This is a genomic window from Shewanella sp. Sh95 (assembly GCF_001308045.1).
GTDB lineage: Bacteria > Pseudomonadota > Gammaproteobacteria > Enterobacterales > Shewanellaceae > Shewanella > Shewanella xiamenensis.
Genome location: NZ_LGYY01000202.1, coordinates 1 through 49,688, shown reverse-complemented (window position 1 = coordinate 49,688; position 49,688 = coordinate 1). Strand labels below are relative to the sequence as shown.

Below are 49,688 nucleotides of genomic sequence, written 5' to 3'. Positions count from 1 at the left end.
GGAGGTACTCAGGCGGCCTGATTATCAAATCACGGAGAAAGAATTGCTGGCGGCCTGGGTATTATTCGCCAATCAGTTGCTCAAATATGGCTATGCTATGGCTGATTTATGAGGGGATCCTTCAGCACTCTGTTTCATCAATCACTCGAATACCGTAACAGTGCGCATAGTAATCCTTAACCGGTTGATCGACTTTTGATCGCGACACCAAAAATATATTCGAGCCTATAACGTGGTTTTTAGAAAACCCTTTATAATCACTGATTATTGATTTTAGATTTGCATCTCCAAGAGAGTAGCCCAAGATAACCACGGTATTTTCATGTAACACCGTGCTTAGTTTCCTCGAAAAATACGATTCGCTATGAATAAACTTAAAGTAGTCATCTGACGTAACAACCATATTTTCTGGAGAGTCTATCGACCCATGAACATGATAGACTTTGACCCTGGCTGACGATCTAGGAATCGGCAGGCCAGGCGTCAAGGAGTGACATGCTTCAAATCCTACTAGCTCTTCGACAAGCTTGTCATAGTTGGTTGTAACAACACGACAAGAGCATTTTGATAGAAAATCTTCTATTGATGCATTGTTCCCCATCAACTTTATGGAACTGATTTCCTTTGCAATTTCTTCGTGGATGCTCTTACCTACTTTTTGCAGTTCAATAGAAATAACCTGAGCCGCCTCCTCTAATCCGAGTGTATTTTTACCGTCTTTTGGAAATAGGCTGGCCTTTAAATCATTTCCATTTGCAAGAAGTTCACACAGTGACTCCAAAAGTCCTTGCCAGCTAGGGGCTTGGTTATCTGATACAGATTTCGAAAATCCCGTTCCAGTGAATAAGCACAATCTACTTGATGTCGCTGCATACGCGATTTCGAAATACTCGCTCAACCTTCACCCCTTATTGGTATAACATTACTGCACATGGTTAACTGATTGTATTGCAGCGAAGTTATCGGCTTTGCTTCAAATACACCACCTAGAAAAACGCACATGCGCGTTTTTAAAACATATTATCTATGAACTGGTAAGTATAAGCGATTAATTTTAAAGATATTTATTTAAAAATTAGAAAGCACGCACAAATGCAGGATGAAAATCGTTCACAATCCTTATAATTTGAATACAACGGTATACTTATCCCGTTTTTTGATGGTTAGTAGTGAATTACATCACACGGGATATAACGATGAATATTACTAGGCCAGAAAGTCGTTCATTATTGTTCCACCGAAAACTTGTTAACTCGTTTTGGGGCAAAAGCTTTTCGCCAGATGAACAGTTGTTATCTTGTTTTAACGATTCAATGCAATGGCGGCTATTTTGGATTAGCCGCCATTATCTTATAAACCGATGAGTTTTGGCGTGAAATCAGCGCCTTTCACCCTATGTTGTATTTTACCCATCGCTTTAATTAATCAAGCCCATTAAAAAGCACACTATTTTGCGGCGGTTAACTCAATAAAAGCGGCGGTGTACATTTTCAGATTCAGCATAAACTGTTTATGGGTAATAAATTCTTTCTCGGTGTGGCCAGTGTATTCCACGCCCGGCATGGCGGGGCCAAAACTTAAAGCGTTGGGGAATAATTTACTGTTGGTTGAGCCGCCAATGGCCACGGGTTTGGGTGATGCTATGCCGGTAAAGTGGGCAAACACATCCAGTAATGTTTGTTGATGGGGTGCATCCTTCATCACCATAGGCTCGCCCCAATAACTTTCCACGTCGATGAGTGTCACTTGATGCTCAGCTTGCCATTTGTTCAGCGCGTCCTTGGCTTGGGCTGAGAGTAACTCAGGCGTTTTGCCCACTGGGCGACGTAAATTAATGGTGACTTCCGTCCCTTTACTCGTTTGCGCAACAACAGTGGGGGCCAGCGTTAAAGCGCCCATAAAATCATCTTTATAGGCCAGTTCGCCAAACTGCTCGGCATAAATCCCCACCCCTACTAACTCATTCATGGCGGCGACCGTCAAAGCCGCAGTGGTTTTAGGCCAAGTGTATGGCTGAAGTAGCGAGGCCAAATGCGTCACGGCATTCACCCCATCTTCTGGTGTTGAGGAATGGGCCGCCTTACCGTCGGCAAAAATATGCAAGTCGCACACGGCCTGCTCGCAAGTACGCTCGAATCGATACTTCATCCCCTGCTGGTTTGCCCCGCTCGTTTGTAATTGTTCAAACAAGCTTGGGGTGATGGCATGAATTTGCGCCTCGGCTTGCTGTGGCACTTGGCTAGCAAAATAGCCGCCGGAAAATGCAGTTAGGCTCGGAACATTCGTTGCCGCGCCCTGCTCCTGCGTTGACTCGATATTCGGCACAGTAAAGCCAATCTTACTCCAACCCTTTTCGGCGGTGACGACTGGATACTCGGCATCTATAGTGATATTTATCTGCGCTAGGGTGTAATGGGCTAAAAAGGCTTTTAGTGGATCCCAATCGGACTCTTCGGCTAAATACACCAACAGCTCAATGCGTTTTTCCCGTTCGAGTTGTTTATCTTTGATGGCCTTCATCGCATACATGGCGGTGACAATCGCGCCTTTATCATCTTCAGTGCCGCGACCTATCAGCTTGCCAGGTTCAGACTCGGTATCCAGCACATAGGGGCTCTTGGCCCAGAGCGCGGGATTGGCGGGTTGCACATCGCCGTGGGTAACGATTCCTAATTTCTCAACCTGTGAGCGTTGGGCATCGACAACATTGGCATCGAGGCCAATCAATACAACATAACCGTGGTCGGCATAATCGAGCCCGAGTTCTTGGCTCAAGCTTTTTAAACTCGACTTAAAACCAATAAAAGCGGGGTTGGTATCGGGTGTTTGCCCCTCAACCGCTTGGGTATTAAAACTGATTAAATGCGCCAGACTCTTGACCATCTGCGTGTCATAGGTGCTCACCGCATAATCGGCCACCTTAAGCGCATCTTGGCTAATGCTAGTTGATGACGCTGCTGCTTGCGATGTCCACAGCGCAGCGGCTAATAGGGAATAAGAAAAACGACGACAGAGGCTCGTACAGTTAAACTGAAGCAATTCCATAGAGGTCCTATTTATTATTTGTATGATGAGGGACTTACATTCAAACGCACCAAAGTAATGGCTTTATCCTTTGCCGAATATTGCCTTAGTGCGGGGCTCAGTTTGCCATAGTTCTTCCGTTAAAAACCGCAGGCTAACCATTTGTTACAAACAAAACACAAAATCGATGGAACCCTTAGGCGAATACATGCTAAACAGTCAGCTTAAAATAAGCTTAATGGTTGTTAACACCATTAATCCGACAGAATAATAATCACCTAACGGGGAATTGACATGCAGGGACTAAGCCTAAAATCACAGGCCCTTAACGCGCGCACACTCAAACCACGCGCAATCACACTGACCTTTAGCGCTATCACGCTCGCCCTCGCCTTAAGCGGTTGCAGTGCACAGCATAGCGATGCTGCGGCGCAGGCGAAAGTCGCACCGAATGCAATGTCGGCACAGATCATCAGCCAAAATGCCAGCAACCCATTCTTTAAACCCTATGATACGTTTATGGAAATTCCGGCCTTCGATAAGATTAAGCCCGAGCATTTCCTCCCAGCATTTAAGGCGGGTATCGCCCAGCAACACGAAGAAATCCAAGCGATTGTCGATAATAAAGACAAGCCGACCTTCGCCAACACCATTGAAGCGATGGAGTTTTCGGGCGATCTCGTCACCCGCGTATCCAACGTCTTCTTTAACTTAACTGGGGCTGATACCACTCCTGAGCTGCAAGCGATTTCCAAGGAAGTCTCGCCAATGTTATCGTCGGCCGAAGACGATATCTTATTGAACGATAAGCTGTTTCAACGCGTTAAAGCCGTTTATAACAGCAAAGACAGCCTAAAGCTCAACACGGCTCAGGCCAAATTACTGGAAGACACCTATAAATCATTCACCCGTGGCGGTGCCAACCTCAGCGAGCAGGATAAAACCAAGCTGCGCGCCCTGAATGAAGAAATCGGCAAGCTTAACTTAGCCTTTGGTGACAATCTGTTAGCCGAAACCAATGCCTTCGAGCTAGTAATTGATAAGCGAGCAGACTTGTCTGGTTTACCCGCCGATGTGATTGCCACTGCCGCCGAAACCGCGAAAAAGCGTGGCCATGAAGGCAAATGGGTATTTACCACGTCACGCCCTTCTATCACGCCGTTTTTAACTTATGCCGATAATCGCGAACTACGCGAAAAACTCTATAAGGGTTATATCGAACGTGGTAACAACAATAATGCCAATGATAACAAAGTCATTCTGGCAAAAATTGCCGCGCTACGTGCCGAACGTGCGCAGCTCATGGGCTATAAAACCCATGCGGATTTTGTGTTAGAAGATCGCACCGCCAAGACGCCTGAAAATGTCTATGGCTTACTCAATAAAGTCTGGCCAGCAGCCCTTGCCCAAGCCAAGGCCGAAGTTGCGGATATGCAGGCGTTAATCGACAGCCAAGGCGGCAAGTTTAAGCTGCAAGCTTGGGATTGGGATTACTATGCCGACAAAATCCGTGTTGCGAAGTACAGCTTTAACGAGCAGCAAACTCGTCCTTACTTCTCCCTCGACAGCACCCTAAAAGGCGTGTTCTATACGGCCAATCGCCTCTATGGTTTAACCTTTAAAGAACGTACTGACTTACCAAAATACAACCCAGAAGTGCGTACTTGGGAAGTGTACGATAAAGACGGCAAGCTCATGGCCATCTTTATGGGCGACTATTTTACCCGTGATAGCAAACGCGGCGGCGCTTGGATGAACTCGTTCCGTAAGCAATACCATATGAACGGTGTCGATTCGAAACCCATTATTGTCAACGTGTTGAACTACCCTCGCCCTGCGGGTAATGAGCCTGCGTTGCTCACCTTCGATGAAGCCAGCACCCTGTTCCATGAGTTTGGCCATGCGCTGCACGGCATGTTATCCAATGTCGAATATCGCTCACAGGGCGGAACAGCAGTACCTCGCGACTATGTGGAGTTCCCTTCACAGGTCAACGAAAACTGGATGACTCAGCCCGAAGTGCTCGCGCAATTTGCTAAGCACTACAAAACCGGTGAAGTGATCCCGCAGGAACTGGTGAAAAAAATCCAAGCCGCCAGCAAATTCAACCAAGGCTTTGCGACCGTTGAATATATGGCCGCCACAAAGCTCGATTTAGATTGGCACACCCTAACCGATACCTCGCCTAAGGATGCCGCCAAGTTTGAGGCCGACTCCTTAACTGCCATGGGATTGATTAATGAGATCAGCCCACGTTACCGCAGCACTTACTTCTCGCATATCTTCGCGGGCGGTTATTCTGCCGGTTACTACAGCTACCTCTGGTCGGATATTTTGGGCGCCGATGCCTTCGAAGCCTTTAAAGAAAATGGCATTTTCGATAAAGCGACCGCCGATGCCTTCCGTAACGACATCTTGTCTAAGGGTGGCAGTGACGACCCTATGTTGATGTATAAAAACTTCCGTGGAAAAGAGGCTGGAATCGAACCTTTATTGCGTAGCCGCGGTTTACTTGCTGAGTAATCAACCACCCGCACGGTGAAAACAATGCGGGTATTGTATTTATGAACAAAAAATAAGGTGCCATCGGCACCTTATTTTTTTAGTTCTTATTTAGTTCTTATTTAACCACGATGGGTATGTTAAGCACTTCAGTTGTTGTTGCAGCAATACCAAATTTACCAGGTGTGGTAACTGTCACAACTAAATTCCCCGAATCTGGCTGTTCGCCCGCTTTTAAGCTAACCACAAACTCACGCCCGCCATTATAGCTAGTGCTTGGCCAAGTGAACTCAGAAGAACTCGTCACAGATGCTCCAGTTGGCTTAAATTTAACCACTGTTCCCTCTGGCATTTGTTGGTTATTGATATCAGCTATGATAAACCTTACCGATGCAGTCCCCTTAGGAACCATATCAATCTGATTATTACCTGCAACACTATCCGTGATCATTACATTTTCAAGTCGTGTCGCATACGCCTCACTACTGGACATCACTAGCACAAGCGAACGACGTACTGATATTGATGCTTGAGGGCTGCATTTAACTAGCGAAGCGGTTGAATCATCACATAACACACCACTGTATTCGCCATCATTTAAATTAAAGATCCCTTGCCCAGTTGGACTCACCGGATCAATGAAATCGATGAATGTTTCTCGATCACCTGATGTATCTGTTGAGCCATTCTTTGGATAAGCTGGCGTGTATAAACCATCTTCATTGTGATCAACAAATGCCTCGGTAAGATCATAACAATCTCCACTATTATCGCGACCACAATCAGTCACTGAACCAACGAATAAACTAAATTCAGCATCAGTATCGAGAATATTATTGCTATTTAAATCCGCAAATGACTCTTCACCAATCGCGGTTGCAGTAATTGTCACTCGACCACCATAGGGCTGGCCAAAATGGTTACCGAAATATTTACCACCGTCAAAATTAGTTTCTTCCTTTAATGCTGCATTAGGATCTTCAGTCTGAAGACCACTACGATCAAGCAAAGGGCCATTACCATCGACGCCTACAGGACGAGGATTCTGACTTGTCCAAACCACTGAACACACACCTTTTGAAGTTTGACAAGAACTGTCAATTGCACCACCTTCAGCAGTAAACACTACAGCTGTACCATCTGGCACAGGGTTGTTAAAGGCGTCGGCTAAACGGGCGGTAATAGTGACTTGAGCTCCATCATGCTCCCAACCTTCGATGTTTTGCACAGAGGCCGACAAAGAGAAACTATCTTGGTCAGGCTTACCTGTAGAAACCACAAGCACATTGGATTGGCTAGAGATTAATGGGATGGTACCGTCAATACTCGCGGTGACTCTTACTGTAGCGGCAACTGTGCCAGAGTTAACCACTGTTTGCACATACCCCTCATTATTTGACTTCGCGGTGGTTGGAATTAATCCCAAACCTGCCGACAGATTATTCAATTTAAAACTGACATCCCGATTAGCAACAGGATTACCATTGGTATCTAACACTCTAAAGCGTAACGTTGAAGACTCACTACCACCTGTACCTTTTATACCTATGTTTTCTGGCGTTGCATCAACAAACACAATGCTACCCGCACTGGCTGGTAATACATTGATTGATGCAGTTGCAGAAAGAGTCAAACCACCAGTATTAGCAGACACATTTATAGTGTCATCACCCTCACAACCTTTGGCTAAATAACGAGATTCAGCAACACCATTAATAGTGGTTACAGGTGAGCTTAGGTCAGCTTTTGCTGGCGTCTGACTTGAGCAGGTAGATTTAAAAGTAACAGCCACAGGCTGAGTATATAGATTCCCAAGATTATCCCTGATAGCAACGCTGACTGATGCGGTACCGCCAGCAGAGATTTGCGTTGTGCTAACGTTAGCTACTCCTGCTGTAAACGGATTACCACTGCCCATATTTAGGTCTGTCGCACCTACGACCACGATGGCTTCACCAACATCACCGTCTGCGAGTGATGCAGTAGCTAATCCTGCACCCAACTTATTCGTCGCAAAAATATCAACAACCGCAACCCATTCATTATTAATGAATTTTGTCACAGCGGTTACCACTGGCAAATCACCGATTGGTGATGCAAAAGTCACAATGACAGGTTTAGTTAACCCATTAACCGTTGCTCTAAGCTTACCAGGAAAAGCAGTAGAAATTGTCTCTGTTGGAATACCATTCTTATCTGTTAGTTGCAATGTCACTTTAGAAGACCCACCATCGCCAGCCATAGTGACACCCAATGAAGCTTGGACTACATCCACACCCACAACATCTGCATACACAAAACCCGCACCTGCAATATTCAAGGTTTTGAGCTTAATACTTGCCTTACCATTAGCGTCAGTCAGTACCGAGCCAATTTCTGGGTCAAATAATCCTAACGCCACATTACTTAAACTAAATTGCACCAACTTGTTGGCTAAAGCACTGCCATCAGCAGCAAGTAACGTTGCTGTCACGGTTGCTGGAGTCGCTGCATTAATATTAGTGGTAGTTGAACTGAGTGTTAGTTTAGGGGGAGGCACTTGTCCTACTGCATTGCCATCACCTTTCATGTAAAGCGATACGTCTGCCACACTGTCATAACCAAACACATTCACTTTAACATTCACTGCACCTTCAATATTTGCAGTGGCTAATTGAATTGTAGCTTTACCATTAGCATCGGTTAATACTGAAGCGGATTCAGGATTAAAACTTCCCGTTAACGGATTACTTAAGCTAAAGCTGACAATTTTGTTAGATAATGGTGTTGCATCTACACTCTTCACCGTCGCCGTGAGTGTAGCTGGGGTTGCCTTAGTTATGGTTCCTAAATTTGACGATAAGCTAACAACGATGCCAGAGCCATCACCTGTATTACCATCACCTGCCATATTGACACCAAGCGAAGCTGGCTCTGCATCCACACCTTGCACCAATGCGGTTACTAAGGCCGCACCTTTGATATCCGCCGTTGCTAAGGTTATTTTCGCGACACCGTTACTATTGGTTAGCGCCGTACCCGTGGCAGGGTCAAAAATACCCAAGGTATTATCATTTAATGAGAAACTCACCAGTTTGTTGACTAGAGGCAGACCATCTTTATCTTTCACTAAGGCAGTAACTTCAGCAGGGGTCGCAGCAGTTATTTCAATCGCACTCGCGGTCAAACTTATGGTGGATTTATTACCAGCGATAACACCATCGCCAGCCATAGTGACACCCAATGAAGCTTGGGCTACATCCACACCCACAACATCTGCATACACAAAACCCGCACCTGCAATATTCAAGGTTTTGAGCTTAATACTTGCCTTACCATTAGCGTCAGTCAGTACCGAGCCAATTTCTGGGTCAAATAATCCTAACGCCACATTACTTAAACTAAATTGCACCAACTTGTTGGCTAAAGCACTGCCATCAGCAGCAAGTAACGTTGCTGTCACGGTTGCTGGAGTCGCTGCATTAATATTAGTGGTAGTTGAACTGAGTGTTAGTTTAGGGGGAGGCACTTGTCCTACTGCATTGCCATCACCTTTCATGTAAAGCGATACGTCTGCCACACTGTCATAACCAAACACATTCACTTTAACATTCACTGCACCTTCAATATTTGCAGTGGCTAATTGAATTGTAGCTTTACCATTAGCATCGGTTAATACTGAAGCGGATTCAGGATTAAAACTTCCCGTTAACGGATTACTTAAGCTAAAGCTGACAATTTTGTTAGATAATGGTGTTGCATCTACACTCTTCACCGTCGCCGTGAGTGTAGCTGGGGTTGCCTTAGTTATGGTTCCTAAATTTGACGATAAGCTAACAACGATGCCAGAGCCATCACCTGTATTACCATCACCTGCCATATTGACACCAAGCGAAGCTGGCTCTGCATCCACACCTTGCACCAATGCGGTTACTAAGGCCGCACCTTTGATATCCGCCGTTGCTAAGGTTATTTTCGCGACGCCGTTACTATTGGTTAGCGCCGTACCCGTGGCAGGGTCAAAAATACCCAAGGTATTATCATTTAATGAGAAACTCACCAATTTATTAGCAAGGGGAAGGCCTCTACGATCTTTTACTATCGCAGTTACCAATGCAGGAGTGGCTGCATTTATATTAATATTGCTAGATTCTAAACTTACGGTTGGTTTATCACCTGATACAACGCCATCACCAAGCATAGTGATATTCACTTCGGCGAACTCACCACTGCTAATCTTAGCAGTAACTGTAGCTCCGGTATTAATTGCTCCGGTGAAAAGTTGAATAGTCGCAACACCATCAGAATTTGTTGCCACCTGACCTGTTGAAGGACTAAAAGAACCATAAGTATCATCGTTTAAAGTAAATGACACTAAAGTATTTAAATTATTACCTTTAGAATCAGTAACTTTAGCGGTAAGTGTCGCTGGTTTTGCATACGAAACTAGAGAATCACTTACAGATAACTTTATAGATTTTGTGACAGGTTGAGGCGGCGTTCCCGAATCGCCCTCTCCAATACTGCCTCCGCCTCCACATGCAACCAAAAAAAGTGAACATAGTCCTGCGAGAAAAACCTTATACGCTGACTTCATTGTCAGGCTCCCTGTTATTCTAATGATAATACTAAGATTGACGCTTATAACTTATAGGCTAACATTACACAATTTTCACGTAACTTTTCCATTACTCTCTTATTTTATTTTGCATATTTTGAACTTAGTTTAACATTAGAACTCATTTAAACTTCTGCATTTTCTTGCTAGTCTTGTCGTCGCCAATATTAGAACGTATAAAAAACACACAGGAACCCCCATGGCAACCTCATCACAACATAAACTCGGCCTTACCAGTAAAATTTTAATCGGCATGGTTACGGGTATTGCAATTGGACTATTTCTACGTAATTACTTTCCGGATAGTGCATTTATTAAGGACTATATTACCAACGGCTTTTTACATGTTATCGGTACGATTTTCATCTCAAGTTTAAAAATGTTAGTCGTTCCACTGGTATTTATTTCCTTAGTCTGTGGGACATGTTCCTTAAGTGAACCCTCAAAATTAGGGCGATTAGGTGGCAAAACATTAGCCTTTTATTTATTCACAACCGCTATAGCCTTAGTACTAGCTATTATCAGTGCAGTGATAGTCCACCCAGGTAATGCTTCACTCGCGTCAGAGAAAATGCATTACGTTGCAAAAGAAGCGCCGAGTCTCGCTGATGTGTTAATCAGCATAGTGCCGACCAATCCAATGCAAGCCATGAGCGAAGGCAATATGCTGCAAATCATCATTTTTGCAGTGATTTTTGGGTTTGCTATCGCTCATATTGGCGAGCGTGGTAAACGTATTGCTGTATTGTTTGAAGATTTAAATGAAGTGATTATGCGCGTAGTGACCCTGATTATGCAGCTTGCGCCTTACGGTGTTTTTGCTCTAATGGGTAAACTTGCCTTAACTCTCGGCGTAGAAACTTTCAGCAGCGTGGTTCAGTATTTCTTTGTCGTACTCGTCGTATTGCTTATTCACGCTTTTATTGTATATCCCATTTTACTTAAGGTGTTTTCAGGTTTAAGTCCATTGATCTTTATTCGCAAAATGCGCGATGTACAGTTATTTGCCTTTTCCACCGCCAGCTCTAACGCTACCTTACCTATTACCATAGAAGCCTCAGAACACCGACTTGGTGTAGATAATAAAATCGCCTCTTTTACCCTGCCATTAGGTGCCACCATTAACATGGATGGCACGGCTATTATGCAAGGTGTCGCAACGGTATTTATCGCTCAAGTATTTGGCATTGAGTTAACCCTTACTGATTATGCGGCGGTGGTTGTAACCGCGACTCTGGCCTCGATTGGTACTGCAGGCGTTCCTGGTGTTGGCCTCATAATGCTCGCGATGGTGCTTAACCAAGTTGGCCTCCCCGTTGAAGGTATTGCGTTAATTATTGGTGTCGACCGACTACTGGATATGGTACGTACCGCAGTAAACGTCACTGGTGATTGTGTGGCCACAGTCGTGATCGCTAAATCAGAAGGCGAATTTAATGAAACCGTCTTTAATAATACTCAAGCTGGCAAAGTTGCCCCAAGCTTCGATGAGCAAGTCCATAAAATAGATTAAAAATATCCCTATAATTTATCGTTTATGTGATCATTCCAAGCCCAACATTGTTGGGCTTGTTTATTCTCCAATATCACTATTCTGTGAACAAGCAAATAGAATAGTCCTTTAAACATCGCTATATTAGCCTGCATCAATATTGGCGTTGGAGAAGATTATGTGGTGGAGAGTGAGTTGGATGATTGTCGCCTTTTGGCTGTTAAGCGCACATTTTTTACGGTATGACCAGCTTGTATTCACAAGCCTTTTTGCTATAGCACCTTTTTTCCTGCTTATTAAACAACCACTTGTGATTCGAATAGTTCAAGCCGCTTTGTTTATCAGTGTCATCACCGTTTGGGGAACCACTGCAATCGATGCTGTACAGATACGGCTCGCTCATGGAGAGCCTTGGTTAAGACTGGCGATCATCATGGGCAGCGTAATGCTATTTAGTTTAGGTGCAGTGTGGAGCGGCAACGGCATCTGGAATAAAGCGAAATAAAGGCAATAGCCATTAACAATACATTAAAGATAATGACTTCAAAGACAATGGATTAGTACTTATTTTCGCCACTAACGAACCTTGGTCAGCCGAGGTTAAGTTCCTTGTGGGTAAGATAAGACAATATTTGGCTCCCGAGTATAATTTGCGTACACTGAGTCCAGTCGACGTTAAGGCATGAGTATTATGAGAATTTTGGTTGTTGAAGATGATCTTATTTTATCCCATCATCTAAAAGTACAGTTAAGCGATTTGGGCAACCAAGTTCAAGTGGCCCTCACTGCCAAAGAAGGTTTTTTCCAAGCAACCAATTATCCCATAGATGTTGCCATTGTCGATTTAGGTTTGCCCGATCAAGATGGTATTAGTCTTATCCAACAATTACGTGAAGAAGGCGTTAAAGCCCCCATTCTTATCCTCACAGCGAGGGTGAATTGGCAAGATAAAGTTGAAGGCCTCAATGCGGGCGCTGACGATTATTTAGTTAAACCCTTCCAAAAAGAAGAACTTGTCGCAAGACTTGACGCCTTAGTCAGACGTAGCGCCGGCTTTGTCAAACCAGTCATTACCAGTGGTGAGTTAAAACTTGATCTTGCCGCTAAACAAGTAACGCTCGGCAATGACATTATGGAAGTCACCGCCTTCGAGTACCTTATCCTCGAATATTTAATGCGCCATTGTCATGAAGTCGTCGCAAAACAGCGGCTATTAGATGTCATTTATGGCGACAAAGAAGGCGATCCTAATACTATCGAAGTGATGGTGAGTCGCTTACGTAAAAAACTCACCCGCGATGGCATTGATAATCCGATAGCCACAATCCGTGGCCAAGGATATAAATTCAATCTGCCATGCAACTAAGGCTCAAATTCAAGAAACGTCTGCTTACCCGGATGTTTCTCACCTCGTTATCTATCATCACCTTAGTAGGGTTTGGCCTCGCTTGGATGGTCAACATTCTGCATGCGCAAAATAGTTATAACGAAGAAACCGCCCAGCTTATCGCCGAAATCCCCCAAGTGGCCGCCGAACTTAGAGAACATGATCTTATTCCTGATACCAGTGCTTGGTTAGAGGAAAACAACAAGCAAGAGCGGTATGTAATCGCAAGTTGTGATGAGAAGTTTAAACAAGTATGGACCTCATCCCTCGCTGTTGACCGTGGCCTCTTCGATACCTGCGAACGTTTCAACGAAATCCGTAACGACTCTCCGCCCTATTACCTCACCATGGCCGATGACAGAGGTTACTTTGTGTATTTGCTCGCGGTAGAAATCGCTGGCGTACATTACAACCTGCTTGTAATGAAAGATGCAGCCAAGCTCGAGCAGGAATACAGCAAATTCAGTAAACGCACCTATATCCGTCTGGCCATGGTGCTCGCTCTCGCACTGATTCTGCTGGTCAGTGCGGCATATTGGGGGATGCGTCCACTCGTAAGGATGCAAAACGAGTTGCAGTCGATAAACCAAGGTAAGACTAAGTCACTTTCAGAAGGTTACCCCGTTGAGCTTGAAGGCGTAACTCAAGCGCTTAACCAACTATTACAGCAATCGAGCGCCCAACAACAACGCTATCAAAACGCGATGAACGATCTGGCGCACAGCTTAAAAACTCGTCTTGCCGCCGTTCACGCCATTACCGATGATACAAGTCTGACAAAGCAATCTGCCAATGAAAAAATCATGGAGCAGATCAGCCAAATGGATCAGCTGGTTAAATATCAACTAAAACGCGCCATGTTAGGTCGCCAGGGATTAAAGCAGGAACACACCGCGATTGCCCCACTTGTTGAGCAACTCGCACAAATGCTATTTAAAATTTACCGTGACAAACAGGTGAAATTTAAGGCCAACATCCCGACTAATTTATTGTTTCCCGGTAATAAAGGCGATTTAATGGAACTCTGCGGTAACTTAATGGAAAACGCCTTCAGGCTATGTATTAGCCAAGTACAGGTAACAGCACATTTTAATCAGCAGGGTGATTTTGAATTGATCGTCGAAGATGATGGCCCAGGCGTAGAAGAACAATTTAGGCAAAAAATTATTCAGCGCGGCGTAAGAGCCGACAGCCAATCGCCAGGACAAGGGATTGGCTTAGCCGTATGTGATGAAATTGTCAGTAGCTATGGCGGAAGTCTAAGTATTGAAGAAAGCCATCTTGAAGGCGCGCGATTCAGAATTACCATCCCAACCTAACTATCCTATGCATAAACAGCATAAAGCTGCTCGGCGCGATTAAACATCACCCAAGAGGTGGCAATGTACTTATCATTACTGATAGGCATATTGCCACGATGGGAATGAGTAAAACCTGCTGGCGCAATCACCATTGTGCCTTTTTTAGGTGCGATTTTACGCTGCTGATAATAAAACTCGGTCTCGCCGCCCTCTTCTACATCATTTAAATAAAACATGTAAAGCACCACACGGTGTAAGGCCTCGTTGTGGTTAAGCTGAGGAAATTGCTCTGAATGCCAGTGGGGATATCCACCTTTATTCTTTTGATATTTCTGAATATTAATACTACCACTGCGGTATAAATATTTGACCAATGCTTCGGCTCTCGGCTTACCAAGACGCTCAAAATTCGTTGGCGTTAGAGTCACAGCTTGACCTTGTTCATCACTAACAGAAACCGCCACAGCCCCCATCAACGCCATCGAATATTGAGTAAAATAATCAGCGGTCCCCTTAAGGGTATAAGATAACAACTCATTCTTAAGTGGCTGTAAATCTATGAAATTATCTAGTGTAAGATCTCGACTGATCTTTTTTTCAAGATCTACCCCATTACCGGTTTGCCCATCAACCACACCTGAGTGGTTTTCGAACGCAAGAATGAGACGATCACATAGGTCTTCAGGTATCGCATTAGGGTATACTTCGATAAAATCCATATAAGCTCAATGCTTCGGTTATTTTCCAATCTTACTATGCTGACATGTTAGTTAAGTAATTGTAAAGCTGCACCATTGATATAAAATAACGCCATTGGCTTCACGATAACAAAAATATGAAAAAAAGCTGTAAAGTATCAATTCATCAATTACAAGTGGGTAATTTTGTGCGGTTACCCGTTGCTTGGAAAGATCATCCTTTTTTATTCAGTAGCTTTCACATAAAACAGGCTGCGCAAATTGAATTAATTAAAAATCTCGGTATTGAACACGTAATTGTCGATTTAGAGCGCAGTGAAACCGCACCGTTAAATCCTGAGGCCATTAATCCTATCAAGCTGCCACCGAGTCCTGAACTGCACGATCTTAAAAATGATATGGATGTCTATAAGGCTGAGCAAATCGAAGTCCAGAAAAAACTACGCCGAGATATTCATAAAACAGAACAAAACTTCACCCGTTCAGTGGCCATGATGCGCAGTATGATTTCTAAACTACGCAATCGGCCATTGAATGCCGTTGATGATGCTAAGGTGTTAGTCCACAGTATGGTGGAACAGCTGTTAACTTCCGATAATCTAGTACTGCACTTAATGAGTGACGCCAAACAGGATGAGAGTATTTACTACCATTCATTAAACGTTGCCATACTCGCCATGCTGATTGCTAAAGAGATGGAATGGGACCGAAGTGAAATTGAATTAATCGGTTTAAGTGCGCTATTTCATGATGTGGGTAAACTCAAAGTGCCACCGCAGATTTTGAAAAAGACCACACCTTGGTCGGCGCCTGAGCTTAATTTTATTAAGCAACATCCTCTTCTTGGGATTGATTTACTCAAACTGGCTGAGAATTTCCCTGAGGCTGCCTTCCCTGCTATCACCAATCACCATGAGTTTCTTGATGGCACAGGTTACCCCAAGGGATTGCAGGAAACGGATCTTGATAAGATGTCCCAGCTATTAGCAGTGGTGAATGAATATGACTCCCTGTGCTACCCAGGTAATCAGGGTAAAGCTCGTATGCCATACGCCGCGTTGGGACACTTGTATAAACAATATAAAACGAAATTAAATCAGGAATATATTGGCAAAATGATCAAGATGCTTGGCATTTATCCCCCGGGAAGTGTGGTGGAATTGTCAAGCGGCCAATATGCGATGGTGATGTCGGTCAATCTGCAAAAGCTACTTTGCCCTAAAATCCTCGTTTACGATGCATTAGTGCCAAAAGATCAAGCGCCTATCGTTGATCTTGAAATCGAAGGGATCAGTATCGTCCGCTGCCTTCCTCCCGCGGCACTACCTGAAAAAGTTCACGAATATCTCAACCCTCGAGAACGCGTCAGTTATTACTTTGGTGGCGATAGCCGCAAATAAACCCCATAAAAAAGCCGGAGAAACTCCGGCTTTTTGCTAATACTTTGCGATTAAATCAAATTGGCCAATTACAGCCAATGCTTACGCTTAAAGAAAAAGTAAGTCCCCGCAGCGCTCGCAAGCATCATTAGAATCGCCATCGGATAACCATATTGCCATTCTAGCTCGGGCATTCCATTAAAGTTCATTCCGTAGCTACTCGCGATCAGTGTCGGAGGCAGAAAGACAACGGCAGCGACCGAGAAAATTTTGATGATCTTATTCTGCTGTAATCCACTAAAACCCATCGCAGCATCCAGCAAGAAGTTTAACTTGTCGAAGATAAACTGGCTGTGTGGCATTAAAGATTCAATGTCCGAGAGCATCTCACGTAAGTCTTTTAAATGTTCATCGGACAATTGACCGCGGTAGTATCGCTGCATATAACGTAATGAACGCTGGGTATCGAGCAAACTTAACCGAATTTTGCCGTTGGAGTCTTCCTGCAGCGTGATCAGCTTAAACACATCATCGAGCTCTTCGCTGTCAAAAACCTGCTCACCGACATTTTCAAGCACGGTATACACGTCTTCGATCAAGTCGGAGAGATAATCCACTTTTAAATTAAATAGTTCGAGAAACAATTCCTGAGGGGTAGAAACTTCTAGCCGCCCTAAGCGCAAATAGTTACGTAATAGGCGGATAAGTCCGACATCTTCTTCACGAATAGTCAGTAGAAAATTAGTTCGCAGGTTAAAGGAAACGTTCACCCCACGCACATCTTGCCCCACCCGTTGGGGGAATAACGAATTGATATGCAAACCGTCGCTGTTTTGATAAAAACGTGCCGAGGCCTCAATCTCATTAATATCCTCTTCGTCAGGCACTTCTTCAACAGAAAAATGACTTAACCATTCTCGCTCTGCATCATCAGGTTTATAAAGATCCAACCATATGGTCGACGCTGGAATACTGTCCTGAGTGTTAATCTCTGTCACCGTCAACTGACGGTTTTTATAGACGTAGGCAGTAATCATGTGTCCTCCTGAAAAAAACTTAAGCTAAAAAGTCCACTTAAGTGCAGGCTAAAAAATTGTCGCTAGTTTAACGCATAACTTCGCAATGAAAAGGCGGGAGAGATAAATTCGTAAAATAAATATGCCTTAGTCTTCGAGGATCTCTAGTCGCTCAGCATTTGAAAAACGAATATGTACCCCCTCAACCGTGACCATCTTTGCTTCTGAGATATCGCCTTTACGGGCATGATAAACACCGAAACTGTCACCCGATGGGGATACAATTGTCACGGTCACCACTTTATGCTGATCGTGCCAATACCACACACTGTAGCTTAAAACACAAAGCCCAAGCAGTAAAAATACCCCACTCATAGCGTAGCGCCGCAATAGACTCGGCAACACAGGCGTATTTTGTAATGACGCTTGAACCACACCAGGCTTACGTTTAGCGAGCAGCAAAATCGCCATAATGATGACGGCGAGGGTGAGCAGCAGTTTTGTTAACAAGGTACACTCCAGAGGAACTAACTCGCAGTAGTATAATCGACAAATAAAAGGGAAACTGTCATTAAGATCAAGCTTATGAAACTCTTACTCAGGGGCTTGGACATTAATTTTGAATCGAAGATAACACCAAAAGATGACAAACAAAGGAAAGTTAACAATCCTCAAATTGTTTTGCCATCCTGCGAATTTGAGTTAACAGCACACCGTGACGATTACGTTCAGCACACAGTTTTTGATGAACAGGATCTGATGGATTACCAACAAGTATAATTCGCACTTGATAGCCAAGGGCTTTGGCTGCGGCCTCGTAAGCCATGTACTCCCAGCGGCAGAGATTAGTATTATCACAAATCACCACAGGCTGGGCATTGCTGAGTGCTTGAATAAATGCAGTTAAATTACGTTGATGGTATTCGGAAAGTTTTTTCGCATCGAATCGATACACCTCTCCCTCGTAGAAAAAACTGTCGGTCGAGAAAATACCGCCTTGACGGACGCGCAGCGCATATTCTAACGGCAGATTAGCGACAAACTGTTCAACCCAATAGGATTTACCGCAGCCCGGCAAGCCACGCATGATAATCGCCAGTTTTTGCGCCATGGGCTCGTTGCTCATTCTTTTAAATCAGACTCGGCTAAATCGGAGCCAATCACTTTGCCTGCGAGTATAGTATCGACTAATTTAGGCACCAACTCCCCTGCCTTACCGGTTAAATGATATTGAAACTGGCTGTGTCTATCGGGCGATTGTAAATTAACCTCGACAGTTTGCGCCCCATGATGATTGGCCGTGTCAACAAAACCCGCTGCGGGATATACCGTGCCCGAGGTACCAATGGCGATAAATAAATCACAATTATCGAGCGCATCGTGAATTCTATCCATGCCTAACGGCATTTCACCAAACCACACCACATGGGGACGTAACCTTTGTGCAGGAATACAACACGTACAACAGTTGCTTACCCCAAAGGGTTCTCTTAATAAAAAGGTCTGACGGGAGCGAGGACAGCGGCCTTTAGATAATTCCCCATGCATATGCAGTAAGCGACGCGATCCAGCCCGCTCATGTAAATTATCAATATTTTGGGTGACAACCAATAACTGTCCAGAAAACTCAGCCTCTAACTTGGCTAACGCTTCATGAGCCGCATTAGGCATCACAGTACCACTGTGTAACTGCTCCCAACGGCTGTTATAGAAACGTTCAACAAGCTCGGCATCTCGGGCATAACCTTCGGGGGTGGCTACATCTTCAATATGATGCTCCTCCCACAATCCATCTTGATCGCGAAAAGTTCGTAATCCCGACTCGGCAGAAATACCCGCGCCAGTTAATACCACAATATGTTTGTACATACTGTTTCCTTTTATTGTAATTATTCTATTTATTGTCCCGAATTTTTCGCATCCTGAACATTATTCCTTGGTATAACCTTACAAAAACTATGCTTGAATTGCCGCAATTTATTGCGATTTCACGCTCAGTAACACAATTTATCTGCATATAGCCCCATAAAGCTAGAACAAAGGTTTAAGTTTTTAATTTGAGCCTCTATAATGGCAATCACTATCCACGGATGAACCTATTGGTTCTGCAATCAAGAGATTAGCAATGACAGATGGAAATCAAGCGCTAAAAAAAGCCGGTTTGAAAATCACCCTGCCACGAGTCAAGATCCTAGAACTGATGCAAGGACCTGAAAACCAACATATCAGTGCAGAAGACTTATATAAGAAACTGCTCGATTTAGGCGAAGAAATTGGTCTAGCGACAGTTTACCGTGTATTAAACCAGTTTGATGATGCCGGCATAGTCAGTCGTCACCACTTTGAAAGTGGTAAAGCCGTGTTCGAGTTATCGACTCAGCATCACCACGATCACTTAGTTTGCCTGTCTTGCGGTAAAGTAATTGAATTTTCAGATGAAGTGATCGAACGTCGTCAAGAAGAATTGGCCAGTAAGCATAATATTAAGCTGACAAACCACAGTTTATATTTGTACGGCCATTGCACAAATGACACCTGTGATCATAACGACGAATAAGTTCGCTCGAAGGCATATTTCAATAGTGTCTTAGCTGTAAGCTATATAATAAAAAAACCAGCCATCGGCTGGTTTTTTATTAAAATACAAATGGTTAGTTATAAAGTTTTGGCGTAGACGTTGACTTTATACCCCATAAACTCGCTAGGTTCACGCCAATGCATTCCTATGCGTTTAGCCACTGCTTCAGAACCTAAATTCCCCTCTAAGATCAAAGCGATGATTTGCGTAATGCCAAACTGCGGGAACACGCTGATTGCTGCTTGAGCAGCTTCGGTACCGATGCCTTTGCCCCAATATTCAGGAAAATAACGATAGCCAATTTCGACTTCGTTAAACTCAGGAATAAATTTTGGCCCACAAAAACCAATCACCTTGCTATCAGCCTTATGCTCAACAGCCCAGCGGCCAAATCCCCGTTGTTGATAATCCTGAAGGATCACATTGTGGAACAGTTCACGAGCTTGCTCACGCTCAGTAAAAGGCTCGGTTGGAATGTATTTCAACATCGCAGAGTTACTGTTCATCAAATAGAGGGCATCGATATCCTGCTCGGTAAAGGGTCTAAGAATTAAACGCTCTGTCTGTATAATCATATTGGCTTCCTTCATATTGCCCCCTATATACTCACTCATGTCCAGCTTAGCAACTAACGATGAAAATCACCGCTACGCTCTGGCTGATAAACAATTTCTTCAATACGGACTTTTACCATTGAGCCCCCTGGGCCTGGCCACTCGATTTCATCACCTTGTGATAAGCCCAATAAGGCGCTGCCTACGGGAGCGAGGATGGAAATCGTGCACTCACCCGTCGCATCCTTAGGATAAACTAAACGCAAACAAAAAGTGTCGTTACTGGATGACACACTAAATTTCACTTCAGAATTCATCGTCACCACATTAGCGGGCATCTGCGCTGCGGGCACAATGTCTGCTCGGTCGAGTTCCGCCTCCAATGCTGCACGTCCCGGAAATGCATTCGCAGGTAATGACTCCAGCAGACGCTCGAGTCTTTCTAAATCGATTTCTGAAATAATAATCTTTGGCGTTTTCACAGTCTTTCCCTCATGTAAATAGATGCCCCTTAGGGTTAGCCATCTGCTCTGGGCTTATCCTCCCCCAATGGGATAAGCCAATAAAAAATACGCTCGCAGCTTAATGCCGCAATCGTGTGATAATTAAGTACAAGATTTATAGCTGAACAGCCATGGTGCCATAAGCGTAAGGCTTAGGGTTGTGGCTCTACGGATACATTTGCACGTCAATCAGATTATGACGCCCAGTAGAGAACCCCAATCTAACCCTTTGCCAACTAAAATGCTAGCCTGCATGGTGTTAGCTTTGTCCATTCTCACACTTCCACCAGAGTACTGGCTAACAGATGCACAATAAAAAAGGCGCCTTAGGCGCCTTTTCGTGTGTTAACGGTTAGATTACCAACCGGTTTTAGCACGCAGCGCTTTGCCGATATCCGCTAACGAGCGGACAGTGGTCACGCCCGCTGCTTCTAATGCAGCAAATTTGTCAGCAGCAGTACCTTTACCGCCGGCGATAATCGCACCCGCGTGACCCATACGCTTACCCGCAGGAGCAGTAACACCCGCGATGTAAGAAACAACTGGTTTAGTCACGTTAGCTTTGATATAAGCTGCCGCTTCTTCTTCAGCAGTACCACCGATTTCACCAATCATCACGATGGCTTCAGTCTGTGGATCGTTTTGGAACATTTCCAATACGTCGATGAAGTTAGTGCCTGGGATTGGGTCACCACCAATACCTACGCAAGTAGATTGGCCGAAACCTTCGTCAGTGGTTTGCTTAACCGCTTCATAGGTCAGCGTACCAGAACGAGAAACGATACCCACTTTACCTTTTAAGTGGATGTGACCTGGCATAATACCAATCTTACATTCACCTGGGGTGATAACACCTGGGCAGTTTGGACCGATCATGCGAACGCCAGTTTCTTCTAGCTTCACTTTCACTTCCAGCATATCCAGTGTTGGGATACCTTCAGTGATACAAACGATAAGCTCAATACCACCGTCGATAGCTTCGAGGATAGCGTCTTTACAGAAAGGCGCTGGAACGTAGATAACAGAAGCCGTTGCGCCAGTCGCAGCCACAGCGTCTTTCACAGTGTTGAACACTGGCAGACCTAAGTGCTCGCTGCCGCCTTTACCTGGAGATACACCACCCACCATTTGCGTACCGTAATCGATAGCTTGTTGAGAGTGGAAAGTACCTTGACCACCGGTAAAGCCTTGGCAGATTACCTTGGTATCTTTGTTAATTAATACAGACATTATTTGCCCTCCGCAGCTTTAACTACTTGCTCAGCCGCATCAGTCAGACTGTTAGCTGCAATGATATCAAGACCTGATTTAGCTAATACTTCACGGCCTAATTCAGCGTTAGTACCTTCTAAACGCACTACAACTGGCACTTTAACGCCAACTTCTTTAACCGCGCCAATGATACCTTCTGCGATCATGTCACAACGTACGATACCACCGAAGATGTTAACCAGAACGGCTTTAACATTGCTGTCAGACAGAATGATCTTGAATGCTTCAGCAACACGTTCTTTCGTCGCGCCACCACCTACGTCGAGGAAGTTAGCTGGCTTGCCGCCGTGCAGGTTAACGATGTCCATCGTACCCATCGCCAGACCAGCACCGTTCACCATACAACCTACGTTTCCGTCCAGCGCAACATAGTTCAGTTCGAACATTGCAGCGTGAGCTTCACGGGCGTCATCCTGTGATGGATCGTGCATTGCTTTGATTTTTGGTTGACGGAACAGTGCGTTACCATCAATACCAATTTTGCCGTCTAAGCAGTGCAGGTTACCTTCAGTGGTGATAACCAGTGGGTTGATTTCCAGCAGTGCGAAATCGTGATCAACGAACATCGTTGCCAGACCCATGAAAATCTTGGTGAATTGCTTCATTTGAGTTGGGTTTAAGCCCAGTTTGAAGCCAAGATCACGCGCTTGGTATGGCTGAGGACCCGTCAGGGGATCGATGATCGCTTTGTGAATGAGTTCTGGCGTTTCTTCGGCCACTTTCTCAATCTCAACACCACCTTCAGTTGATGCCATAAACACCACACGACGGGTGCTACGGTCAACTACTGCACCTAAGTACAGTTCGTTAGCGATGTCGGTGCAGCTTTCTACTAAAATTTTAGCAACTGGCTGACCTTTCTCATCTGTTTGATAAGTCACCAGATTTTTGCCTAACCAGTGTTCGGCAAAGGCTCTGATTTCTTCTTTATCGCCAGTGACTTTAACGCCACCCGCTTTACCGCGGCCGCCTGCGTGTACTTGACACTTAACAACCCATAAATTTCCGCCAATACGGCCAGCTGCTTCTACAGCTTCTTGGGCTGTATCACAAGCAAAACCTTCTGACACTGGTAAACCATATTCGGCAAATAAGGATTTTGCCTGATACTCATGCAAATTCATGATGATCTATCCGTATACTTCTAATCAAATCCAACTGGCCCGTTTGGACCAGTCACGAGGGTATGTCTTACTTTTGTCTTTAATAAACTCTTTAAACTGAATCGTTTATTGAGTTGGATTACAGATCAAGCAGCAGACGAGTTGGGTCTTCCAAGAAGTCTTTAATGGCGACTAAGAAGCCAACTGACTCACGGCCATCAATAATACGATGGTCATATGAGAGAGCTAGGTACATCATGGGCAGGATTTCAACCTGACCATTCACTGCCATTGGGCGGTCTTTAATGGCGTGCATGCCTAAAATCGCGCTTTGTGGCAGGTTTAAAATTGGGGTAGACATCAGAGAGCCGAATACACCACCGTTAGTCACAGTGAAGTTACCGCCCGTCATATCAGCCACAGTCAGCTTGCCATCACGGCCTTTGATCGCCAGATCGCGTACTGCTTTTTCGATATCAGCCAGGCTCATGGTATCGGTATCACGCAGCACTGGCGTAACCAGACCACGTGGTGTAGATACTGCGATGCTCACATCGAAGTAGTTGTGGTAAACGATGTCGTCACCGTCGATTGACGCGTTCACTTCAGGGAAGCGTTTCAGGGCTTCAGTCACCGCTTTCACGTAGAAAGACATGAAACCTAAACGGATTCCGTGGCGCTTTTCAAAGATATCTTGGTATTGCTTACGGATATCCATGATGGGCTTCATGTTCACTTCGTTGAAGGTCGTGAGCATTGCGGTAGAGTTTTTCGCTTCTAATAAACGGTTAGCGATAGTCTTACGTAAACGTGTCATTGGTACACGTTTCTCGCTGCGACCCGCCGCTAAAGGTTGTACCGCAGGAGCCGCAGGTGCTACTGCCGCTTTAGGTGCAGACTTGATAAAGGCTTCAACGTCTTCTTTAGTGATACGTCCACCCACACCAGTGCCCTTCACTTTGCTAGCATCAACATTGTGTTCAGCCAGTAAACGACGTACTGATGGGCTTAACGCATCGTTAGACTCTTCTGTCGCAGCAGCAGGTGCAGCAGCTTCAGCTTGCGCTTTAGTCACTTCTTGTCCAGAAACCGCGCCAGCAATGAACTTAGCAATCACTTGCTCGCCCAGAACGGTGTCGCCTTCGTGGAATAGAAATTCACCAATATGACCATCTTCTGGTGCAACCACTTCTAACACCACTTTGTCAGTTTCAATATCAACCAGATTTTGATCACGAGAAACTTGTTCACCCACTTTTACGTGCCAAGTGGCGATAGTTGCGTCGGCAACAGATTCTGGCAGTACGGGTACCTTGATTTCGATACTCATGAAAAACGATCCTTTTTATAAAATGTCTATGACTACAGTCTTATCAATTAGAGCTTTAACGCACTGTTCACTAAAGATTCTTGTTGGTGAGCATGCAGCTCTGGGTAACCACAAGCTGGTGCAGCAGACGCTTCACGGCCAGCATAGGTCAGTTTTGCACCCGCAGGGATAGCAGCCCAGAAGTGATGTTGGCTAGAGTACCAAGCACCTTGGTTTTGCGGCTCTTCCTGACACCATACAAAATCCTTCACATGTTGGTAATCAGCTAAGGCTGCAACCATTTCTTCATGCGGGAACGGATATAACTGTTCGACACGGATTATTGCGACGTTATTGATATTTTCTTTACGGCGTTTTTCCAGCAGCTCGAAGTATACCTTACCGCTACAGAACACCACGCGTTCGACCTTGCTCGCCTCTAACGTATCGATTTCTCCGATCACGTTTTGGAAGCTGCCATTAGCCAATTCTTCCATGCTAGAAACCGCTAATGGATGACGTAGCAATGATTTAGGTGACATCACGACCAGTGGACGACGCATTGGGCGCACCACTTGGCGACGCAGCATATGGTAAACCTGAGCTGGCGTTGATGGCACACACACTTGCATGTTGTGGTTAGCACATAGCTGCAAGAAACGCTCTAAACGGGCGCTTGAGTGTTCTGGACCTTGGCCTTCATAGCCATGTGGTAACAGCATGGTCAGACCGCATAAACGGCCCCACTTCTGCTCACCAGAGGACAAGAACTGGTCGATAACCACTTGCGCACAGTTGGCAAAGTCACCGAATTGGGCTTCCCAAATCGCCAGACCGCCGGGTTCTGCGGTTGCATAACCGTATTCGAAGGCAAGTACTGACGCTTCAGACAATACTGAGTCAGTGATGTCGATTGGGCCTTGGTTTTCGGCAATATTACGCAGTGGTAAATACGTAGTCGCATCGTTTTGGTTGTGCAGAACCGCATGACGGTGGAAGAAGGTTCCACGACCAGAGTCTTGACCAGTAATACGAACACGTTGTTTATCTTCAAGAATCGTTGCGTAAGCTAAGGTTTCAGCAAAGCCCCAGTCGAGTAACTTCTCACCTTTTGCCATCGCGACGCGGTCACTATAAATCTTAGCAACACGGGATTGCAGTGAATGGCTTTCAGGCACGTAGCTCAACTTATCGGCTAGTTTCTGCAAACGTTCGATAGGCAGTGAAGCGTCATAGGCTTCATCCCATTCGCGACCAATGTAAGGAGTCCAATCCACGGTGTGCAGTGTCATTGGGCGCCATTCTTTCACTACGCAATCACCTTGATCTAAGGCATCACGATAAGTGTTGATCATGCTGGTCACATCATCGGCAGCAATGGTATTTTCTGCGATCAGTTTGTCAGCGTAAATCTTACGTGGCGTTGGGTGTTTCTTGATCTTGGCATACATCAGTGGCTGAGTTGCACTTGGCTCATCAGCTTCGTTGTGGCCATGACGGCGGTAACACACTAAATCAATCACCACATCACGTTTAAATTCGTTACGGTAATCAACGGCCAACTGCGCAACAAAGGCAACCGCTTCTGGATCGTCTGAATTTACGTGGAAAATCGGCGCCTGTACCATCTTAGCGATGTCAGTACAGTATTCAGTTGAACGCACATCGTGGTGATTTGAAGTGGTAAAGCCCACTTGATTGTTGACAACGATGCGGATACTACCACCCACTTTAAAGCCACGGGTCTGAGACATGTTGAATGTCTCTTGTACGATACCTTGACCAGTAATGGCAGAGTCACCATGGATTGTGATTGGCATCACCTGTAAACCATCTTTACAACCGCGACGGTCTTGACGAGCACGTACAGACCCCATAACCACAGGGTTAACGATTTCAAGGTGAGACGGGTTAAAGGCCAGCGCTAAATGCACATTGCCACCCGGTGTTTCAAAGTCAGATGAAAAACCTTGGTGGTATTTCACGTCACCAGAACCATGAGTATCAGCATGCTTACCCGCAAACTCATCAAACAGTTCAGCAGGACGCTTACCTAATACGTTCACAAGGACGTTCAAACGACCACGGTGAGCCATACCGACGACGATTTCTTTAGTGCCCGCTTCACCTGCACGATAAATAATTTCGCGCATCATAGGGACTAACGCATCACCGCCTTCTAACGAGAAACGTTTCGCACCAGGGAATTTAGCACCTAAGTATTTTTCAATGCCTTCAGCAGCATTTAGGCCTTCAAGAATGCGGGTCTTAACGTTTTTATCGTAGTTAGCTTTACCTAAGGATGGTTCGAGACGTTGTTGGATCCAACGCTTTTCATCGGTGTCGGTAATATGCATGTATTCGGCGCCGATAGAACCACAGTAAGTGGCTTTTAGCGCTTTGACTAAATCAGCCAACTTCATGGTTTCGCCGCCATGGGCGAATGAGCCAGTGTTGAACTCACGCTCCATGTCTTCTTTGGTTAGACCGTGGAATGCGGGATCTAAATCGGCAACAGGTTCACGTTTCCACAAACCTAACGGGTCAAGGTTAGCACCTTGGTGACCACGGAAACGGTGGGCGTTGATTAGCTGTAGCACTTTAACTTGCTTAGCATCCAACTCAGGATCGGTCACACGAGCTGCGCTCTTATGACGTCCTTCCATCGCTAAACTGCGAAAATAATCACGTACTTTTGAGTGGGCCGCTTCTGGCGCGTCTTTAGAGGCACCGTTCACCGGAGGGAGATTATCAAAAACCGCACGCCAATCGTCAGAAACTGACTGAGGGTCTTCTTGATAGGCTTCATACATCTCTTCTACGTAGGTCGAATTTGCACCACTTAAGTGAGATGATTCGAGCCAGGCTTTCATGATGCCTTGGTGCATTTCTATTCCTTTCAAACTTTATACACGTGCTTAGCCATAGTTTTTTTATGTGATCTCAGGTCAGGACCTTTGATACATAATTTCTGCCGCCCCTAGAATATCCAGATTTCACGGCGCGTTGTCTTCCATTACATACACAAAAGAGCCACCTTCTATGCCCAGAAAGTGACTCTTTGAGAGCTATATTATTATTGATTTCAGCTCAGGTTCTCGCATTACACCGCTCGCTTAAGCAGCATTGACTTAATATGACCGATTGCTTTGGTCGGATTAAGTCCTTTTGGACAAACGTCAACGCAGTTCATGATGCCGTGGCAACGGAATACGCTGTAGGCGTCGTCCAGCTCAGAAAGACGTTCTTCTGTTGCTGTATCGCGACTGTCGATCAAGAAACGGTAAGCATGCAGCAGACCGCTAGGACCGATAAACTTATCAGGATTCCACCAGAATGATGGACAAGCCGTTGAACAACAGGCACACATGATACATTCATAAAGACCATCTAAATGGGCACGTTGTTCAGGTGACTGCAAATGTTCACGAGCAGGCTGCTTATCATCGTTGATAAGGAAGGGTTTAATCTTCTCGTATTGCTTGTAGAACTGAGTTAAATCAACCACTAAATCACGTACAACTGGCATACCTGGCAGTGGACGGATTTCCAACTTCTTACCTTTAAAAGTAGAGATTGGGGTAATACAAGCCAGACCGTTTTTACCGTTCATGTTCAGGCCATCGCTGCCACAAACACCTTCGCGGCAAGAGCGACGGAACACTAAGGTTGGGTCTTGTTCTTTTAACTTGATCAGTGCATCGAGCACCATCATGTCAGTGCCAGCAGCCACTTCAAGGCTGTAATCCTGCATGTAAGGTTTTGTATCTACATCAGGATTGTAGCGATAAACTGCAAATTCCAATTTCATCTTTGCAACTCCTACTAGTAGGTACGTTTCTTCGGCGGGAAAGCTTCACGCAACTTAGGCGCCATATTCACAGCACGACGGTCCATGGTTTCAGTCACAGGGTCAAACAAACTGTGGCATAGCCAGTTTTCATCGTCACGCTCTAAATAGTCTTCACGTGAGTGAGCACCACGGCTCTCTGTACGGAAGTTAGCAGCATAAGCGGTAGCAATCGCCGTCGCCATCAAGTTGTCTAATTCTAAACACTCGATACGTTGGGTGTTAAACTCACGAGAGTTATCAGACAATTTAGCATTTTCTAAACGCTTACGGATGGCTTTTAACTGCTCTAAACCTTCGGCCATGGCATCGCCACGACGGAATACAGAGAAGTTTAATTGCATGCAAAGTTGTAAATCCTTACGGATTTGCACAGGATCTTCGCCATCTTTATTGTTTTCCCAGCGTTGTAAACGGGCCAGAGAAGCTTGAATATCAGCATCAGTCGCATCTTTAGGATCGGCAGTCTCATCGAGCGCTTTGCCTAAGTGTTGACCTGCTGCACGGCCAAAGACCACTAAATCTAGCAATGAGTTACCGCCTAAGCGGTTCGCGCCATGTACAGACACACAGGCAATCTCACCCACAGCAAACAGACCCACTACGTCTTGCTCAGTGCCGTCAGCATTCTTACGAATGACTTGACCGCTCACCTTAGTTGGCAGACCACCCATCATATAATGACAAGTTGGCAGAACAGGGATCGGACCATCAGCCGGATCGATGTGAGCGAAGGTACGAGATAATTCACACACGCCAGGTAGACGGGCCTCTAAAGTCTCTTTACCTAAGTGATCGAGTTTCAGTAAGCAGTGTGGGCCTAATGGACCATCTAAACCACGGCCTTCACGGATTTCGGTCATCATAGAACGTGCAACTACGTCACGAGATGCCAAATCCTTCGCGTTTGGTGCATAACGCTCCATAAAACGCTCACCGTCTTTGTTTAGCAGGTAACCACCTTCACCACGACAACCTTCTGTCACAAGTACACCCGCACCAGCGATACCGGTTGGGTGGAATTGCCACATTTCCATATCTTGCATCTGAACGCCAGCACGCATTGCCATACCGACACCGTCACCAGTGTTAATGTGAGCGTTAGTGGTAGAAGCGTAGATACGACCAGCACCGCCTGTAGCTAATACAGTGGCTTTGGCTTTGAAGTAAACGATTTCACCAGTTTCGATTTCAATCGCAGTACAACCTACGATGGCACCGTCTTGGTTCTTCACTAAATCGAGGGCATACCATTCAGAGAACACTTGGGTTTTGTGTTTTACGTTCTGTTGGTATAAGCAGTGAAGCAGTGCGTGACCGGTACGGTCTGCCGCTGCTGCGGTACGAGCCGCTTGTTCACCACCGAAGTTTTTAGATTGACCACCAAAAGGACGTTGGTAAATCTTACCATTTTCGAAACGAGAGAATGGTAACCCCATGTGCTCAAGTTCAATAATGGCTTCTGGGCCGGTTTGACACATAAATTCGATAGCGTCTTGGTCACCGATAAAGTCGGAACCTTTTACGGTATCGTACATGTGTTGTTCCCAATGGTCTTCATGGGCGTTACCCAGCGCAACGGTGATACCACCCTGCGCAGACACAGTATGAGAACGGGTTGGGAATACTTTAGATAAAAGCGCACAGCTCTTACCTTCTTTAGAAATCTGTAGTGCTGCACGCATACCTGCGCCACCGGCGCCGATCACAACAGCATCAAATTCGCGTACTGGAATACTCACTTAGACACCCCACACAATAACAATGCCGGCCGCTAAATAGCAGAAAACGGTAACGACAAAGGTGAACTGTAAAACACCGCGTAACGATGTGCACTTGACGTAATCCGTCAATACTTGCCATACACCAATCCAAGCGTGAACAAGCAATGCAACTAACGCGAGCAGTGTAAACACTTTCATTGGCAGAGCACTGAAGAGGCCATGCCACACGTCATAGGTGAGAGGGGAACTACATGCAATAAAGCCAACCATGAAAATGGTGTAACAGGCGAGGATTACTGCACTAGCGCGTAGTAGAATAAAGTCATGAACACCACTGCGTCCAAAACTTGCTGCATTGGTTACCATACCCATAACCCCGCTAAAATTGAAAAGGCTACCGTTAACACAAATACAGCTTTCGCTGAGGCGGTGCCCGAAGCCAACTCTTCCCAACGACCGGTATCCATCACTAAGTGGCGCAGGCCACCAAATAAATGGAAGGTCAAAGCAGTCAAAATGCCCCAAATGATGAACTTCACAACAAAGTTATCAAACAGAGATTGTACGCCTGCGAAACTTTCAGCGGAGGCTAAAGATGAATTTAGCAACCAAATAAGAATGCCAACAGCGAACAGCATGATGACACCGGATACACGGTGAAGAATTGACACAATCGCTGTTGCAGGAAAGCGAATGGTCTGCAGATCTAAATGGACAGGTCTTTGCTTTTTCACGTTCTGCTCACTCAGCTCCATTGAGCATTTTTTTTGTTATGTGAACCGCTTTTGTACAAACTTTAAACTGAGTGATTAATCACAGCAAAAGTAAACACAAAAGCAAAGTTTAAACAAACAGATAACTATTTGAACACTCACTCATTTAACATGTAAACAAAGGGTGCTTTAACATCATCGTTTGCAGCCATTATTAGGCGGAGGCAAGTATACTCGCGGGAAATGTCAAATACAAACATCACAGAATGCAAATTTTGTTTTTTTAGGAAAATTTTCGCGTAAGTGCCAGCTGTAGCAAGGAAAGTAAAGCGTTTTATACCATGGTCTAACAAATTTAAACGCTTATTTAAATTGAAATGTGATCTACAATGGCTGTAAAGTAATGGCGGTTTGACATGCCGCACTCACAGATAAGAACGAAGTAAGGAGAACGGGGTATGGCTGATTTAAAAGCCAAATTAGAATTACCAGGGAATGACTCGATAGAGTTGCCAGTAAAGCAAGGATCCGCTGGTTTTGACGTAATCGACATCAGTAAACTTGGCAGCAAAGGTTACTTCACCTTTGATCCGGGTTTTCTTGCGACAGCCTCCTGCGAATCTGCAATTACCTATATTGATGGTGATCTAGGTATATTGTTACACCGCGGCTATCCAATCGAGCAACTTGCCGTTGACTCCGATTACCTAGACCTGTGTTATCTGCTGCTTTACGGTGAACTGCCGACAAAAGAGCAATATGCTGAGTTTGTACACACAGTCAAAACCCACACTATGGTGCATGAGCAAATCGCCTTCTTCTTTAGAGGCTTCCGTCGTGATGCTCATCCTATGGCGATGTTGTGTGGTGTTACTGGTGCATTGTCTGCATTTTATCAAGACTCACTCGATGTCAACGATCCTCGCCACCGCGAAATCGCCGCTTATCGCCTAGTCTCCAAAATGCCAACGATTGCTGCTATGTGCTACAAGTACTCTTCAGGCCAGCCATTCGTTTATCCACGTAATGACTTAAGCTATGCAGGCAACTTCTTAAGCATGATGTTTGCCGTTCCTTGTGAAGAGTACAAGGTAAACCCAATTGTTGAACGTGCTATGGACCGTATCTTCATTCTTCATGCGGATCACGAACAAAACGCGTCAACGTCAACCGTACGTTTAGCCGGTTCTTCAGGCGCGAATCCATTCGCGTGTATCGCTGCGGGTATTGCTTCTCTATGGGGCCCTGCACACGGCGGCGCGAACGAAGCTTGTCTACAAATGTTAGAGGAAATCGGTTCAGTAGACCGTATTCCTGAATTCATTGCCCGTGCGAAAGACAAGAACGACCCATTCCGTCTGATGGGCTTTGGTCACCGTGTTTACAAAAACTTTGACCCACGTGCCAAAGTGATGCGTGAAACCTGTCACGAAGTGTTAAAAGAGCTAAAAGTACAAGATCCATTATTAGATGTCGCCATGGAACTTGAGCGTATTGCGCTGGAAGATGAGTACTTCATTTCGAAGAAACTCTATCCAAACGTCGACTTCTACTCAGGCATCATCATGAAAGCCATTGGTATTCCTACCAGCATGTTCACTGTACTGTTCGCATTAGCGCGTACTGTGGGTTGGATTGCTCACTGGAAAGAAATGTTGGATCAACCTGGTCACAAGATCAGCCGTCCACGTCAGCTTTATACTGGCGAGACTGCGCGTGACTTCGTCGACCTAGATAAACGCTAAGCACTGCGGTTTATTGATTAAAAGCGCCCTCAAGGGCGCTTTTTTATTGCCATTTATCTCACTCTAACTCTAGGCATGTTCTACTAAGACAGTAGCCCCTCACCCGATGACATGCTTCTTGCCCCACGATGAAAACTTATTTAGCATTTTTCATCACTTTTTAAACTTTTTAGCTACATCTGGCGTATTCATCTTAGCGCAAAATCGTCAAAAATAATAATTAACAAGTAAAAACAGCAACTTAACAAGTGGCACGTTTTATGCTGTTTAGCATCATTATATTCAAACAATAGGTAACAGTTCTTATGGAAAAGTCTAAAATGATTAAGTTCGCCCTACCCGTTTTATTAGTGTCAATGTTGGCGGCTTGTGGTGAAGAGGAAGTAGCTAAAAAAGAAGAAAAATATGCTATTCCCGTTGAAACGACGACCGTGATTCAGGGTAATGTCTCTTCTTTTTACAGTACTACGGCCACCCTTGAAGCCCCACAGGAGGCGAATGTTGTCAGTCGAATCGCTGGCCTAATCGAAGCCATTAATGTGGAAGAAGGCGACCGCGTTAAGAAAGGACAAATACTAGCGGTTATTGATGCCAAACGTCAGCAATATGATTTAGATCGTTCCGAAGCGGAAGTTAAAATCATTGAGCAAGAGTTAAACCGCTTAAAGAAAATGAATAATAAAGAATTTGTTAGCGCTGACTCTATGGCCAAGCTTGAATACAACTTGCAAGCAGCTATTGCTAGACGGGATCTTGCCGAACTACAAGTGAAGGAAAGCCATGTGGTTTCGCCTATTGATGGCATTATTGCCAAGCGGTATGTAAAAGCGGGCAATATGGCTAAAGAGTATGGCGAATTGTTTTATATCGTTAACCAAGATGAATTGCACGGCATTGTGCATCTACCAGAGCAGCAATTAACCAGTTTGCGTTTAGGCCAAGAAGCTCAAGTATTTAGCAATCAACAGAGTAAAAATGCTATCCATGCAACTGTGCTACGTATCAGCCCTGTCGTGGATCCACAAAGCGGCACATTTAAAGTCACTTTGGCCGTACCAAATCAAGACGCCCGCCTAAAAGCGGGGATGTTCACTCGGGTCGAATTAAAATATGACACCCATGAAAATGTGATTACCGTGCCCTACAGCGCCTTAATCAATCAAGATAATAAGCAAGCCTTATACGTCATTGACGGCACCAATGCTAACCGTCGCGAAGTTCAAATCGGATACCGCGAAGGTGATTTAATTGAAATTGTTTCTGGTATCAAGCCTGGGGAACTCGTCGTTACCCGTGGTCAGCAAAATTTGAAAGACCAGTCCTTAGTTGAAGTCATTACCCCACTCGATTTGGCCTCAGCGAAGAACTGATAGGAGTCTTTCATGTCAATCATCAGCACCTCAGTTAAACGGCCAGTCACTGTATGGATGTTCATGCTGGCCATTATGTTATTCGGTATGGTCGGGTTTTCGCGCTTAGCGGTAAAACTCCTGCCCGATTTAAGCTACCCCACCTTAACCATTCGAACCATGTACGACGGTGCTGCGCCCGTTGAAGTGGAGCAGCTGGTCTCAAAACCCATTGAAGAAGCCGTCGGTGTGGTGAAAGGCTTACGTAAGATCAGCTCTATTTCTCGCTCAGGCATGTCCGATGTGGTACTTGAGTTTGAATGGGGCACCACAATGGATATGGCAAGTCTCGATGTGCGTGAAAAACTCGACACTATCGCCCTGCCGCTCGATGTTAAAAAGCCATTACTACTGCGCTTTAACCCCAACCTTGATCCTATCATGCGCCTAGCGCTGTCTGTACCAAATGCCACTGAGACAGAGCTCAAACAGATGCGTACCTACGCAGAAGAAGAGCTTAAGCGCCGCCTAGAGGCTCTTTCTGGGGTTGCCGCTGTGCGTTTATCCGGCGGTTTAGAACAGGAAGTGCATATTCAGCTCAATCAGGAAAAATTATCCCAACTCAATTTGAATGCCGATGACATTAAGCGTCGTATCAACGAGGAAAACATCAACTTATCTGCGGGCAAAGTGATCCAAGGCGACCGCGAATATCTGGTACGAACCCTTAACCAATTCAATTCATTGGAAGAACTAGGGCAAGTGATCGTCTATCGCGACGCACAAACCTTAGTACGTCTATTTGAAGTCGCTACGATTACCGATGCCTTTAAAGAGCGCAGCGATATCACCCGTATCGGTAGCCAAGAATCGATAGAACTGGCTATTTATAAGGAAGGTGATGCCAACACGGTCGCCGTTGCCAAAAAATTGCGCGATGAGCTATTGAAGATCAACAAAGATCCTCAGCGGAACAAACTAGAAGTGATTTACGATCAATCCGAGTTTATCGAAAGTGCCGTCAGTGAAGTGACCTCTTCAGCGTTAATAGGCAGTATTTTGTCCATGCTGGTGATTTATCTGTTCCTGCGAAATATTATCCCGACGCTGATTATCTCTATCTCAATCCCCTTCTCGGTGATCGCTACCTTTAACATGATGTACTTTGCCGATATCAGCTTAAACATCATGTCATTAGGTGGTATTGCGCTGGCGATTGGTCTGTTGGTTGACAACGCGATTGTGGTACTCGAAAACATCGACCGCTGTCGCAGTGAAGGCATGAGTAAATTGGATGCTGCGGTAACGGGCACAAAGGAGGTTGCTGGCGCGATTTTCGCCTCGACAATGACGACGCTCGCGGTGTTTGTTCCCTTAGTTTTTGTCGATGGTATTGCTGGCGCCCTCTTTTCAGATCAAGCCTTAACGGTGACCTTTGCGCTCTTGGCCTCCTTGCTTGTTGCCTTAACCTCGATTCCTATGCTGGCCTCACGGGAAGGATTTAAAGCTTTGCCGGAGCTCATGAATAAAACGCCGAAGGAAAAACCGACCACTAAACTTGGCAAATTAAAACACTATAGTGCGACGGTGTTCTCCTTCCCGATTGTGTTGCTATTTAGTTACTTGCCGAGTGCCTTACTCACCTTAGTGTTGATTATTGGCCGCTTCTTTTCGTGGTTGTTTGGCTTAGTGATGCGCCCGCTGAGCAATGGCTTTAATGTTGTGTACCACAGTATCGAGTCTATTTACCATAAGCTACTGGCTTTGGCGCTGCGTAAGCAAATCATGACGTTACTACTGACGATTGGGATCACTGGTGCCTGTATTAGCTTGCTTCCCCGTTTAGGAATGGAATTAATTCCACCGATGAACCAAGGGGAATTCTATGTTGAAATACTGCTACCACCCGGCACTGCTGTGGGTGAAACCGATAGGGTCTTGCAACAACTGGCGATGTCGATTAAAGACAGACCAGAAGTGAAACATGCCTACAGCCAAGCGGGTAGCGGAGGGTTAATGACCTCAGATACCGCTCGTGGCGGCGAAAACTGGGGCAGATTACAGGTCGTACTTGGAGATCACAACGCCTATCATCAGGTAACGCAAGTGCTACGAGACACGGCGCGCCGCATCCCCGAGCTTGAGGCAAAAATCGAGCAACCTGAACTCTTTAGCTTTAAGACGCCATTGGAGATTGAGCTAACAGGCTACGATTTAACCTTACTAAAACGCAGTGCCGATAACCTTGTTAAGGCGTTGTCAGCATCTGATCGCTTTGCCGATGTAAATACTAGCCTGCGTGATGGTCAGCCAGAATTGAGCATCCGTTTCGATCATGCTCGTTTAGCCGCATTAGGAATGGATGCCCCTACGGTTGCCAATCGCATTGCCCAACGTGTTGGTGGCACTGTCGCCAGTCAATATACGGTTCGAGATCGCAAGATTGATATTCTCGTTCGGAGTCAACTGGATGAGCGGGATCAAATTAGCGACATCGATACCTTAATTATCAACCCTGACAGCTCGCAACCCATAGCCCTTAGTGCTGTAGCAGAAGTATCACTGCAATTAGGCCCATCGGCAATTAACCGTATCAGTCAACAAAGGGTGGCCTTGGTATCGGCAAACCTTGCCTACGGCGACTTAAGTGATGCCGTAGCCCAGGCGCAGCAGATCCTGTCTACGCAGGTATTGCCGGCATCGGTGCAAGCCCGTTTCGGTGGCCAGAATGAGGAAATGGAGCATTCATTCCAATCACTAAAAATTGCATTGATCCTAGCTGTGTTCTTGGTATACCTCGTGATGGCAAGCCAATTTGAGTCACTGCTGCATCCATTGCTCATTTTATTCGCTGTACCAATGGCACTGGCTGGAAGTGTGCTTGGTCTTTATATCACCCAAACCCATCTAAGCGTGGTGGTCTTTATTGGCCTTATCATGCTGGCGGGGATCGTCGTCAATAATGCCATTGTATTAGTGGATAGAATAAATCAACTACGTGCAGAGGGCGTGCAGAAGCTTGAAGCCATTAAAGTCGCAGCGAAATCCCGTCTTCGCCCGATTATGATGACAACGCTCACCACTGTACTAGGTCTGCTCCCTATGGCATTAGGGCTAGGCGATGGATCAGAAGTTCGCGCACCAATGGCGATTACCGTGATATTTGGCTTGAGCTTATCGACGTTATTAACCTTGATTGTGATCCCAGTGCTCTATGCCCTGTTTGACCGTAAAGAGTTTACGCATACCACCACTGAGCAAGACAACACGGCAGAAACTGCGGAGGCTCGCCTATGAACCTCACCCATCTAGCGATAAAGCGCCCTGTCACCACCAGCATGTTTTTCTTTGCTATCTTGCTGTTTGGTCTGGCTTCTAGCCGTCTATTACCGCTCGAAATGTTCCCCGGTATCGATATTCCGCAGATTGTCGTGCAAGTGCCTTACAAAGGCTCGACTCCTGCAGAAGTGGAACGCGATATCACTAAGGTGCTCGAAGAGTCGCTCGCCACCATGGGCGGTATCGATGAACTTGAATCAGAGTCCTCCCAAGAGGGCGCTGAAATTGAAATCAATATGAAATGGGGCGAAAACGTTGCCACAAAAAGCTTAGAAGCACGCGAAAAAATCGATGCCGTGCGGCATTTATTGCCCAAGGATGTTGAGCGGGTATTTATCCGCCAATTTTCCACTGCCGATATGCCTGTACTCACTATACGCATTTCGAGCGACCGCGAGCTCTCTGGTGCATTCGATTTACTCGATAAGCAGCTAAAACGACCATTAGAGCGGGTGGAGGGCGTCTCTAAGGTGAGTCTCTATGGGGTTGAACAAAAGCAGATTGAAGTGCGGATCAATGCAAATAGACTCGCCGCCAGCGGTTTTTCAGCGACTGAATTACAAGCTCGTCTCGGGCGCGAAAACTTCGTGTTAAGTGCTGGCACCTTGAGAGAAAGTAACCTCGTTTATCAAGTCTCCCCTAAGGGGGAATTTAGAAACCTTGAGGATATTAAGTCGCTGGTGTTAATCCCTGGACTGACCTTAGGCGATGTTGCCGATGTGCAATTTTCCCTGCCTGAGCGCAGTGAAGGACGCCATTTAGATCAACACTATGCGGTGGGTTTAGATGTATTTAAAGCCTCCGGCGCCAATTTGGTGGATGTGTCCGACCGCGTACTTAAAGTCATTGAGCAGGCCAAACAAGACCAACAATTTCAAGGTATCCGTTTGTTTATTATGGAAGATCAAGCCTCAGGCGTGAAATCCTCTTTATCGGATCTACTGCTGTCGGGATTGATCGGTGCGTTGTTATCATTTGTCGTGCTTTATCTGTTCCTAAGAAACCTCAAGATGACCCTAATTGTGGTGTCCTCAGTACCAATTTCTATCGGTATGACGTTAGCCGCCATGTATCTGCTCGGTTACAGCTTGAATATTCTATCGATGATGGGCTTGTTATTGGCTGTAGGTATGCTTATCGATAACGCCGTTGTGGTCACCGAAAGTGTACTGCAAGAAAAACAAGGTAACTCACTCAAAACCAGTACCCAAGACAATGAAAACGCTGTTATGACGGGGGTCGATAAGGTGAGTCTTGCTGTACTGGCGGGTACTATGACTACAGCGATTGTGTTTTTACCCAATATTTTTGGGGTAAAAGTTCAGCTGACTATTTTCCTTGAGCATGTGGCAATTGCGATTTGTATTTCGCTGGCAGCATCACTTTTGGTGGCTAAAACATTAATTCCATTGATGTTAACTAAGTTCCACTTTGAGATTGCACCAGAGAAATCTGCGGGTAAATTGCAAAGTTTCTACAATCGCAGTCTTAATTGGGTGCTTCTCAGACCTTGGCGTTCAGGGCTGATCGCCATCGCGATTCTCGCATCTACCGCCCTGCCCTTGTCAATGGTCAAGCAGGATCAAGAGGACAGTCAAAGTAAAGAGCGAATTTACATTAACTACCAAGTTGAAGGGCGCCATAATCTCAACGTGACCGAAGCGATGGTGGGTCAAATGGAGGAGTATCTTTATAAAAATAAAGAAAAATTCCATATTGACTCTGTGTATAGCTACTATGCTCCCGACGAAGCCTCATCGGTCATCTTATTGAAAAAAGATCTGCCCATGTCCCTTGATGAACTGAAGAAGAATATTCGCAGTGGCTTTCCTAAGTACTCCATCGCTAAACCTCAGTTTGGCTGGGGTGACGATAATTCGGGTGTACGCGTCACCCTCACAGGACGTTCCACCTCAGAGCTTATCTATTTGAGTGAACAAGTGTTGCCATTACTCTCGACGATCAAAGGCTTAGTGGATGTACGTTCTGAAGTCAACGGTGCTCAGCAGGAAGTGGTTATCCGTATTAATCGGCAAATGGCGGCAAGACTGGATTTAAAACTGAACGAAGTAGCTTCCAGCATTTCAATGGCACTAAGAGGGACACCACTGCGCTCATTTAGGCACGATCCAAACGGGGAACTACGTATCGAAATGGCCTATGAGAAGGAATGGCAAAAATCCCTCGATAAGCTTAAGCAATTGCCGGTAGTGCGAATTGATCAACGCCTTTACACACTTGATAACCTTGCCAGTATCGAAATCCAACCTAGATTCGATACCATCAAGCACTATAATCGCCAAACTTCGCTGTCTATCGGAGCGAACTTGGATAATCTCACCACAGAGGAAGCCCAAACTAAGATCAAACAAGTGATGGAGAATGTGCGTTTTCCTGATGGCTATAACTATTCGCTACGGGGCGGTTTTGAACGCCAAGATGAAGACCAAAGTATCATGGCAATCAATATGTTACTTGCTATCGCCATGATTTACATCGTGATGGCGGCACTATTTGAGTCCTTGTTATTACCGACGGCCATTATTACCTCAATCCTCTTCTCGATAACCGGGGTGTTTTGGGCGTTGCTGCTCACAGGCACGCCTATGTCGGTCATGGCGATGATCGGTATCCTGATTTTAATGGGTATAGTGGTAAATAACGGTATCGTCTTGGTCGATCAAATCAACCAAATGACACCCGATCTCGATAAGCTGTCGGACACCATTCGCGAAGTGTGTATTACCCGTTTGCGCCCGGTGTTAATGACGGTTGGAACCACAGTACTGGGCCTTGTTCCATTGGCGATGGGCGATACCCAAATTGGTGGCGGCGGCCCGCCATATTATCCGATGGCAATTGCCATTATTGGCGGCTTGTCTTTCTCAACCGTAACTAGCCTATATTTGGTGCCATTGTGTTATCAACTCCTCTATAGAATGCGTTACAGCGCCGCAGTCCGACTTGGCGAATCGAATCGTATCGCCCAAAAACTCTTACCGTGGACAGCCAAAGCATGATATGACGGGATAGCATGACATCGCTCATTAAAAAGGCTGCGTCGCAGCCTTTATTATTTTGTTAGCACCTTAAAACGGATCATATATAACTGTTCAAGACCTGGGTAAATCTCGGCAATCACCTGGTGCAGTTCGGGTAAGGTCATATTTTCTTGTTGGGCGTGCAATGTTGTGAGTCCAGACAATGTTATTGGCATTACCTCCAACACTTGGATGTCACAAAACCAACGATGAGTTTCAAAGGTCGACACAGGGAGGATTTGCCCTGGTATCACATGGGATTCAGCTTCATTACGTAACGTAATCGTTTTCTTGCCCATCAAAATATCGTGTTCAAAGCGTTCAAAAAAAGTGATGTCAGTTAACAAGGTTAATCCCTCTATTTATCCAGTCAAAATGCCGATAGCACGGCACAAAATACAGCAAAACATGGTCAGTTTGCGCGATTTAAGTTAGAATTCGACCTCAATTGAGCCATTGGCCTCATATTCCTGCGCTTAGCGGGTGCGAACGACATTAGAGACTTTATGAACAAGAAACAAAAGATCATCAAAAAAATTGCGAAACGTGCTAAAGCCAGACTGAATAAAGTCGATCCAGCCACCATTGGCGCACCCGCAAAATCTGGCTATATCTCTAAGGCTGAACGCGCCAAGATCGCAGCACTTGCTGCGGCTGCAGAAATAGAATCAGCAGCAAGTGAGCCACAAGAGGCAACAACTGAGCAATAATATTGTTTAATAAAAACAAAATTATGCGCTAATAAGACCAATATGTAATGCCACACCAGACTGTGGCATTTTTATTTTAAATAGTCAGTTATTAGGGCCTGTTGACGTTTCAGGGTTATTTTTGCAGCAATGTGGCTGGCTTTTATGCAAGGCAAAGTCCGTGCAGTGTAGTTATTCTACATAAACGGACGATAACGCGGCAGAAAAGCCAGCCAAATGCTGCCCGAAGGGTTCGTCTGGCAAGCCCTTGCTCTTTGTCACTCGTCATTTGAGTAGAATAACTACACATCATTCCTCGTTTCGCGAGCACGTGCTTGCCAGAACGAACAAAATCTAATCTCGAAACGTCAACACGCCCTAGTCACTACATACATTAACGCTTAGCATTATCCTGTTGCTCTATAAAGGGTATAACAGACTCCATTTCTTGCTCTTCCGTCAATTGTGCCATCTGCGCGCAGGAGGATGAAAGAGGGCTAGTTGCACTCGGTAGATTCTGTGCCACCTCATTCGTCATCAATTCGTCCACATCGGCTGCTAAGCCAGCAACACCATGTCCGGTCGATGTCAACGCGACCTTATCAACTAAACGATAGGCAACCCAAACCCCTAAAATACCAAAAAGAATTGAGCCTATGACTTGGCCAATAAGTACCCCATAAACCCCGCCCCACTGCGCGCCCATATACACAAAGGGAACGGTACCTAAAGTCGCCTTGCCCACATTAAATAAGGTGGAATATTTGGCCTTACCCAAATTATTAAAGGAGGCGTTTGCGACAAATAAAATCCCAGAGAAGATAAAAAACACCGCAATATAGCTGCAGAAAAATTCAATAAGTGCCGCACTATCGCCCTTCATATCAAACAAACTGACGATCTGCGCTTTAAGTAAAAACAAAAGTAACGACATCACCACCACATACAAGGTACAAAATTGAATCGCCTTCGTTAAACTTTCGCGCACCCGGTCGAATCGTCCTGCTCCAAAGTTTTGCCCAACTATAGGCCCAATAGCGCCGGATAAGGCAAAAATCATCCCAAAAGTGACAGGCACTAACCTGCCGAGTACCGCCCAACCCGCAACATAAGCATCACCAAAATCCGCAATTGCCCGGGTCACAAACGCATTACCAATTGGTGTGGCAATGTTGGTCAGTATGGCTGGTCCTGCAATGGCGAAAATCGGTTTAAGATCGGCTTTAAAATAGTGAAGATTAAACCTGCCAAGGAGTTGATGTTTGACCACAACACCACGCCCCGCGATGATAAATACCGCAATACGAGCCAATACAGATGCCAGTGCAGCCCCTTCAATCCCCATCGCAAACAGGAAAATAAAAATAGGATCCAGCACAGCATTCACGCCGCCACCCGCTAAGGTCGACATCATCGAAAGTTTTGCATCTCCCACGGCACGCAGCGCACCGCCAAGGGCCATTGCGAGACAGATGAACGGCAGCGACGGCACCAAAATATACAGATAACTCTCTGCAAGCTCGGCAGTATGACCGCTGGCCCCCACAAGCGTGACTAACTCAGGAATAAAAGTCGTGACCACAATGCTGACCAACACACTAATGATCGTGGTCACCACCGCACTGTTAAGTAATAGGCGTTTCGCTAATTCGATATCCTTAGCGCCGATAGAGCGAGACACCAAGGCCCCGAGCGCAATGGAGAGACCTATGCCAATTGATGTGGTAAAAAATGAAATACTGCCCGCATAACCTACAGCCGCGGCTAATTCATGTTCGCCCAATAAGCTTAAGAAAAATATATCCAGTAAATCGACTACAAATAACGCAGAAATCCCCACCGCAGCGGTTGAACTCATCACGAGAATATGGCGAAGAATTGAACCTTCAACAAACTTAGCTTGGGTCATGGGGTTGTTTTACCTTATTAATTGCAAAAGCAAAGGCCAACACTGAATTGTTGGCCTTTGCTTTTATAGTCATCTATGGGTATTTAGGTCAAGCACTAAAGCAGCTTATGCCGCAATTGGGCTCATCTTCGTTTGGTGGTAACGCAGACGACTGATTGACAATGCAATTAACGCAAGCAGCGTTAACGACCCCATCACCACCCCTTGCCATTCGGCTTTATGCCAAAATAGCATCAAGTAAGGTCCACCCAAAGCGGCGCCTAAGTAATAGCAACACAGATACAGCGAGGTGGCCTTGGCGCGATCGCGGCTTGCGCGCATCGCCACAAAAGAGTTGCAACAACTGTGGGTTAAGAAGAATCCACATGCCGTCATCAAAAAGCCCATGCAAATGGTGGCTGTGGTATCAAACAGGGTCAATAAACTGCCCAACAGCATCAAACACCAAGACCATTGATATAACTTGTGCTGACCAAATTTTGCCAGCCACTTAGCGGTAAAATAGGAGGCCACAGTACCACTGGAGTAACACAAAAAAATCAAGGTCGCTTGAAAGCGGCTCCACTCGTAGGGCGCGGCCATCAAATGCAGTTGAATAAAGCTAAATTGATTCACCATCATCATAAAAGTGATCCCACCGATGGCATAGGCTAACCGCATTTGTGGATCGGTTAGATGGTGACTAAAGCCGTAAAAATCTTGAAGTAACCGAGCCCGTTTTGAGACTGAAGGCGCCGAGGTTTGCCCGCCAGATATCGCCTTAGCATCCGCGCCAGATGGCAATAAAAAACTGGTCAAGGCAACACCTGCGAGGGTCACTAAAAACAGCAGCCACATGGACTCCTGCCAAGATAAAAACTGTGACATCAACCCGCCCAGTAGACGCCCAACAATCCCGCCGATACTATTGGCCATAATGTAAATGCCCGCAGCTTTGAGCATAGTGCTTGGCGAGAGTTGCTCCTTAAAATAAGCCATGGCAATGGCAGGCACCGCAGCGAGCAATACGCCTTGTAAAAAACGCACATACACAAGCGCATTAAAGTCCCCAGCCCAAATCAGCAACAGGTTCGACAATGCCAATAACCAAAGGCTCACTACAATCGGCATATGCCGGCCAATTCTGTCGGACACAACCGCATAAATTAACAGCGAAAACGCCAATGAAAAACTGGTCACAGAAAGAATGAGCGTCGCCTGCGAGCCAGGCACAGAAAAATGCTCGGCGATCAGCGGTAACATGCCCTGCATCAAATACAGATTGATATATACCACCACGGAAGCCACACACAAGGCCCACATCAGTCGGGTATCACGTTGTTTATTGTCGATAATAGTGTCTAACACGGCTTGCACTTTTAGCCTCGATAACGCCTCACTCTAAGAATAGACAAAGGTTAGCACTGGGCATAACATAACAATAATAGATAATTTATATCGACACTATTGATTTTTGTTATGGAAAATTTTTATAACTGACATGGTTATCGCAAGTTGTCGCGCGTAAGCGTGCATCACAAGCAAAAGGCTCACACGATGGATATACGCCAACTTAAACACTTAGATGCACTTGCTAATACCGGCAGTTTTACCGCCGCGGCCAAGAAGCTCAATATGGCGCAGCCTGCCCTAAGCCAAAGCATCAAACGGCTCGAACTATCTCTTGGCGTCACCCTGATCAACCGCACCAGCACTAAAAATGACAAGCACCTCGCGCTCACCGCCGAAGGCTTAGTGCTGCACCAGCATGCCACGTTGATCCTAAAACAAATCAAGCAGGCGGAAGCACAAATCCGTGCCATGGCGAATTTGACCTCAGGGGAAGTGCGGATTGCGGTGCCGGGTATGTTGGGCTCCTTCTATCTGCCCTCACGCCTTATGGCGTTTCGCCATCAATATCCCGAGTTAAAGCTGTCACTGTTCGAAGGAGGTACCCGTGACGCGCTGCGGATGTTACAACAGGAAGAAGTGGATATTGCTATCATTACTGCCCAAGATCTGCAGAGTGATTTTGATAGCCAATTACTGATCCGTGAGCAGATGGTGATCGCCATGGGCGCCGAGCATCCACTTGCCGAGCATTCTGCCGTGAGCTTAAACGACTTCTTTGACCATGAACTGGTGATGTTCAAAACCGGCTATTTTCACCGCGAGTGGATCCTCTCTCAGGCAAAAGACTTGGGTAAAAAGCCCAATATTGCCTTTGAGACCAATCTGATTAACTTGATCAAACAAATTGTGTCGCAGGGATTTGGTATCACCAGCGTGCTCGAAATGGCCATCAGTCCAAAAGACGATATTCTCGCCAAACCCTTTGACCCGCCAGTGTTTTTAAATCTGCATATTGCGTGGAAAAAGCAACGTCCCGTCAGCCAAGCCGACCGCGCCTTTGTGGAATTTTTGATGAAAAATCGATAATAAACGGGCAATAAAAAAGGGCCGATAATCTCGGCCCTCATCAGGGTTAACCCTTAAACATGCTAAGGTTAACCGGTTTCAGCTCGAACCACTTAGCGCAGTTTACGGCGACCAAAGGCAAATGGCAGCAGTAATAAACTTAACCAGCCTAAAGCACCACCGTCATCCTTCTTCGGCGGAGTATCGGTAATAGAGACAGATACTAAGCTCGAATCGCTGTTGCCGTGGTTATCGGATACCGTCAGTTGGAATGACACGGTTTGTGCCGCGCCACTCACACTTGGCGCCACTAAGTTTAATTTGGCCGCTGCGGGGTCAAAATTAAAGCTTGCGCCACCTAACTGAGTCCACTTGTAGGTCAGCGGATCATTATTCGCATCCGATGATTTACTGGCATCGATAAACAACGGCTTACCTTCTTGTACTGACGTTGGGGCTTCAACCTTGGCCACAGGCGCCACTTCAGCAACATCAAACTGATAGCGCTGAGTCAAGGTTTCTGACGACGCATTATTGACCTTGTTCGACAGGCTTAACTCATTATCAACACCCGCCTTACGTGGAACCAGCTCAAAACTGATGTCTTTCGCTTCAGCGCCCGATGGCATCTCGATCGTCCAAGTGATCTTATTGCCATCTTGCTTACCGTCATGGCTAATGTTAGCCACTTCATGGCCTTCAGGCAGCATAGCTTCTAAGTTATACACGCGTGTTACTTGGGTTTTATTGGCTTCGATACGGGTTTTCATCACCTTAGCCACGCCCGGTGTTAACTGACCGCTCAGCGTATTGCCCAGAGGCGACAGCACATCATCGCCTACACGTTCAAAGACGACGGGGAGCTTCACTGGTGCCACTTTGTCATCGCCAGTGGTGAAGGTCAGCATAGCTAAACCATCGTCACCGACTTTGAGCGCGTCCTTCCACGTCAGCTTAACGTCAAAGTCATTGGTATCGCCAGAAAGCGTCGCAGTGAGGTTATCCTCAGCCGTGTCATAGAGGGTCAATTGTTTTAAACCAAACACATCATCAGCCGTGGCTGTTGAAGCAGTATAGTTTTGTACAATGACGTAATAAGTGCCCTTAACCGGATTATTGAGTAATACACTTTCCTCTGAACCATCTCTGGCTGATGAGCCCGCTCGCGCAAGTTTGCTGCCATCGTTTTTATCGAGTAGCACATACATATCGAGATCGGGCGATGTGGTGTAGCTAATTGAGGTTCGGAAATACAGTGCATTTTCATTAACGTCAAACTTAAACACTTTGACGCCATCTTCAAGATCATCTGTATATGAAGCATTATTCGAGTCTTGCTTCACGCTTGACTCAATGATTTGGCTTAGCTTGAGGCCTGTCACTTCGGCGCCAACGCTAGCAAAATCCACCGCCTTTAAGCCTTCAAGAGTGATCTCATCCGCATTACGAGTCGCTTGAATGCTCACCAAGTTTGGCAGGTTACGCTTACCAATCTTAGCCGCAATCGGCATAGTCGCCGTCGGGTAGTTAGCTGACTCGAGCACTAAGTTGCCAAAGCCCCAATCTGCGCCCACTTGCGTTACATCGGCGGTGACAGTAATGGTTTGGCTCGCACCTTTTTTCAGGGTAAAGCTTTCAGGGGATACCGTTAGTGCCAGCTTATCGGTCACCGCTTGGCCCTTCGCCGTCCAAGAGCCATCTTGAGTCGCTGTCACGGTACGGGTCCAAGTACAGGTATTCACACAACGAGAATCAGCCATACTAGGCACGTTGAGCTTACGAGGATCGCCGTTCAATAAGGGATTTGCAATTTCATAGTTCAGTGCACTTTCATCCATCACTAAACCCGCTTTAGCTGCTAAATCCACACGAATACGGCCAGCGCCCACGTCAAACGGATCAGCAACGGTTTTAGCATCGGCTTTTTTCATCGCCTGAGCGGTCGTTGCGGTCAGCATTAATGCGGAGCGGATATTGTCCGGCGTCCAATCTTTATGCAGCGACTTTAACAGCGCGCCAGCACCCGCAACATGGGGACTTGCCATTGAAGTGCCCGACATGAGGGTAAAGTCGGCAGGATCTGTACCCGTTTTATCATGACCAAATTGTTGATCAGCATAAGCTGCGTAAATATCCGAACCAGGAGCAGCCACCGACGGCACTATCACATCATTGGTGGCATTTGGACCAATCAGCGAACTGTCTGATAACACATCGGCCTCACGGCTAAACACTTGTGGTGTCGGGATTAAGGTTAACTCAAGCGCAGGATTGGCGGCCATGGCCTCTATTAAAGCTACGCCATCGGTATTACCTATCGATACCGCTGGAATATTTAATGTCTCTAGTGAAGCCATTCTAAAGCGCTTATTCCCTTCACCATCGCGGTTATACACGATCACCGCTTTAGCGCCCGCAGCTAATGCACCCGACACTTTAGTCGCAAAATCGCATGTTCCCCGCTTAATGACCGCTATTTTGTCTTTAAAGGCATCGGCGGGGAAGACTTTACAACCTTCCACATTAGTCGCATCGACAGTGCCAGCAAACACAGGAAGTCCTTTAACCACTTCGGTTTGCACAGGGCCAGAGCCAGGGGTGAATTCAAATGTCTTACCATTAAATTCCAGCTCATGTACCACTTCACGATTGTGAGTCGAGTTAGCCACCGAGGTATACCATGGGGCATTTTTGGGAGTCGAATAAGGTGACTGGGTGATTGCGGCACTGGTTGCGGTTGCTGGACGAGTATTCCCAGCAGCGACTGCAGCAAAAATGCCCGCATTACGCGCCGCTAAAAACCCCTGCTCAGTGGCGCTATTCCATGGATTACCGCCACCACTGATGGAGAAGTTAATCACATCCACGCCATCTTTAATCGCATCATCTATGGCTTTCAGAATCGGTACAGTCGGGCAACCTGAATACTTGTCACCCGCATCCCCAGGTCTACAGATTTGATATGCAATAATGTTTGCATGGGGAGCCACACCAGAGATTTGCGCAAACTTTAAGCCAGTTGCGATACCATCACCTTCTAGCTTACCAACCTCTCCATCAACATAAGGCACATCAAGCAAGATATTCCCTGCCGCGGTGCTGGCCACATGCGAGCCATGACCACCGTAGTCTTCACCATTTTTAGCGGGAGGCGTCGCACCAAAAATCTTTTCGTCGTCATAGATATCGGTGATTTCAGGGTAACTACGCACACCAATCAGCTTATCGTTACACATGCTGGCAAAATCGGTTTTACAATCACCAATATAAATCCCTTGGCCTAAGGGGTTTGTATGGTCATAACCATCCCCGCCAATATCGGCAAACGAGGCATGATCAGAGTTAATCCCTGAGTCGATGATCGCCACAACCACGCCCTCACCCATAGCCTTGGTGCCAGTAGCACTACCGTCCCACACCTTTGGGGAGCCGATCAGTGCCTGACTCACATCGGTTTCAAGCTGCTCAATACGCTCACGCTCGATATAAATCACCTCAGGTAGTTCAGCCATTTTTATCGCTTGCGCCTGCGTCATACGCACAGCGATACCATTGAGTGCATATTGGTAGGTGGTTAATGGCTCTAGCTGTGTACCAATCGCTGCGCTGGCACTCGTCAAAAAGCGCTCTTGCTTAACCTTAAGGAAACTAACGTAGTTTTTCACCTCAGGAGCCGCGGCGTTAAGTTTAACATTGCCAGTCTTTCCTGTGCCTTTTGCCTGTGAGGTCGACTGTATATGTTGTGGGCTAGTTGCTTTGAAGCCAGGAATCTCCCCTTGATAATTCGCGACAGCACTGTCACGTAAGCGAACAATATAAGTATGCTCACCTTCGGCAAATTCTGGTTCAGGAATAAATTTTACATCTTGGTTATTAACTGCGGTTAATCTGCCTCGAGTTGAGTCATTTGATAATTCGGCTGGAATATCTAACTGTATTGTTTCACCCGTTGGAGATAATACTGTCTGTGCATTTGCTGCAGATGACAGCAGTGCCATAGACACTGCTAGTGCAATTTTTGTTTTCATTGTCGCTTCCTTCGCTATATCGATTTATTTCTATAAAGTTCAATTTTTAATATTTATTCAGTCCCGATTTCAGATAATAAGTGCGACATTCATGGAAAGGTGTAGAAGAGGAAGCCAACTGCTAAAAGTGGTACGCTCTTCTCGCCAAAGAAACAAGCAGTACTACCATGAATTATCAGCAGTTGACCG

The 49,688-nt window shown here is 45.8% G+C and carries 35 protein-coding genes; 13 read left to right on the top strand and 22 right to left on the bottom strand.

Going from position 1 to position 49,688, the window contains the following annotated elements; all coding sequences use genetic code 11:
• Window positions 1-121: 121 nt before the first annotated feature.
• Both AEA42_RS14810 and AEA42_RS14805 read right to left on the bottom strand, forming a co-directional pair.
• Window positions 122-898, bottom strand: a complete 777-nt coding sequence (locus AEA42_RS14810; RefSeq protein ID WP_082389658.1) for an SIR2 family protein — start codon at window positions 896-898, stop codon at window positions 122-124.
• A 548-nt stretch (window positions 899-1,446) separates the two neighbouring features.
• On the bottom strand, window positions 1,447-3,045 hold the full coding sequence (locus AEA42_RS14805; protein WP_055648123.1) for a dipeptidase: 1,599 nt from the start codon (window positions 3,043-3,045) through the stop codon (window positions 1,447-1,449).
• Window positions 3,046-3,318: 273 nt separating this feature from the next.
• Between AEA42_RS14805 and AEA42_RS14800 the strand changes: the two genes are divergently transcribed.
• Window positions 3,319-5,547 carry a M3 family metallopeptidase gene (locus AEA42_RS14800; RefSeq protein ID WP_055648122.1) on the top strand — a complete coding sequence of 743 codons (2,229 nt, stop codon included), beginning with the start codon at window positions 3,319-3,321 and terminating at the stop codon, window positions 5,545-5,547.
• Between the two features lie 97 nt (window positions 5,548-5,644).
• On the opposite strand, the gene AEA42_RS22950 is transcribed toward AEA42_RS14800, so the two are convergent.
• Window positions 5,645-9,823, bottom strand: a complete 4,179-nt coding sequence (locus AEA42_RS22950) for an Ig-like domain-containing protein (RefSeq protein WP_231640401.1) — start codon at window positions 9,821-9,823, stop codon at window positions 5,645-5,647.
• A gap of 499 nt (window positions 9,824-10,322) precedes the next feature.
• Between AEA42_RS22950 and AEA42_RS14790 the strand changes: the two genes are divergently transcribed.
• The 4 genes from AEA42_RS14790 (at window position 10,323) to AEA42_RS14775 (ending at window position 14,321) form a co-directional block, all read left to right on the top strand.
• Window positions 10,323-11,636, top strand: coding sequence for a dicarboxylate/amino acid:cation symporter (locus tag AEA42_RS14790; RefSeq protein WP_037417427.1), 1,314 nt, complete (start codon window positions 10,323-10,325; stop codon window positions 11,634-11,636).
• Window positions 11,637-11,793: 157 nt separating this feature from the next.
• Complete coding sequence (locus AEA42_RS14785; RefSeq protein WP_037417429.1) at window positions 11,794-12,120, top strand: hypothetical protein; 327 nt, start codon at window positions 11,794-11,796, stop codon at window positions 12,118-12,120.
• A 186-nt stretch (window positions 12,121-12,306) separates the two neighbouring features.
• Window positions 12,307-12,981 carry a response regulator gene (locus AEA42_RS14780; RefSeq protein WP_011072043.1) on the top strand — a complete coding sequence of 225 codons (675 nt, stop codon included), beginning with the start codon at window positions 12,307-12,309 and terminating at the stop codon, window positions 12,979-12,981.
• Window positions 12,972-14,321: a sensor histidine kinase gene (locus AEA42_RS14775; RefSeq protein ID WP_037417434.1), complete on the top strand. Its 1,350-nt coding sequence runs from the start codon at window positions 12,972-12,974 to the stop codon at window positions 14,319-14,321. Before AEA42_RS14780 ends, AEA42_RS14775 begins: the two co-directional genes overlap by 10 nt.
• A gap of 5 nt (window positions 14,322-14,326) precedes the next feature.
• On the opposite strand, the gene AEA42_RS14770 is transcribed toward AEA42_RS14775, so the two are convergent.
• The gene (locus tag AEA42_RS14770; RefSeq protein ID WP_037417437.1) at window positions 14,327-15,022 is read right to left on the bottom strand and encodes a 2OG-Fe(II) oxygenase; all 696 of its coding nucleotides are present in this window, start codon (window positions 15,020-15,022) and stop codon (window positions 14,327-14,329) included.
• Between the two features lie 116 nt (window positions 15,023-15,138).
• On the opposite strand from AEA42_RS14770, the gene AEA42_RS14765 reads away from it, so the two are divergent.
• A complete protein-coding gene (locus AEA42_RS14765; protein WP_037417439.1) occupies window positions 15,139-16,401 on the top strand; it encodes a DUF3391 domain-containing protein in 1,263 nt (420 codons plus the stop codon).
• Window positions 16,402-16,469: 68 nt separating this feature from the next.
• Here the strand turns inward: AEA42_RS14765 and corA are convergent, their stop codons facing one another.
• The 4 genes from corA to cobB all read right to left on the bottom strand — a co-directional run bounded on the left by corA (window position 16,470) and on the right by cobB (window position 19,265).
• On the bottom strand, window positions 16,470-17,417 hold the full coding sequence (gene corA / locus AEA42_RS14760) for a magnesium/cobalt transporter CorA (RefSeq protein WP_037417441.1): 948 nt from the start codon (window positions 17,415-17,417) through the stop codon (window positions 16,470-16,472).
• Window positions 17,418-17,543: 126 nt separating this feature from the next.
• On the bottom strand, window positions 17,544-17,906 hold the full coding sequence (locus tag AEA42_RS14755; RefSeq protein WP_055648120.1) for a hypothetical protein: 363 nt from the start codon (window positions 17,904-17,906) through the stop codon (window positions 17,544-17,546).
• Between the two features lie 151 nt (window positions 17,907-18,057).
• The gene (locus tag AEA42_RS14750) at window positions 18,058-18,507 is read right to left on the bottom strand and encodes an ATP-binding protein (protein WP_037425713.1); all 450 of its coding nucleotides are present in this window, start codon (window positions 18,505-18,507) and stop codon (window positions 18,058-18,060) included.
• An 11-nt stretch (window positions 18,508-18,518) separates the two neighbouring features.
• Window positions 18,519-19,265, bottom strand: coding sequence for a Sir2 family NAD+-dependent deacetylase (cobB, locus tag AEA42_RS14745; RefSeq protein ID WP_055648119.1), 747 nt, complete (start codon window positions 19,263-19,265; stop codon window positions 18,519-18,521).
• Between the two features lie 256 nt (window positions 19,266-19,521).
• Between cobB and fur the strand changes: the two genes are divergently transcribed.
• Window positions 19,522-19,953, top strand: coding sequence for a ferric iron uptake transcriptional regulator (fur, locus tag AEA42_RS14740; RefSeq protein ID WP_037417447.1), 432 nt, complete (start codon window positions 19,522-19,524; stop codon window positions 19,951-19,953).
• Between the two features lie 98 nt (window positions 19,954-20,051).
• On the opposite strand, the gene AEA42_RS14735 is transcribed toward fur, so the two are convergent.
• The 10 genes from AEA42_RS14735 to sdhC form a co-directional block, all read right to left on the bottom strand.
• Window positions 20,052-20,549 (bottom strand): GNAT family N-acetyltransferase, encoded by a 498-nt coding sequence (locus AEA42_RS14735; RefSeq protein ID WP_037417581.1) that lies wholly within the window; start codon window positions 20,547-20,549, stop codon window positions 20,052-20,054.
• A 53-nt stretch (window positions 20,550-20,602) separates the two neighbouring features.
• Window positions 20,603-21,010 carry a nucleoside diphosphate kinase regulator gene (rnk, locus tag AEA42_RS14730; RefSeq protein ID WP_055648118.1) on the bottom strand — a complete coding sequence of 136 codons (408 nt, stop codon included), beginning with the start codon at window positions 21,008-21,010 and terminating at the stop codon, window positions 20,603-20,605.
• A 378-nt stretch (window positions 21,011-21,388) separates the two neighbouring features.
• Window positions 21,389-22,261, bottom strand: a complete 873-nt coding sequence (gene sucD, locus AEA42_RS14725) for a succinate--CoA ligase subunit alpha (protein WP_037417452.1) — start codon at window positions 22,259-22,261, stop codon at window positions 21,389-21,391.
• Window positions 22,261-23,427 (bottom strand): ADP-forming succinate--CoA ligase subunit beta, encoded by a 1,167-nt coding sequence (gene sucC / locus AEA42_RS14720; RefSeq protein ID WP_037417455.1) that lies wholly within the window; start codon window positions 23,425-23,427, stop codon window positions 22,261-22,263. The genes sucD and sucC overlap by 1 nt, the downstream gene beginning before the upstream one ends.
• A 118-nt stretch (window positions 23,428-23,545) precedes the next feature.
• Window positions 23,546-24,736 carry a 2-oxoglutarate dehydrogenase complex dihydrolipoyllysine-residue succinyltransferase gene (gene odhB / locus AEA42_RS14715; RefSeq protein WP_037425611.1) on the bottom strand — a complete coding sequence of 397 codons (1,191 nt, stop codon included), beginning with the start codon at window positions 24,734-24,736 and terminating at the stop codon, window positions 23,546-23,548.
• Window positions 24,737-24,783: 47 nt separating this feature from the next.
• Complete coding sequence (sucA, locus tag AEA42_RS14710; protein ID WP_055648117.1) at window positions 24,784-27,603, bottom strand: 2-oxoglutarate dehydrogenase E1 component; 2,820 nt, start codon at window positions 27,601-27,603, stop codon at window positions 24,784-24,786.
• Between the two features lie 215 nt (window positions 27,604-27,818).
• Entirely contained in the window at window positions 27,819-28,526 is a 708-nt protein-coding gene (locus tag AEA42_RS14705) for a succinate dehydrogenase iron-sulfur subunit (RefSeq protein WP_037417461.1), read from the bottom strand.
• A gap of 14 nt (window positions 28,527-28,540) precedes the next feature.
• Window positions 28,541-30,307, bottom strand: a complete 1,767-nt coding sequence (sdhA, locus tag AEA42_RS14700) for a succinate dehydrogenase flavoprotein subunit (RefSeq protein WP_047536607.1) — start codon at window positions 30,305-30,307, stop codon at window positions 28,541-28,543.
• Window positions 30,308-30,655 carry a succinate dehydrogenase, hydrophobic membrane anchor protein gene (sdhD, locus tag AEA42_RS14695; protein WP_011622411.1) on the bottom strand — a complete coding sequence of 116 codons (348 nt, stop codon included), beginning with the start codon at window positions 30,653-30,655 and terminating at the stop codon, window positions 30,308-30,310. It lies immediately after the preceding gene.
• Entirely contained in the window at window positions 30,649-31,044 is a 396-nt protein-coding gene (gene sdhC, locus AEA42_RS14690) for a succinate dehydrogenase, cytochrome b556 subunit (protein WP_037417467.1), read from the bottom strand. The genes sdhD and sdhC overlap by 7 nt, the downstream gene beginning before the upstream one ends.
• A gap of 416 nt (window positions 31,045-31,460) precedes the next feature.
• Here sdhC and AEA42_RS14685 point away from each other — a divergent pair, with 416 nt between their 5' ends.
• From AEA42_RS14685 to AEA42_RS14670, 4 genes are all read left to right on the top strand, one after another.
• Window positions 31,461-32,747: a citrate synthase gene (locus AEA42_RS14685; RefSeq protein ID WP_055648116.1), complete on the top strand. Its 1,287-nt coding sequence runs from the start codon at window positions 31,461-31,463 to the stop codon at window positions 32,745-32,747.
• 305 nt (window positions 32,748-33,052) lie between these two features.
• Window positions 33,053-34,117 (top strand): efflux RND transporter periplasmic adaptor subunit, encoded by a 1,065-nt coding sequence (locus AEA42_RS14680; protein ID WP_037417471.1) that lies wholly within the window; start codon window positions 33,053-33,055, stop codon window positions 34,115-34,117.
• Window positions 34,118-34,129: 12 nt separating this feature from the next.
• Window positions 34,130-37,393, top strand: a complete 3,264-nt coding sequence (locus tag AEA42_RS14675) for an efflux RND transporter permease subunit (RefSeq protein WP_055648115.1) — start codon at window positions 34,130-34,132, stop codon at window positions 37,391-37,393.
• Window positions 37,390-40,455 (top strand): efflux RND transporter permease subunit, encoded by a 3,066-nt coding sequence (locus AEA42_RS14670; RefSeq protein ID WP_055648114.1) that lies wholly within the window; start codon window positions 37,390-37,392, stop codon window positions 40,453-40,455. Before AEA42_RS14675 ends, AEA42_RS14670 begins: the two co-directional genes overlap by 4 nt.
• A 53-nt stretch (window positions 40,456-40,508) precedes the next feature.
• Here AEA42_RS14670 and yqfB read toward each other — a convergent pair whose 3' ends face one another.
• On the bottom strand, window positions 40,509-40,823 hold the full coding sequence (yqfB, locus tag AEA42_RS14665) for a N(4)-acetylcytidine aminohydrolase (RefSeq protein ID WP_082389657.1): 315 nt from the start codon (window positions 40,821-40,823) through the stop codon (window positions 40,509-40,511).
• 159 nt (window positions 40,824-40,982) lie between these two features.
• Between yqfB and AEA42_RS14660 the strand changes: the two genes are divergently transcribed.
• Complete coding sequence (locus AEA42_RS14660) at window positions 40,983-41,186, top strand: DUF2986 domain-containing protein (RefSeq protein ID WP_037425629.1); 204 nt, start codon at window positions 40,983-40,985, stop codon at window positions 41,184-41,186.
• A 373-nt stretch (window positions 41,187-41,559) separates the two neighbouring features.
• On the opposite strand, the gene AEA42_RS14655 is transcribed toward AEA42_RS14660, so the two are convergent.
• Entirely contained in the window at window positions 41,560-43,074 is a 1,515-nt protein-coding gene (locus AEA42_RS14655; RefSeq protein ID WP_055648113.1) for an MATE family efflux transporter, read from the bottom strand.
• 105 nt (window positions 43,075-43,179) lie between these two features.
• Window positions 43,180-44,430 (bottom strand): MFS transporter, encoded by a 1,251-nt coding sequence (locus AEA42_RS14650; RefSeq protein ID WP_055648112.1) that lies wholly within the window; start codon window positions 44,428-44,430, stop codon window positions 43,180-43,182.
• A 180-nt stretch (window positions 44,431-44,610) separates the two neighbouring features.
• Here AEA42_RS14650 and AEA42_RS14645 point away from each other — a divergent pair, with 180 nt between their 5' ends.
• Complete coding sequence (locus AEA42_RS14645; RefSeq protein ID WP_055648111.1) at window positions 44,611-45,492, top strand: LysR family transcriptional regulator; 882 nt, start codon at window positions 44,611-44,613, stop codon at window positions 45,490-45,492.
• A gap of 92 nt (window positions 45,493-45,584) precedes the next feature.
• On the opposite strand, the gene AEA42_RS14640 is transcribed toward AEA42_RS14645, so the two are convergent.
• Entirely contained in the window at window positions 45,585-49,499 is a 3,915-nt protein-coding gene (locus AEA42_RS14640) for a S8 family serine peptidase (protein ID WP_055648110.1), read from the bottom strand.
• Window positions 49,500-49,688 lie beyond the last annotated feature (189 nt).

Coding starts and splice junctions, on each gene's coding strand:
- AEA42_RS14805 (WP_055648123.1), bottom strand. CDS start 3,045: ATGGAATTGCTTCAGTTTAACTGTACGAGCCTCTGTCGTCGTTTTTCT.
- AEA42_RS14800 (WP_055648122.1), top strand. CDS start 3,319: ATGCAGGGACTAAGCCTAAAATCACAGGCCCTTAACGCGCGCACACTC.
- AEA42_RS14790 (WP_037417427.1), top strand. CDS start 10,323: ATGGCAACCTCATCACAACATAAACTCGGCCTTACCAGTAAAATTTTA.
- AEA42_RS14785 (WP_037417429.1), top strand. CDS start 11,794: ATGTGGTGGAGAGTGAGTTGGATGATTGTCGCCTTTTGGCTGTTAAGC.
- AEA42_RS14780 (WP_011072043.1), top strand. CDS start 12,307: ATGAGAATTTTGGTTGTTGAAGATGATCTTATTTTATCCCATCATCTA.
- AEA42_RS14775 (WP_037417434.1), top strand. CDS start 12,972: ATGCAACTAAGGCTCAAATTCAAGAAACGTCTGCTTACCCGGATGTTT.
- AEA42_RS14770 (WP_037417437.1), bottom strand. CDS start 15,022: ATGGATTTTATCGAAGTATACCCTAATGCGATACCTGAAGACCTATGT.
- AEA42_RS14765 (WP_037417439.1), top strand. CDS start 15,139: ATGAAAAAAAGCTGTAAAGTATCAATTCATCAATTACAAGTGGGTAAT.
- corA (WP_037417441.1), bottom strand. CDS start 17,417: ATGATTACTGCCTACGTCTATAAAAACCGTCAGTTGACGGTGACAGAG.
- AEA42_RS14750 (WP_037425713.1), bottom strand. CDS start 18,507: ATGGCGCAAAAACTGGCGATTATCATGCGTGGCTTGCCGGGCTGCGGT.
- cobB (WP_055648119.1), bottom strand. CDS start 19,265: ATGTACAAACATATTGTGGTATTAACTGGCGCGGGTATTTCTGCCGAG.
- fur (WP_037417447.1), top strand. CDS start 19,522: ATGACAGATGGAAATCAAGCGCTAAAAAAAGCCGGTTTGAAAATCACC.
- AEA42_RS14735 (WP_037417581.1), bottom strand. CDS start 20,549: ATGATTATACAGACAGAGCGTTTAATTCTTAGACCCTTTACCGAGCAG.
- sucD (WP_037417452.1), bottom strand. CDS start 22,261: ATGTCTGTATTAATTAACAAAGATACCAAGGTAATCTGCCAAGGCTTT.
- sucC (WP_037417455.1), bottom strand. CDS start 23,427: ATGAATTTGCATGAGTATCAGGCAAAATCCTTATTTGCCGAATATGGT.
- odhB (WP_037425611.1), bottom strand. CDS start 24,736: ATGAGTATCGAAATCAAGGTACCCGTACTGCCAGAATCTGTTGCCGAC.
- sucA (WP_055648117.1), bottom strand. CDS start 27,603: ATGCACCAAGGCATCATGAAAGCCTGGCTCGAATCATCTCACTTAAGT.
- AEA42_RS14705 (WP_037417461.1), bottom strand. CDS start 28,526: ATGAAATTGGAATTTGCAGTTTATCGCTACAATCCTGATGTAGATACA.
- sdhD (WP_011622411.1), bottom strand. CDS start 30,655: ATGGTAACCAATGCAGCAAGTTTTGGACGCAGTGGTGTTCATGACTTT.
- sdhC (WP_037417467.1), bottom strand. CDS start 31,044: ATGGAGCTGAGTGAGCAGAACGTGAAAAAGCAAAGACCTGTCCATTTA.
- AEA42_RS14685 (WP_055648116.1), top strand. CDS start 31,461: ATGGCTGATTTAAAAGCCAAATTAGAATTACCAGGGAATGACTCGATA.
- AEA42_RS14680 (WP_037417471.1), top strand. CDS start 33,053: ATGGAAAAGTCTAAAATGATTAAGTTCGCCCTACCCGTTTTATTAGTG.
- AEA42_RS14675 (WP_055648115.1), top strand. CDS start 34,130: ATGTCAATCATCAGCACCTCAGTTAAACGGCCAGTCACTGTATGGATG.
- AEA42_RS14670 (WP_055648114.1), top strand. CDS start 37,390: ATGAACCTCACCCATCTAGCGATAAAGCGCCCTGTCACCACCAGCATG.
- AEA42_RS14660 (WP_037425629.1), top strand. CDS start 40,983: ATGAACAAGAAACAAAAGATCATCAAAAAAATTGCGAAACGTGCTAAA.
- AEA42_RS14655 (WP_055648113.1), bottom strand. CDS start 43,074: ATGACCCAAGCTAAGTTTGTTGAAGGTTCAATTCTTCGCCATATTCTC.
- AEA42_RS14645 (WP_055648111.1), top strand. CDS start 44,611: ATGGATATACGCCAACTTAAACACTTAGATGCACTTGCTAATACCGGC.
- AEA42_RS14640 (WP_055648110.1), bottom strand. CDS start 49,499: ATGAAAACAAAAATTGCACTAGCAGTGTCTATGGCACTGCTGTCATCT.